This window comes from Kocuria varians, assembly GCF_006539885.1.
GTDB classification, from domain to species: domain Bacteria; phylum Actinomycetota; class Actinomycetes; order Actinomycetales; family Micrococcaceae; genus Kocuria; species Kocuria varians.
Window position 1 is genome coordinate 57,672 of sequence record NZ_BJNW01000009.1, and the last position, 54,098, is coordinate 111,769.

A 54,098-nucleotide genomic window follows, 5' to 3' on the forward strand; every position below is an offset into this window, starting at 1 on the left:
GTCCGGTTCCGGGCTCGCCCGGCTCCGGGACGTCCTCCCCCCGCGCGGCACGAGCGTGGCCGCGTTCCAGGGCGGCGGCCCAGTCCCCCAGCGCGGCGAGGTCCCGCGGTCCGATCCGCCACCGGGCGCCGGTGAGCAGACGGGCCAGGGCGTCCGAGCGTCCGGGATCCGTGAGCACGTGCAGCACCGCGACGACGTCGCCGACCTCCGGGGTGTCGAGCAGGCCTCCCAGCCCCACCACCTCGTAGGGAATGTCCCGGGCCTCCAGCTCCAGGCGCACCGGCTCGAACTGCGCGCGGCGGCGGCACAGCACGGCCATGGTGGGCATCTCGTCATCGGGCTGGCCCGCGTGGGCCGCCCGCTCGTCGTGGATCAGCCCGGCAATGGTCCGGGCCTCCTCCGTGTCGGTGAGGTAGCGGCTGGCCCGAACACGCCCGTCCTTGGCCCCCGGCGAGGCGTCCAGCGGGGGGACCTCCAGCGAGGCCGCCGAGCGGCTCCACGGCGGAGGGGTTCGCAGCGGTTCTGCGACCGCGTTGGCGACCTCCAGCACGGACAGACTGTTGCGCCACGCGGTGGTCAGGAAGCTGGTGTCCGCGAACCGGGCGGGGGCGTCCTCGCTCGCGGGACGCAGCGGGAAGTTCTCCACGAAACTGAACAGCTGCCCGGAGGAGGCGCCCCGGAAGCCGTAGATGGACTGCTGCGGATCACCCACCGCCATGACGCAGTGCCCCTCCCCGAACAGTCCGGAGAACAGGGCGAGCTGGGCGTGGGAGGTGTCCTGGAACTCGTCCAGCAGCACGATCCGGAAGCGGTCCCGCTCGGCGGCCCGGGCGTGCGGGTCCACCTGCACGATCCGCGCGGCGAGCGCGAGCAGGTCACCGTAGTCCAGCGCGGAGTCCACGCGCTTGACCGCCTGGAAGCGCTCCACAAGCTCCGTGAGGACCTCGGTCTGCTCCATGTGCTCGATCGCGCTCTTGACCTTGCTCCCGGGAGTGCGCTTGCGGCCCTCGGGCGGGGCGTCCTGGCAGCGCAGCCGCAGCCCGTGGACGTACTCGCGGATCCGCCAGGGCTCCACGAGGTGCTCGGACGCCTCGGAGGCGAGCTTCATCAGGCCAGACGTCAGCGTGGCGGCGGCCGGCAGCTTTGCGGGCAGCGGCCCGTCCCAGCTCTGCACGAGGTCGTGGGCGAGCTGCCACGCCTGCGCCTGCCCCAGGAGCACGGTGTCGGACTCGACGCCCAGCCGCAGCCCGTAGCTGCGCACGAGCGAGTTCGCGTAGGAGTGGTAGGTGCTGACGGTGGGCTCCTGGACGGCCGCGGGGGCGTCGTCGTCCTGGTCCTGCTCCTCGGGCTCGGAGATCAGCCCGACGCGGCGCAGCATGCGCAGCTTGTGGTTGATCCGCTGCGAGAGCTCCCCCGCCGCCTTGCGGGTGAAGGTGACGCCCAGGATCTCCTCCGGGCGGGCGAGCTCGTTGGCCACGAGCCACGCCACGCGGTCCGACATGGTGGTGGTCTTGCCCGATCCGGCGCCCGCCACGACCAGTCGCGGTGTGAGCGGCGAGGAGATGATCTGCGACTGCTGCTCCGTGGGCGGGTGGTCGCCCAGCGCCGCGGCAATCTCCTCCGGGGAGTACCTGGTCTCCGGTGTTCCGGTGTCCTGCATGGTCATTTCTCCGTCACCTGTCGTCCTTGTGCGCACAGCGGGCAGACCCACGGCACGGTGCAGTGGATCCCGTGGCCGGACTGCTGCGCGGCACCGTGGCGGGCCTCGAACCGGGTGCCCGCCACCAGGACGGCCGCCCGTGTGATGAGTTCCCGGGCCCAGTTCTGCTCGTCGTCCAGCGGCTCCTGCTCCTGGACGCCCGGCGCGGCCGTGGCGCCGCCGAGCTGCACCAGCAGCGCACCTCCCGGCTGGGCCAGCACGGCCCCCTCCGGCAGTTCGATGCGCTCCGGACGCCGCGACTCGTGCAGATCCTCCGGGCTGCTGACCCCCGCCATGGCTTCCCCGGCACCGGCCTGCAGCGCCACCTGGTAGGCGGCCAGCTGCGGGTGCTCCGGCAGGTCCTCCTTGGACGGCTTGTTCCTGCCGGTCTTGAGGTCGACGACGACGTGGCGGCCGTGGCCGTCCACCTCCAGCCGGTCCACCCGCCCGGTCAGTAGCGCGTCCCTCGCGGCACCGCGCACGAGCACCTCGAAGCTGCCCTCGACGCCCACGAGGTGGCGCCCGTGCTCGCTGCGCATCTCCCGGGCGTACTGCGCGAACTTGCGCAGCATGGTCTCGGCGCGCTCCAGCTCCTGGTCCCCGGTCCACCCGGCGGGCATGCCGAGCGAGGGCCAGCGGCGGCGCAGCTCCGCCACGAGCTCCACGGCGTCCGCGTCCGGCATGTGCTCGGCGATGTCGTGCACCAGCGTGCCGAGGCTGCGCCGCATGTCCGTGACCTCCGTGGCGCGGGCCTCCGCCACGAACCAGTCGAGCGGCGAGCGGTGGATGGTCTCGATCTTCGACGGCGACACGCGCACGGCCTCTCCCGGTTCGAAGAGGGGCTCGTCCGTGGACAGCGGCTCGTGTCCCCACCACTCGGCGGGAGACGCACCCCGCACGGGCTCCGGGAGCCCCGCGAACTCGTGCAGCAGGCGGGCCGCAGCCTCCCGCTCCTCCGGGGAGGCCGCTGGGCTCGTGACCGTGCGCCGCAGCGTGCCGGTCAGCTGGCGCAGGGTCAGGGGCTCCGGGGCGGAGAGCTCCTCCACGGAAACCTCCGACTCCTCCCCGGTGCCCGCGGCGACGAGGTCGACGAACTCCGAGGGCTGCTCGTCCTGCGTGGCCACCGCCGTGACGGTGAGGCTCTCCCCCGCCCGGGACACGGCGGTCGCGAACTGGCGCAGCTCGTCGAAGCGCACCTGTCGCAGCCTGTCCACCGCGCCGAGCCGCAGTGCCTGTTCCGGGCCGTGGTCCAGCGCGTCCGTGAGGACGTCCGTGCCGAGCAGCTGTCCGCGCAGCGCGGTGTTGGGCCACACCCCCTGCTGCACCCCGGCGACCACCACGTGCGACCACTGCCTGCCCGCGGATCCGGCCGGGGTCATCACCGACACGTTGTCCTCCGCGGGCGCGCGGGCCGCGAGCGTGTCCATGGGCAGCTCCTGGTGGTCCATGTAGTCCATGAAGGCCCGTGCCGTGGCTCCCGGCACCTGGTCCACGAAACGCTCGGCGGCCTCGAACAGGCCCACGACGGCGTCGAGGTCGCGGTCCGCGCGCACCGACTCGCTGCCGCCCGCGAGCGCACGACGCCGCCAGCGCGGCCCCACACCCGAGGCCTCCCACAGCGCCCACAGCACGGACTCGGCGGTGGGCCCCGGGGCGTCGAGTGCGTCCCGGCCCTCGAGCATCATGTCCGCGACGCGTGACGCGGCGTCCGAGCGCACCTCCGCGAGTTCGAGCAGCACACCGTCCGCGAGGGCCTGGACCAGGAGGTCGTCGCTCGTGCGCCCGCCCCCGGTGCGCAGCTCGTAGCCGCGCAGCTTCTGCCGGATCCGGCGCACCTCCATGGGGGAAGCTCCTCCGATCCGGGAGGTGAGCAGGGAGACGGCCGCCGTGGCGGTGAGCATGACGCCGCGCCGCTGCGGATCGAGAGGAGTGGCCTCGACCTGCGGTGTGTCGGCCGGATTCGCAGCCGCTGGGTCCGGGCGTTCCCCGGACGTGGTGACCGCGCCGTCATCGGCGAGCGCCACCCCGCACCCGTCCGCGTCGGCCCCCGGGTGCTCGTCCGCCACGGCGGGAGCAGCAGGTTCCTGTGCCGCCAGGAGGATGCGCAGCGCGTTGAGCAGCGGGATCACTGCGGGTTCCTCGCGCAGCGGCGTCTCCGCCGCGGACGTGGTGGTGGGGACGCCCAGGGCCGCGAGCTGGCGGGTGAGCGCATTGAGCTGGGAGCCGCTGCGGACGATGACCGCCATCTCCCGGTACGGCACACCGTACAGGACGTGCAGCCTCAGGAAGTGGTCCGCGCACCAGCGCGCCTGAGCGGTGGGCGAGTCGAACAGGGCCACGCGCACCGAGCCCTCGCGCAGCGCGGATGCGGTGTCCGAGCCCGCGGCCGCGGCGATGTCCGACCCGCTCTCCGGAAGATCCCCCTCGACTCCCCCGACGCCGTGCGCTCCCAGCAGGCCCGCCATGCCCCCGACAGCGTCCGCTGCTTCCAGGGAGGGTTCGGGAGGATTCTCCGGGGCGCGGTTCGTGCGCGCTCCCGCGACGACCGACACCGCGCGCGCCACCCGCTGCCACGCGAGGTTGACCGACGGCGGCATGCGGTGGCTCGTGCCGAGGTGCAGGCGCTGCAGCGGATGGGCGGGGGTCCCCACGCGCTCCTCGAGGGTGCGCAGCAGGTCCGGCCGCGCACCGCGGAAGCCCTGCACGGTGGTGTCCGGGTTCGCGGTGAAGACGGCGTCACGTCCGCGGGTGAGCACCCCGATGAGCCGGTGGGCGGAGGGCGTGGCCTCGTGCAGGTCGTCCACGAGCACCGCGTCCAGACGCTCCTGCTCCGCCGCGAGGAAGTCGGGGTTCTCCTCGAGCACCCGCGCTGCGCGGTCCACGAGCTCCGAGGGGTCGAAGGCGTTGGGCATGCGCAGCGCGCGGATCTGCTGGTACTCCGCCCGGAAGGCCGCGGCGGTGCGCCACTCCGGGTGCCCGAGCGGCTCGGCCCACGCCGCGAGCTGCTCCGGGGCCACCCGGTACTCGTTCATGCGGTCGAAGAGTTCGCGCAGCTGGCCCCGGAAGCCGCGGGTGCCCAGGGCCTCGTGCAGCTCCGGGGGCCACACGACCGCGCTGCCGTAGCCGGCCTCGTGGCCGCGCATCATCTCCGCGAGGAAGGCGTCCTGTTCCGGTCCGGACAGCAGCACCGGTGCGGTGCTCACCCCCGGCAACAGGTCCTGGGTCTGGGCCCGGCGCAGGACGTCGAAGGCGTACGCCTGCCACGCGCGCACGAGCGGGGTGCTGATGGTCGCGGCGGCCCGGCGGCTCACGGCGTCCCGCACCGTGGCCGCGGTCTCACGCGAGGGTGTGAGGACCAGGATCCGCTGGGGATCGGTGCCCCGCGCGATCCGCTGCGCCACCCCCTCCACGGTCACCGTGCTGCGGCCGGTCCCGGGCGCCCCGAGGACGAGCACGGGACCGTGGCCCGGCGGGAGGTCCACGACCCTGCGCTGCGCCGCGTCCAGCGCCACGGGAGCCTGGGACCGGTCCGTGCCGCGGGGCGGGAGGACGCGCCACGACGGTTCTCGTTGCGTTTGCATGACCACATCAGACCACGGCGCTCCGACACGCATAACCGTGTCCGAGCCCGCCGCTACCGTGGGGCCATGGCTTCCGCGCAGCTCCCCGACGACCCCGACCAGCAGGCGCTCTTCGACGCCCCCGCTCCGCCGCGGGCCCCGGACGACGACGCCGCTCCCCCGGTTCCCGAGCAGCCCGCCCTGTTCGACGCCCCGGAGACCGGCGCGCAGCGCGGGACCCAGAACCCCGCAAAGACGGACGCGAGCGTCCAGGACACGGGCGTCCAGGGCAAGGGCACCCCTGAAGCGGACGTTCGCCACCCTGCCGAGCAGGACACACCCGCTCTCCACACCCACCCGACCGTGGACCCCGAGGCCTCCTGGACCGAGGGGCCCCGCGCGTGCTTCGACCTCGAGACCACCGGCCGCGACCCCCAGCAGGCGCGGATCGTCACGGCCTCCGTCGTGCTCGTCACGGCGGACGGGGACGTCCTGCGCGAGTGGGAGTGGCTGGCGGATCCCGGCATCGAGATCCCCGAGGAGGCCGCCGCGGTGCACGGGGTGAGCACGGAGCGCGCCCGCGCGGAGGGCCGCCCCGCCGCCGAGGTCACGGCCGAACTGGGAGAGGTCCTCGCCGGGTTCTGGCGCGAGGGCCTGCCGGTCCTCGCCTTCAACGCCGCCTACGACCTCACCGTGCTGACGCGCGAGTGCGAGCGCCACGGCCTGCCCGTTCCCGCACCCAAGCTCGTGCTGGACCCGTTCGTCCTCAACAAGCAGGTGCACCGCTACCGTCGCGGCAAGCGCACACTGGGCGCCCTGTGCGAGGAGTACGGCGTGGTCCTGGACGCCGCACACACCTCCGCAGCGGACGCCCTGGCCACGGAGCGTCTCGCCACCGCGCTGGGCGAGCGGTTCGTGGAGCTGCGCCAGCCCGCCGCGCGGCTGCACGAGCTGCAGATCGGGTGGGCCGCGGAGCAGGCGGCCTCCCTCCAGGAGTACTTCCGTCGCAAGGATCCCGGGGCCGTCGTGGACGGCACGTGGCCGGTGCACCCGCGTCCCTGAGCACGCCGCACGGGGACACGGCCCCGTGCGGCGTTCCGCTCGGCAAGGGACGAACGGCACACGCGAGAGCCCGGTCCGCACGGCCCGCACACACCGGCCACACCCCGGTCCGGACCCGGCCACCCCCGGGCACGACGACGGCGCGGCACCCCCGCGAAGGGGCGCCGCGCCGTCGTCGTCGGCTCAGGTCGCGGAACGGGAACCGCCCGCTCCCCCGGACCTCAGTCCTGCGGCCGCTCCGCAGCCGCCGCGGCCTGCGCCGCCGCAGGCAGGGCCGAGAGGATCCGGTCCATCGCGGAGTCGTCGTGCGCCGCGGAGAGGAACCAGGCCTCGAAGACCGAGGGCGGCAGGTAGACCCCGGCGTCCAGCATCGCGTGGAAGAACGGCGTGTAGCGGAAGCTCTCCTGCGCCTTCGCGTCCGCGTAGTCGTGCACACCGTGCGCGGAGGTGCCGAACGCGACCGAGAAGAGGTTGCCCGCCTCCTGGATCGAGTAGTCCACGCCGGCGGCGTCCAGCGCCTCGCGCAGACCGGCGCGCAGCTGCTCGGAACGGCGGTCGATGGTCCGGTAGGCGACGTCGTCCGCGAGCTTGAGCGTGGCGAGTCCGGCGGCCATCGCCACCGGGTTCCCGGACAGCGTGCCCGCCTGGTAGACGGGTCCGGTGGGAGCCAGGTGCTCCATGATCTCGCGGCGGCCGCCGAGCGCCGCGGTGGGCAGCCCGCCGCCGATCACCTTGCCGAAGGTGAACAGGTCAGGCGCCCAGCTCTCCCCGCGGGAGTTGCTGAGACCCCAGTACCCCGCCTCGTGCACGCGGAAGCCGGTGAGGACCTCGTCGAGGATCATCAGCGCGCCGTTGTCCTCGGTGATGCGGCGGATCTGCGCGTTGAACTCGGCCTCCGGGGTGACCACGCCCATGTTGCACGGCGCGGCCTCGGTGATCACCGCGGCGATCTCCCCGGGGTGCTCGGCGAACACGGCCTCGAGGGCGGCGACGTCGTTGTAGGGCACCACGAGCGTCTGCGCGGCCGTGGCGGCCGTGACACCGGCGGAGCCCGGCAGTGCGAGCGTCGCCACACCCGAACCCGCCTCGGAGAGCAGGGAGTCCACGTGGCCGTGGTAGCAGCCGGCGAACTTCACCACGAGGTCCCGGCCGGTGTACCCGCGGGCCAGGCGCAGCGCCGTCATCGTGGCCTCGGTGCCCGTGGAGACCATGCGGATCTCCTCGAGCGGTGCCACGCGGTCCACCACGAGCTCCGCGAGCTCGGTCTCACCGCGGGTCGTGGCGCCGAAGCCGAGCCCGCGCTCCACGGCCTCGTGCACGGCCTCGGTCACCACGGGGTGCGCGTGCCCGAGCAGCGCCGGACCCCACGAGCACACGAGGTCCACGTACTCGCGGCCGTCCACGTCCGTGAGGTAGGGCCCCTTGGCCGCGGCGATGAACGGCGGCGTGCCGCCCACCGAGTTGAACGCGCGCACCGGCGAGTTCACACCGCCGGGCATCACGCGCCGCGCGCGGTCGAACAGTTCCTGGGAAACACTCATGAGATCACATCATTCCTTTCGCCGGGACCGCGTCCCGGTGGCTCCGTGCAGCGGGTGTGGCCCGCGCGGCGCCCGTGTGGTTACCGGCCGTTCTCGTCGCGGAACCACCGCGCGAGCTCCGTGGCGTAGTAGGTCAGGATCGAGTTGGCACCGGCACGCTTGATGGACAGCACCGACTCGCGGATGGCGGCGTCGCGGTTGATCCAGCCGTTGGCGGCGGCGGCCTCGATCATCGCGTACTCGCCGGAGATCTGGTAGGCGGAGACCGGCACCGGGGAGGCATCCGCGACCTCGCGCAGGATGTCCAGGTAGCTCATGGCCGGCTTGACCATGACCATGTCCGCGCCCTCGTCCAGGTCCAGCTGCATCTCCAGCAGGGCCTCACGGCGGTTCGAGGGGTCCATCTGGTAGGCCTTGCGGTCACCCGTGAGCGTGGAGTCCACGGCCTCGCGGAACGGGCCGTAGAACGCGGAGGAGTACTTGGCGCTGTAGGCGAGGACCGAGATGTCCTCGTGACCGGCGGCGTCGAGCGCGGCGCGGATCACGCCCACCTGGCCGTCCATCATCCCGGAGGGCGCCACCATGTGCGCGCCGGCCTCCGCCTGCGCCACGCCCATGCGGCCGTAGATCTCCAGGGTGCGGTCGTTGTCCACGCGCCCCTGCTCGTCCAGCACGCCGCAGTGGCCGTGGTCGGTGAACTCGTCCAGGCACAGGTCGGACATCACCACGATGTCGTCCCCGACCTCCTCGCGCACCGCGCGGATGCCGCGGTTGAGGATGCCCTCGGGATCCAGGGCGGCGGAACCCACCGCGTCTCGGGTCTCCGGGACGCCAAAGAGCATGAAGCCGCCCAGCCCGAGCTCCACGGCCTCCGCGGCCGCGCGACGGAGGGAGTCCATGCTGTGCTGCACCACGCCCGGCATGGAGGCCAGGGGCTGGGGCTCGCTCAGGCCCTCCTTCACGAACACGGGCAGGATCAGTTCCGCCGGTGCCACGCGGGTCTCCGCGCTGAACCGGCGCATGGCCGGCGTGGTGCGCAGCCTGCGCGGGCGGGACACCAGGTCGTACGCAACGTGGTCGTCGTTCATCTTCTCGTTCTCCTGATCCGGCCGGAGCCGATCGTCGGTTGTGTCGTGCCCCTCCGCCGTGCGCTGGCGCGGCGGACGGGTGGTCAGTGCCGGGCGAGCGCGGTGGTCACGGCCGCCGCGAGCGCCTCGGAGGTGGGGTGCGTGGCGGTCACCGGGCTCGCGCCGCGCTGCCGCAGGGCGCGGGCGGTGGGCTCGCCGATGGCGATCCACGCGACGTCGGCCCGGGGCGCGGCATTCTCGAGCAGGGCGGCAGCGCGCGACGGCGCCGTGACCACCACCGCCGCCACCTCGCCACGGGCGCAGGCGGCCCGGGCGGTTTCGGGGTCCAGTTCCGGAACGTCCGGTCCGGGCACCGCCGTCTGCGCCGCGGGATCACGACGTCGCACGGGCCGCTGCGCGGGCACGGGCACCATCTCGTAGGCGGTCACGCGCCGCACGTCGTAGCCCTTGCGGCGCAGCCCGTCCTCGAGCGTCCCGGAGCCGAGGGCTGAGACGGGCACGAGGGCGCGCGGAGCGGCGGCGTCGGTGCCGGTGTCCTCCGAGGGCCAGGCCGCGAGCATTCCTTCCGCGCTCGACGCGCCGGAGGGGAGCAGGTCCACGTCCACGCCACGCTGCCGCAGCGCCCGGGCGGTCGCCCCGCCCACCGCCGCGACGCGCAGCAGTCCGCCGCGCCGCGCGGTGGCCAGCTCCGCGCCCCAGTCCGCGCCGTCGCTGACGGCGTCGAAGGCCCTCACGGTGGTCGCGGAGGTCACGCACAGCCAGGTGGGCCGCTCGGGTGCCGCCGCCTCACGCAGCAGCAGCCGCCGCAGCGCAGCAGGGTCCGCCGGCAGCTGCGCCTCCAGCATGGGAGAGGCGCACGGCTGCAGACCGCGCTCGCGCAGCAGCGCGGCGAGCTCTTCCGCCGCCGCGGGATCCCGGGTAATCAGCACGCGCGTGGGACTCACAGCCCCAACCCGGCCAGGCGGCCGGCGTCGTGGGCGAGCAGGTCCTCGGCCACGTCACGACCGAGGGCCACGGCATCGTCGAGGCCCGCGTCCGCCACCGAGACGCTGCGGCGCATGACCTCGGAGCCGTCCGGGTTCGCGACCACCACGTCCAGCTCCAGCGTGCCGTCCACCGCGCGGGCGTACGTGCCCACCGGCGCCGCGCACCCTGCCTCCAGTGTGGCCAGGACGGTGCGCTCGGCGGTGACCGCGAGCCGCGTGGGCAGGTCGTCCACCGCGGTGAGCCCGTGCGCGAGCGCGGAGTCCGGATCCAGATTCGCGCGGACCTCCAGCGCGAGCGCACCCTGACCGGGCGCGGGAAGCATCAGGTGCGGATCGAGGTACTGGGTGATCCGGCCCTCGAGCCCGAGCCGGAGCAGCCCGGACGCGGCCAGCACGACCGCGTCCAGGTCCCCCGGGTCCGCGGGCGCCACGCGGTTGAGGCGCGTGCCCACGTTGCCGCGGATGTCCACGATAGTGAGGTCCGGGCGCAGCGCGCGCAGCTGGGCCACGCGCCGCGGTGAGCCGGTGCCCACCCGGGCGCCGGCGGGCAGCTCGTCCAGCGTGAGGCCGTCCCGGGCGCACAGGGCGTCCCGGGGATCCTCGCGCGCGGGCAGCGCCGCGATCTCCAAGCCCTCGACGGACGCCGTGGGTAGGTCCTTGAGAGAGTGCACCGCGAGGTCCACGTCACCGTCGAGCACCCGGGCGCGCAGGGCCGTGGCGAAGACGCCCGTGCCGCCCAGCTGGGAGAGCGGCCCGGTGAGGACGTCCCCCTCGGTGCGCACCGTGACGAGCTCGTACGGAGCACCGCCCGCGCGGCTCACGGCCTCCGCGGCCCAGCGGGACTGGGTCATCGCCAGCTGGGAGCCACGGGTGCCCACGGTGAAGGGGTCGGGACTCACCGGTAGACCACCCCGTTGTCCTGGTCCAGACCCACGGGGATCGGCTCGCCCACGGGGCGCTGGGCAATGGTGGGCTTGGGCTCGGCCTGTCCGCGCAGCACCTTGACGCAGCAGTCCGGCGCGCACGCGTCGAACCACGTGCCCTGCGAGCACACGGAAACCCGCGGCGGGGCGCTGGGCGTGCCCAGCCGCTGCTCCACGAGGTCCACGAGCGCGCTCACGAAGTCCGGGTCGGTGCCCGCGGTGGGGATCCGCTCGAACTCCAGGTGCGCCTGTGCCGCGGCGTCACGGGCCTCGGTGTCGAGGTCCCACAGCACCTCCATGTGGTCGGAGACGAAGCCCAGCGGGACCACGGCCACGCCGGTCACGCCCTGCTCGGGCAGGGTCTCGATCACGTCGCAGATGTCCGGTTCGAGCCATGGCACGCTCGGGGGCCCGGAGCGGGACTGGTAGACGAGCTCCCACTCGACGTCCCGCATCGGCTCCCCGACCTGCTCCACGATCCAGCGCGCGGCCGCGAGGTGCTGGGCCACGTAGGCGGAGTCGCCCTCGAAGTCCATGCGCTCCGGTCCGGCCGCGTTCGCGTCCGTCATGGGCACGGAGTGCGTGGTGAACAGCACCCGCAGCGCGCCCCCGTCCGTGCGCTCGCGCAGGGCCTCCAGGGACTCGCGGAGCTTGCGGGCGTAGGGGCGCAGGAAGCCCTCGGAGTCGTAGTACTGCCGGATCTTCTCCACGTGCATGACGTCCTGGAGACCGGTCTCCTCGAGACCCACGCCGTAGTCCTCGCGGTACTGCCGGCAGCTCGAGTACCCGGAGTAGGCGCTCGTGGCCATCACCAGCAGATCCGTGTAGCCGCGCTCGTGGCACTCGCGCAGCACGTCCGCCACGTACGGGTCCCAGTTGCGGTTGGCGAGCAGCACGGGCAGCTCGATGCCGCGCCGGGACAGCTCAGCCTCCAGGGCGTCCCGCAGGGCGCGGTTCTGCGCGTTGATGGGGCTGACGCCGCCGTTGGCACGGTAGTGAGTGGCCACCTCCTCGAGCCGCTCGTCCGGGATCCCGCGCCCCGCCGTGACGTTGCGCAGGAACGGGATCACGTCCTCCTGGCCCTCGGGGCCGCCGAAGGACGAGAGGATCAGCGCATGGAAGTCCCGCGGCTGCTCCGCGCGCGCCGCGCTCAGCGCGTTGGTCTCGTCGTGGACGGCCTCGGTGGTCACGGTCTCTTCTCTCTGCTCGTTCGTCGTCTCGGTCATCTCAGGCCAGGACCTCCCCGATCTCTTCCGTGCCGATCCTCCGGCCCGTGTAGAACGGTGTCTCCTCGCGCACGTGCAGCCGGGCCTCGGTGTTGCGGAAGTGGCGCATGATATCCACGAGGTCCACGAGCTCGGGGGCCTCGAGGGCCAGCAGCCACTCGTAGTCGTTGAGCCCGAAGGAGGCGATGGTGTTGGCGAGCACCTGCGGGTACTCGCGGGCCTTCATGCCGTGGTTCTTGAGCATCTCCCCGCGGCGCTGCGGGTTCATGTAGTACCAGTCGTAGGAGCGCACGAACGGGTAGACACACACCCAGTCCTTGGGCGCCGCGCCGCGCGCGAACGCCGGCGAGTGGTTGGAGGTGAACTCCGCCTCGCGGTGCACGCCCATGGCGTTCCAGGACTGGCGGGTCCCGGCCACGAGGGGCTCGCGGCGCAGCTCGCGCACCGCGGCCTGCAGCGCGCCCGGCTCCTTGCCGATGAGCCAGAGCATCAGGTCCGCGCTCTCGCGCATCCCGGATACGTCGTACACGCCGCGCACGGTCACGTCCCGCTCGGCCAGGCGCGCCACGAGGGCGTCGAAACTCTCCCTGTTCGCGGTGGTGTCGGCGTCCTGCGGGCGCTGACCGGTGCGCTCGAGCACGGTGTACTGCGCCCAGTAGAGCGTGTCCCCGCCGCCCTGGGACGCCCCGGCCTGCTCGTGGTTCTTGGTTGCGTGCTCACTCATCGTCACAGTTCCTCTCGTCGTGTTCTCTTCCCACCCGGGTGCCGCGGCGGTGCCCCGGTACGGGTTCCCCACCCGCGGACGACGCCGCCCGGCCACCGCGCGAGACTACTGCGGGGTCGTGCGCGCGGCGCCCTGCGGTGCGGCGTCGTACCCGTGGTGCCTCAGCAGCTCGCGAACCTGCCGGCGCGTATCCGCGACGACGGCGGCCAGCCCCGTCCCGGACAGCCACGCGCCCACGGCGACGGCGTCCGGGATCTCCTTCAGCGCCCGGCGGAACCCGGTCACCCGGGCCCTGTGCCCGACGTCCGTGCGCGGCAGGGCGGCGTGCCAGCGCACGACGTCCGCGCCCACGAGCTGCTCCGGCTCGATGCCCACCCCCAGCAGCGTGCTCGCGTCCGCGAGCGCCAGGGCGATCAGGTGCTTGTCCTCCAGGGCGACCTCCGGCGAGGAGCCGGTGCCGCGTGCGGTGGCCCGGCCGTAGGACAGCCGCAGCACGTGGCGGTGCTCGCCGGCCTCACGGGCCACCCACTTCCACTTGGCGCTCGCGTGGGTCAGGGCCTTCGCGCGCACGTCGCGGACGTCGTCGCTCACGAGCAGCCCGGTGCCCCGCGGGGCGGGGTCCAGCGCGGGGCAGTCCACCACGAGGGTGGCCAGGGCCACGCGCGGGCCCGAGCGCGGCGTGTAGTTCTGGGCGTCCTGCATGTGGCTGCCCATCAGGCGCACGGCGGTGGGCCCGTCCGACGCCATCACGAGCAGCTCGCCGCGTGCCACGGCGGTCTTGTCCCCGTCCGTGGGCTGGCGCTGGATCACCATCCACCCCGGGCGGCGCGGGTCGCGGTCCAGGGCGATCACGTCGTAGCGGCTCACGAGCTTCACACCCAGCCGCTCGGCGTCGTGCACGAGACGCTCGCTGAGCAGGTTCATGCCGCCGTCGAGCCCGGCGACGTTCGAGCCCGCGGGGGTGGCCTGGCGCAGCGCACCGGCGGCCGCCCCCAGGCTGCCGTACTCGCGCAGCTTGCTGCGCAGACCCGGCGCCACGGCGTCGACGTCGAGGCGGTCCGGGTGCGTGGAGTAGACGCCGGAGACGAACGGGGAGACGAGCCGGTCCACGACCCGCTGCCCCATGCGGGCGCGCACGAGCCCGCCCACGGTGCGCTCCCCCGCACCCACGGCGGCGGGCAGCACGCGGTCCATCCGGGCCCGGGCCAGACCGGCGCGGCCGAGGGGCACGCGCAGCTCCGGGTCCGAGGGGTCCGCGGGGATCCCCAGCACGCCGGAGCGCGGCGCAGGGATCGCGCCCTCGGGCAGGTACAGCCAGGAGCCCGCGGGATCCGGGGTGACCACACGGTCTGAGAGCCCGAGCTCGTCCAGCAGCTCCGGCACCGCGGTGGAGCGCGTGGCGAAGGACTCCGCGCCGGAGTCCAGCACGAGTCCCGCGACCTGGTGCGCGCCCACGGCACCGCCGAAGTGGTCCGAGGCCTCCACCAGGGTCACCCGCAGACCGGCCGCGGCGAGGTCGCGGGCGGCCGTGAGCCCCGCGACGCCGCCGCCCACCACGAGTGCGGTCCGGGGGCGCCTGGGGGTGCGCCGCTTCTCACCGGAGGTAGTTGTCACCGGGTCTCCTTGTGGATGAAGGTCACGAGTTCGCTCAGCACGTCCGGGACCGTTCCCGGGGGGACGCCGTGGCCCAGGTTGACCACGTGCCCCGGGGCCGCGCGGCCCCGGCGCAGGACGTCACGGGTGTGCTCGTGCAGCACGTCTCGCGGGGCGTCCAGCAGGGCGGGGTCGATGTTGCCCTGCACCACGGTACGCCCACCGAGCCGGCGCGCGGCCACGTCCAGCGGGATGCGGTAGTCCACGCCCACGGCGTCCGCACCGGCGTCCCGCATGGCGCCCAGCAGCTCACCCGTGCCGGTGCCGAAGTGGATGCGGGGCACGCCCAGGTCCGCCACGGCGGCGAGCGCGTCCGCGGAGTGGCGCTGCACGTGCTGCTCGTAGTCCGCCAGGGAGAGGGAACCGGCCCAGGAGTCGAAGAGCTGCACGGCGCTCGCGCCGGCCTCCACCTGGGCGCGCAGGAACGCGCCGGAGGTCCGGGCGGCCCACTGGGCCAGCGCATCCCACGCGGCGGGGTCCGCGTGCATCATCGTGCGCGGGCGCAGGTGGTCGCGGGACGGGCCGCCCTCCACGGCGTAGGCCGCAATGGTGAAGGGCGCACCCGCGAAGCCGATCAGGGGGGTGCCACCGAGCTCGGCCACCGTGCGGGCCACGGCCTCACGGATCGGGTCCAGCGCGGCGTCCGGCAGTTCCGGCAGGGCGGCGACGTCAGCGGCCGTGCGCACGGGGTGCTCCAGCACCGGGCCCCGGCCCGCCACGATGTCCACGGCCACGGAAGCCAGCTTCATGGGCACCACGATGTCCGAGAAGAAGATGGCGGCGTCCACGCCGTGGCGTCGCACGGGCTGCAGCGTGATCTCCGCCGCGAGCACCGGGGTCAGGCACGCCTCCAGCATCCCCGTGCCCGCGCGCGCCTCGCGGTACTCGGGCAGCGAGCGCCCGGCCTGGCGCATGAACCACACGGGGGCGTGCTCGGCGGGCAGTCCGCCCAGGGTGCGGATCAGAGCGGAGTCCCGGACCGCGCCGTGCAGCGGGTGCCCCTGGGGCACCGCGGAGAGGCGTCGTGCCCAGTCGGCCCCGGCGTCCCCCGATTCGGCCGGGCCGGGTGCGGCGGGGGTCTCGTCGGTGAGGGGTTCGCGGGACTCGGCGGCGCGCTCGTTCTGGGAAGCCATAGTGACTCTCATTGTGCCAAAGGAGGGCGGGAATTTTTGGCGACAACCTGTCCGTTCCGGTCTCGCCCCTCCGCTGCGGGCCCGCTGGCTGTGCTGGGCGCGGCGGACCGACTTCGTCTAGGATGGCTGGATTGTGGTTCTCTTCTGTCTTGTCGCATCGCACCGATCCGTTGACCTCAACACGGTAGCCCGGTTGAGCACCGGCGCCCTCGGTGTGGCCGAGGACGCCGTCGCCGGCGGTGCCCTCACGGGAGCCATCACGCTGTCCACCTGCAACCGCCTCGAGTTCTACGGGGAGGTCCCGGGCGAGGACGTCCGGGACGTGCACCGCGCGCAGCAGGCCGTCCTGGACCGGATCGCCCAGCAGTCCGGGCTGGACGAGCGCTTCGTGCTCGAGACCATGGATGCCTACGAGGGCGAGGGCGTCCCCCGCCACCTCTTCACCGTGGTCTCCGGGCTGGAGTCCGCCGTGGTGGGCGAGCGCGAGATCACCGGCCAGGTGCGCCGCGCCCTGAACCAGGCCCGCCAGTCCGGCACCGCCTCCTCGCACCTCGTGCAGCTCTTCGAGGCCGCCGCGCGCACCGCCCGCGAGGTGGGCACGCGCACGACGCTGGGTGAGCGCGGGCGCTCCATCGTCTCGGTGGCCCTGGACCTCGCGGACGACATCACCCCGGGCCGCTGGCCCGAGCGTCACGCCCTCGTCTTCGGCACCGGCGCGTACGCGGGTGCCACCATGGCAGCCCTGCGTGACCGCGGCTGCGCGGACATCGAGGTCTACTCCGGCTCCGGCCGGGCCCAGCAGTTCACAGACCAGCGCGGCGGTTCCCCCGTCGCGGAGGCGGGGCTGCCCGCGGCCCTGCGCCGCGCCGACGTCGTCATCGGCTGCTCCGGGGGCTCCGCGCCCATGCCCGCGGCCGCGTTCCCCGTGGGGCCGCGCACCGTGGTGGACCTCGCCCTCGCCCGTGACTTCGACCCCGCCGTCGCGGACCTGCCGGACGTGGAGCTGATCACGCTCGAGTCCGTGCGCGTGGCCGCGCCGGAGGAGACGCTGGAGTCCGTGAGCGCCGCGCGCGAGATCGTGGACCAGGCCGCCCGGCGCTTCGAGACGGAGCGCAGCGCGCGCGGCATGGACGAGGCGATCGTCGCGCTGCGCAAGCACACCATGGCCGTGCTCGACGCCGAGCTCGAGAAGGTCCGCACCCACCACGGCTGCACCGGGGCGGAGGAGCAGATCGAGATGGCCATGCGGCGCATGGTCCGTTCGTTGCTGCACACCCCCACCGTGCGGGCCCGGCAGCTCGCCGCGGAGGGCCGCGCGGACGAGTACATCACCGGATTGCAAGCGCTGTACGGCCTGGAGGTCGGCTCCCCGCAGACCGCCACGGACGCACAGGAACCCCCCGCTGAACGATCCCCCTCAGATACCCCGCGGCCGCGCGCCGCCGGATGATTCCAGCACGGGCGTCCCGCCCGTCCCAGAGGAGGACCCCTTGAACGCGACCGATCCCGGCGAGGCGCACGAGCGCCCCGAGCACCCCCGCACGCGCCGCATGAGCCGCATGAGCCGCGACCAGCGGCGCGAGCAGCTGCTGAGCACCGCGCTGCGGGTGTTCTCCGAGGGCGGCTACCACGCCACGTCCATGGACGAGATCGCGACCGCCGCGGGCGTCTCCAAGCCCGTGCTCTACCAGCACTTCCCCGGCAAGCGGGAACTGTTCCTCGCCCTCGTGGAGTTCACGCTGCAGGAGCTCTCCGAACGGCTCGAGGAGTCGCTGTCCACCGCGGACACGAACGAGCAGCGGGTGCGCAACGTGATCGACACGCACTTCGGCTTCGTGTGCACGCGCCCCGAGGCGCACCGGCTCGTGTTCTCCGCGGACCTGATGTCCTTCCCGGAGGTCGCGGACCAGCTGGACGAGTTCTACGAACGGGTCGCGGACGCCGTCGCCGCCCTGCTCGGCCCGCACACGGGCGTGCCGCCCCTGCAGGCCACCCTGCTCTCCCGCGGGCTCGTCCACATGGTGCAGTCCTCCGCCGTGTACTGGATGGACCACCCGGACGCCGGCTCCCGGGAAGAAGTGCAGCGGCGCGTGTTCCGTTTAGCCTGGGGCGGAATCAAGACCCTCGAGGGGGACCACGCGGGGGCTGCTCCTAGACTGGGCGGCAACGACCACGCCTGACGCGCACCTCCCCGCCCCGCGCGGGTCCGCGCGTCCGGTGCACACCCGGAACCACCGTCGGGGACCGGCCGCGGCGCAGCAGTCCCAATGCTTCGCGCCCACGGCGTCCCGGCACCGTCGCAGGAGGACACCCATGGAAATCAAGATCGGGATTCAGAACGTGGCCCGCGAGCTCGTGATCAACTCCGAGCTCGGCGCGGACGAGGTGCAGGCCAAGGTCACCGAGGCCCTCAACGCCGGCACCCCGCTCGTGCTGCAGGACGCCAAGGGCAGCACCACGGTGGTACCCGCCGCGAGCATCGGCTACGTGGAGACCGCCCAGGAGACCAGGCGCAAGGTGGGCTTCACGCCGCTGCCCCTCGCCTGATCCGCGGTGGGACCACTGCCTTCGCGCGGTGGCGAAACCCATGAGCCACGCCCCCGGTCCACGGACCGGGGGCGTCGTGCGTCCCAGCGGGTACACTGGGACGGTCTACCAGGATGACCGGTCGTCCCATGAGACCGTCACGTTCACACTTCACCCGTTCCGAGGATCCCGCCCGGAGGGCCCAGGCCCTTCGCTGAGCACCCGGACGGGGTGCGTTTCGCGATCGGCTTCCTCTCCCCGCGCGGCGGCCCCCGGTCCGCGCCGCCCGTCCGCACCGGACGGCCCCGGCCAGCGGCACCGTGGCTCGCGCCCCGCGCCTACCCGTGAAGGATCTTCGTGACCGACATCACCGCAACATCCCAGGACGAGGCCCCCGAGGTCGACGAGAGCGGCGAACAGGCCGTCGAGACCGCCGAGCCGGTGGCCGAAGCCTCGTTCGCGGACTACGGCGTCCGCCAGGACATCGTGGACGCGCTGGCCGCCCACGGCATCACCTCCCCGTTCCCCATCCAGGCCATGACGCTGCCCATCGCCCTGTCCGGGCAGGACATCATCGGCCAGGCCAAGACCGGCACCGGCAAGACGCTGGGCTTCGGCATCCCGGCGCTGCAGCGCGCCGTGGGCCGCGACGACCCCGGGTGGGAGCAGCTGAAGAAGCCGGGCGCCCCGCAGGCCCTGATCGTGGTGCCCACGCGTGAGCTCGCCGTGCAGGTGGGCAGCGACCTCGCCATCGCGGCGAAGACCCGCAACGCCCGCGTGGCCACCATCTACGGCGGCCGCCCCTACGAGACGCAGATCGCCGAGCTGGAGAAGGGCGTGGAGGTCGTGGTGGGCACCCCCGGGCGCCTGATCGACCTCAACCGCCAGCACTACCTGGACCTGAGCAACGTGCGGATCGTGGTGCTGGACGAGGCGGACGAGATGCTGGACCTGGGCTTCCTCCCGGACGTGGAGAAGCTGCTGGCCGCCGTTCCCGAGGTGCGCCAGACCATGCTGTTCTCCGCCACCATGCCCGGCCCCGTGGTCGCCATGGCCCGGCGCTACATGACCCACCCCATGCACATCCGTGCGGCCGCCCCGGACGAGGGCAGCACCAAGAAGGACATCCGCCAGGTCATCTACCGTGCGCACCACCTCGACAAGGACGAGGTCGTGGCGCGGATCCTGCAGGCCGAGGGTCGCGGGCGCAGCATCATCTTCACGCGCACCAAGCGCGCCGCCGCGAAGCTCGCGGACGAGCTGATCCACCGCGGGTTCGCCGCCGCTCCCCTGCACGGCGACCTCGGCCAGGGCGCGCGCGAGCAGGCCCTGCGTGCGTTCCGCAACTCCAAGGTGGACGTCCTGGTCGCCACGGACGTCGCCGCGCGCGGCATCGACGTCGAGGACGTCACCCACGTGATCAACTTCCAGTGCCCCGAGGACGAGAAGACCTACCTGCACCGCACCGGGCGCACGGGCCGCGCGGGCAACAAGGGCACCGCCATCACGTTCGTGGACTGGGACGACGTTCCCCGCTGGCGCCTGATCGACAAGGCCCTGGACCTCGGCATCCCCGAGCCCGTGGAGACCTACTCGTCCTCAGAGCACCTCTACACGGACCTGGACATCCCCCGCACGGCCAAGGGCAAGCTGCCCAAGGCGCAGCGCACGCTTGAGGGTCTCGCGGGCGAGGAGCTCGAGGACCTCGGCGACGCCCGCCCCGCGCGCGGGGACAAGCGCTCCTCCGGCGGTTCGCGCGGCGGCTCGGACTCACGACGCGGCTCCGGTGGGTCCCGCTCGGGCCGCGACCGCTCCGGCCGCTCCGAGGGACGTTCCGAGGACCGCGGCGGGTCCCGTTCCGCGGGCGAGAACGCCTCGGACGGCGCCCGCTCGGAGCGCACGGACCAGCAGGCCCCCCGCGAGAAGTCGGTCGAGACCTCGGGAACGGGCGCGAAGCGGCGTCGTCGTCGGCGCCGCCCCTCCGGCGCGTCGAAGGCCGCGCAGGGCGGACAGCAGCAGCACTCCCCCGCCCAGGACTGAGGCGGATGACGGCGCGGGCGCCCTTCGCGTTCGACCCGGAGGGCGCCAGCGCCATCGTGGCGGGTGAGAACCTCACCGTCCTGGAGACGCTGCCGGACGAGAGCTTCACCCTGATCTACCTGGATCCCCCGTTCAACACGGGCAGGGACCAGGTACGACGCACCACCCGCGCGGTCCACGCCGCGAACGGCGAGGGGGACCGCGTGGGCTTCGCCGGACGCTCGTACGAGACCGTGCTGGGGACCCTGCGCTCCTACGGGGACTCCTTCGCGGACTACCTGGGGTTCCTGGAACCGCGGCTGCTGCACGCCCACCGCCTGCTCGCCCAGGACGGCACCCTCTACGTGCACCTGGACTACCGCGAGGTGCACTACGTCAAGATCCTGCTGGATGCCATCTTCGGCCGGGCATGCTTCCTCAACGAGATCGTGTGGGCCTACGACTTCGGGGCACGCTCGCTCAAGCGGTGGCCCGCCAAGCACGACACGATCCTCGTCTACGTCAAGGACCCCTCGGCCTACCACTTCGACTCCACCGCGGTGGACCGCGAGCCGTACATGGCACCCGGGCTCGTGGGCCCGGCCAAGGCCGCCCGCGGCAAGCTGCCCACGGACGTGTGGTGGCACACGATCGTCTCGCCCACGGGCAAGGAGAAGACCGGCTACCCCACCCAGAAGCCCGCCGGAGTGCTGCGGCGGATCGTCACGGCGTCCTCGCGGCCCGGGGACTGGGTGCTCGACTTCTTCGCCGGCTCCGGGACCACCGGGGCGGTCAGTGCGGAGCTGGGCCGCCGCTTCGTGTGCGTGGACCGCAACCCGGAGGCCGTGGACGTGATGCACCGGCGGCTGCCGGACACGCCGGTCTACAGGGCGCCGTGAACCGGCGCTGACCGGGGACGACGTCGCCCTGCCGCCCGCTTGCACCGCGGCTCGGTTCGCGACTGCCAGACAGTCCCGCCGCGGCGTCGTCGTCCTGAGCGGTCGTAGCCCGCGTCGCCGCGGGCGCGTCTGCTGCCCAGGCCTGCTGACCGGGGACTACGGCCAGCGCACCTCCACGCCGGAAGTGGCCTGCTCGCAGATCCGGGTCAGCGAGCGCACGGACGTGGAGTTCTCCCCGAGCCGGTTGGGCTTGCCGGCGCCGTGGTAGTCGCTGGAGCCGGTGACCAGCAGGTCGTGCTCCGCGGCGAGGCGCATCAGGATCGCGCGGGACTCGTCCGGGTTGTCCCGGTGGGCGACCTCCAGACCGGCCAGGCCGGCGTCGATCATCTCCTCGAAGTCCGCGGGGCTCGCCACGCGCCCGCGCAGTGGTGCCATGGGGTGCGCGCACACCGGCACGCCGCCGGCCGCGCGCACGAGCTTGATGGCCTCGACCGGGTCCAGGGCCTGGTGCCGCACGTAGTACCGCGAGCGCCCGGAGAGCAGACCGGCGAACGCGGCGGAGCGGTCCGGCACCGCGTCCAGGGCCACCAGGGCGTCCGCGATGTGTGGACGTCCCACCGTGGCGCCGGGGCCCACCTGGTCCTGCACGTCCTGCCACGTGATCGGGTAGTCCTCGGAGAGCAGCTCCACCATGCGCCGCGCACGCGTCAGGCGGTGGCGGCGGCCCTCCTCGATCCGGTCCACGAGCGGCTGGTAGCGGGGGTCGTGGAGGTAGCTGAGCATGTGCACGGAGATGCCGTCCCGCGTGGTGCAGGTGATCTCCATGCCGGGCACGAACGCGACCCCGAGCGCCACGGCCGTGTCCCCGGCCTCGCGCCAGCCGGCGGTGGTGTCGTGGTCCGTGAGCGCGAAGACGTCCACCCCGGCCTCGTGGGCGGAGCGGGCGACGTCCCCCGGGGTCTGGGTGCCGTCCGAGGCGATGGAGTGGGTGTGCAGATCGATCTTCACCCGGGCCACGATACCCGCGGGCTCCCACACGCCGGGCGGTTGACCCCCGTGGCACCATGGACGGGACAGACACCGCCACGGGCGCGAGGATCCGCGCCACGAAGGAGATGAGCGCCCCCATGACCCAGGGCCCAGAACACAGCACCGGCTCCGGCCACGCGAGCGAGGACGCCGCGCAGCCCATGGAGGAGCGCGTGGACAACCGGTCGCAGCGCCCCGACAACGAGCAGTTCCGCGAGTTCATGGCCTCCGGCTGGGCGGCCCCGGAGCACACGAGCACACCGCGCTCCGAGGTCGCCGAGTTCGCCGCCGCGCGCCGTGCCCGGCTCTCGCGCCTGTTCCCGGGCGAGCGTCTCGTGATCCCGGCCGGTGCCCCCAAGGTGCGTGCGAACGACACCGACTACCGCTTCCGGCCGCACTCCGCGTTCGCCCACCTCACGGGCATGGGCGTGGACCACGAGCCCGAGGCCGTGCTGGTCATGGAGCCCACGGACGAGGGTTCCGGCGACGACCGCTCGGGCCACGTGGCCACCCTGTACTTCCACCCGATGGCCGGCCGGGACTCCTCCGAGTTCTACGCGGACGCCAAGAACGGCGAGTTCTGGGTGGGCCCGCGCCCCACGCTCGAACAGCTGCGCGACGAGTTCGCACTGCCCACGGAAGACCTCTCCGGGCTGGAGACGGCCGTGACCAAGGACGCCGGCAACGCCGCCCTGGGCGGGCTGAGCATCCGCCTGGTGCGTGACGTAGACCTGAACATGGACGCGCTCGTGGACACCTCCCGCATCAACACCGGAGTGGATCTGGAGCAGGCGGACGCCAAGGACGCCACCCTGGCGGAGGCCCTGAGCGAGCTGCGGCTCGTCAAGGACCGCTACGAGGTGGGCGAGCTGCGCAAGGCCGTGGCCGCGACCATCCGCGGCTTCGAGGACATTGTCTCCGTGCTCCCGCGCGCCATCGGCGGGGAACGCGGGGAGCGCGTCGTCGAGGGCGCATTCTTCTCCCGGGCACGTCTCGAGGGCAACGACCTCGGCTACGACACGATCGCCGCCGCGGGCAACAACGCGACCGTCCTGCACTGGATCCGCAACAACGGCTCCGTCACCCCGGGCGAGCTGATCCTCGTGGACGCCGGCGTGGAGGCCGAGTCCCTCTACACCGCGGACATCACGCGCACCCTGCCCGTGGACGGGCGCTACACGGACGTGCAGCGCCGGATCTACCAGGCCGTGCTCGACGCCGCGGACGCCGCCTTCGAGGTCGCCGTGCCCGGCAACCGCTTCCGGGACGTCCACGCCGCCGCCATGGAGGTGCTGGCCGCCCGCCTGGCCGAGTGGGGCCTGCTGCCCGTGACCCCGGAGGTCTCCCTCTCCGAGGCCGGTCAGCACCACCGCCGCTGGATGCCCCACGGCACGAGCCACCACCTGGGCCTGGACGTCCACGACTGCGCGCAGGCCAAGCGCGAGCTCTACCTGGACGCCGTGATCGAGCCCGGCATGGTCTTCACGATCGAGCCGGGGCTCTACTTCAAGAACGAGGACCTCGCGATCCCGGAGGAGTACCGCGGGATCGGCGTGCGCATCGAGGACGACGTGCTCATCACCGAGCAGGGCAACGAGAACCTCTCCGCCGCGCTCCCCCGCCGCCCGGAGGACGTCGAGTCCTGGATCCAGGGCATCTGGAACCGCGACGAGAACGTGGGCCCCTCGGCGGGTCCCGCCGCCTGAGCAGCGGGCACCGGACGTCTCGGAGACGGCGAACGCCGCGCTCCCACCACATCGGTGGGGCGCGGCGTTCGTCGTGTGCCGTGCCTGGCCGGCTCAGGAGTCCCGGCGGTCCTCCGGGAGGCGGGCCGTCTCCTGGTCGCGCTCGGACGTGCTGTCCACGACCGGGCCGTCGGTGGCGCGACCGGGCGCCGCGGCGTCGTCGGCGGGACGGTTCCAGGGCGCGCCCTGGCCCTGCTGGGGCGCGGCGGGAGCCTCCGGCTCGAGCCGGATGCCGTACTGCGGGCGGCCGTCCGGCAGGTCCGGGAACTTGGCGGAGCGGTTGGCACTGTCCTGCGCGGGCCGCTGCTCTGCACCGGCCGGAGAAGAACCCTGCGGCTGCCCGGAGCCGCCCTGAGCCGGCGCCTGGGCGCGCGGGTCCTGCTGCTGGGGGCGGTACTGCTGCGGGGGCATTCCCTGCCCGCCGTACGGGGGCTGCTGTCCCCGGCCCTGCTCGCCGGGGTGCCCACCGTTCTGGCCGCCGTTCCACCCGCCCTGGGAGGGGCCGACCGGGTCACGGTACCCACCGGACGGCTGGCCCGGACCACCGGGGCCCGAGCCCTGGCCGCGCTGCATGGCACCGAGCACCTGCCGGGCCTGCCCGGCGACCTCCGGGGCCGCGAGGACCTCGTAGCTTCCGGCCACGATCCGGCTGGTGGACGTGAAGTCGCGCTTGCCGCGCGAGAAGGCGTAGGTGATGGTGGCCATCAGCATCCAGAACGCCCCGCCCAGCACCATGGTCAGCCCCAGCGAGACGCCGATGTCCGCGCCCCCCAGCAGGGACATCAGCAGCCCGAAGAACGCACCGAAGACGATGCCGTTGAGCGCGCCCTGCAGGGCGACACGCGGGTAGGAGAGACGGCCGGTGACCTGCTCCACAGACTTCAGGTCGCTGCCGATGATCGAGACCATGGCCACGGGGAAGTTCTCGTCCGCCATGTGGTCCACGGCCTCCTGGGCCTGCGCGTAGGTGCGGTACCGGCCGACCACCTCTCCGCGGGGCATCTCCGGGGCGATGGACAGTTGTGCGGGACCTCTGCTCGAGTTGCTCATGTCCGTCATTGTCCCGTATCCGCCCCGGAGCCGGCACGGAGAACCCCGGTTCATCGCAGCGGGTGAACACGACGCCGGCGGCCGAGTATGTGCCCGTCGCCGGGATCACTAGGCTGGGCGGGTGAGCACAAACCTTTCCAAGATCTTCGTCGCCAGGCTCATCGGCCTGGACGTCTTCGACCCCATGGGCGACCGCCTGGGGCGGCTGCGCGACGTCGTCGTGCTGCTGCGCGAGGGCGAACCGAGCCTGAAGACCCGCCCGCTCGTGGTGGGTCTCGTGGTGGAGGTCCTCGGCAAGAAACGCGTGTTCGTGCCCATGACCCGCGTGACGAGCATCGACGCGGACCAGATCATCTCCACCGGGCTCGTGAACCTGCGCCGCTTCGAGCAGCGCGGTGCGGAGACCCTGGTGGTGGGCGAGCTCTTCGACCGCACGGTCGTGCTCCTGGACGGTTCCGGGACCGCGACCATCGAGGACGTCGCCATAGAGAAGTCCAACAACCGCGGGGACTGGCTGGTCTCGCAGCTGTTCGTGCGCCGCTCCGAGGCCACCGGCAGCCTGCTGCGCCGGCGCAACCAGACCCTCGTGGTGGACTGGCAGGACGCCGCCGACCCCTCCAACGCAGGCCCCCAGCCGGCCACCCAGTGGATCGCGCAGCACGAGGAGGACCAGGCCGCGGACATCGCGGACGAGCTGCGGGACATGCCGGACAAGCGCAAGCTGGAGATCGCCGCCGAGCTGCAGGACGAGCGCCTCGCGGACGTCCTCGAGGAGCTGCCCGAGGAGGACCAGGTCTTCATCCTGACCCACCTGGACAACGACCGCGCGGTGGACCTGCTGGGGGAGATGGACCCGGACGACGCCACGGACCTGCTCAACGAGCTCCCGGAGGCCGAGGCCGAGCGCCTGCTGACCATGATGGAGCCGGAGGACGCCGAGGACGTCCGGCGTCTGCGCGAGTACGAGGAGGGCACCGCGGGGTCGCTGATGACCCCCGTGCCGATCGTGCTCTCGCCCGAGGCCACGGTCGCGGAGGCCCTGGCGCACATCCGGCAGGAGGAGATCATCCCCGCCGCCGCCTCCGCCGTGCTCGTGTGCCGCCCGCCCCTGGAGACCCCCACGGGCAAGTACCTGGGCTTCGTGCACACCCAGCGGCTGCTGCGCTACCCGCCGCCCGAGGCCATCGGCAACCTGATCGACCGCTCCATCGAGCCGGTCTCCGACCAGTCCTCCCTGGCCGACGTGGCCCGCGAGCTGGCCACGTACGACCTCACGATCCTGCCGGTCGTCAACGACCAGCAGCGTCTCGTGGGCGCCGTCACCATCGACGACGTCCTGGACGCCCTGCTGCCGGACGACTGGCGCACGTACGACGACGGCACCCCGGTCCGAAAGGTGGGCAAGAGGTATGAGTAACCCGAGGCGCAACGTCTCCACCCAGTACTCCCCGGGACCCCTGGACCAGCCGCGGGAGAAGCGGCCGGGCTTCCTCACCCGCTTCCGCCCGAACCCGGACGCGTTCGGCCAGTCCACGGAGGCGATCGCCCGCTGGATGGGCACACCCCAGTTCCTGCTGTGGATGACCGTGTTCGTGGCCATCTGGCTCTCGTGGAACACCCTGGCGCCGGAGGACGTGCAGTTCGACCCCCGGTCCCTGAACTTCACCCTGCTCACGCTGATGCTCTCGCTGCAGGCCTCCTACGCCGCTCCCCTGCTTCTGCTCGCGCAGAACCGGCAGGACGACCGCGACCGCGTGGTCGCGGAGGAGGACCGCAAGCGCGGCCAGCAGAACCTCGCGGACACCGAGTACCTGACCCGTGAGATCGCCTCCCTGCGCATCGCGCTGCGCGAGGTGGCCACCCGCGACTACGTGCGCTCGGAGCTGCGCGGGCTGCTCGAGGAGATCATCCAGGACCAGGACCAGCGCGCCGTCGAGCGCGTCGCGGCCGAGCGGGCGGCGGAGGCCCCTGCGGGATCCCGGCGGGCACCGCACGACGAGCACGGGGGCCGGGAGGAGTCACGGAACGACGACGGCGGGCGGCCATGACGGAGCAGAGCATCGACCCGCGGCTGCGCACCGCGCTCGACGGTGTGATCGACCCGGAGCTGCGCCGCCCCGTCACGGAGCTGGGCATGATCCCCGCCGCGGCCCTGGAGAACGGCACCGCCCGGGTCACCGTGCTGCTGACGGTCTCCGGCTGTCCGCTACGCTCCACCATCGAGGCGGACCTGACCACGGCGCTCGGTGAGCTTCCCGACGTCTCGGACGTGGTGGTGGACGTGGGCGTCATGACCCCGGCCCAGCGCCAGGAGCTGCAGGAGCGGCTGGGTCACCACCGCAGCAACCCGTTCGCGGATCCCCACACGCTCACCCGTGTGCACGCCATCACGAGCGGCAAGGGCGGTGTGGGCAAGTCCAGCGTGACCGTGAACCTCGCCGCGGCGCTGGCCGCCATGGGACGCACCGTGGGGATCGTGGACGCGGACATCCACGGCTTCTCCGTGCCCGGCCTGCTGGGCATCACCCAGTCACCCACGCGCGTGGGGGACATGATCCTGCCGCCGGTGGTCGAGGTCCCGGAGGGCGTGGACCGCCGCCCCGCGGACAGCGCGGCCGGTGCAGGACACCGCTCCCGCGGCGTCGTCAAGGTGATCTCCATCGGCATGTTCGTGGACCCCTCCCAGCCCGTGGCGTGGCGGGGACCCATGCTGCACCGCGCGGTGGAGCAGTTCCTCACGGACGTGCACTTCGGGGACCTGGACCACCTGCTGCTGGACCTGCCCCCCGGCACCGGGGACATCGCCATCTCGGTCGGTCAGCTGCTGCCGCGCTCGGGCGTGGTCGTGGTCTCCACCCCGCAGCACGCCGCGGTGAGCGTTGCCCAGCGCTCGGGAACGCTCGCGGAGCAGACGGAGCAGCGGGTCACGGGCGTAGTCGAGAACATGTCCGCCATGGTCATGCCGGACGGCTCCCGCATGGAGGTCTTCGGCTCCGGCGGTGGCGAGACGATCGCCCGCACCCTCACGGAACGTCTGGGCTACGAGGTCCCTCTGCTGGGCAGCGTGCCGCTGGACGTGACCGTGCGGGAGGCCTCGGACCGCGGGGTCCCGGCCGTGTGGGCCGATCCGGACTCGCCCGCCGCGCAGGCACTGTGGGAGGTGGCCCGCGCCCTGGACGCCCAGGGCCGGGGGCTGGCCGGGAAGAGCCTGGGGATCACGCCCCGGGAGTGATCACGTGGCCTCGGTGTCGAACGGGGCCCGCTCACCGCGCGCGAGCCGTCGCACCGTAGGACTCGCCGCGGAGGGTGCCTGGGTGCTCCGGGCGGCCCGGTCCTGGTCCTCCTCGAGCAGCGCCTCCCGCACGATCACGCGGGGGTCGTACTGCCGGGGGTCCAGCTTGCGCCAGTCGAGGTCGCTGAACTCGGGGCCGAAGGTCTCCTTGAGGTCGTCCGTGGCGCCGGTGGCGTAGCGGCGTACGGCCTTGACCATCTCCTTGAACTTCTGCGTGTACTCCGGAAGCCGTTCGGGGCCGATGATCACCAGGGCCACGATGAGAATGATGATGGCTTCTCCGCCAGAAATCCCGAACACTCGCCGAGCCTATCAACGTCAGGGAGTGCGCCCGCGGGGGCACTCCTACCCGAATATCTTCCGCAGTCCGTCCGCCACCGTGGCGCCGAAGCCCTCGTCCGTCTGGGCGGGCAGGCTCACCCGGCCGCGGTCCTCCGCGACGATCGCGCTGACCGTCTGCGCCATGGTCGCGGGAGGGGTGTCCGAGGCCACCGTGTAGACGGCGTCCGGACGCACCATCACGGCGCGCCAGCTCTCGCGGTCCAGCCACAGCCGGGAGCCGGAGACCGCGGAGGCCTCCATGCCCTCGGCACTCACCGGCAGTCCCGTGACACCGTCCACGGGGTTGCTCCCGTTGACCCGGCCGCGCTGCTCCACCACGGTGACGGTGTCCCGGTCGTGGTGCAGCGTGAGCACCACGGCGGGCTGCCCGCCCACGTCCGTGCGGCGGATGTCCCCGATCCTGTAGCCCTCAGCCGCGAGACCGGGCAGGGCCCAGCCCTGCGAGCGCAGGGCCTCAAGGTCCGACTCGGAGGTCGTGTCCACCATCCCCTGGGCCGCCGGTGTCCAGCTGGCCGTGGTGCGCTCACTCCCGGAGCTCTCCTGCTGCGCACGCTTGCCCACGCTCCACACCGCAGTGGTCAGCAGCGCCACGCACACGCACGCGGCGAACGCACCCACGAGCCCCAGGGTGCGTCGGCCAGGCCGTCCGCGCCGCCGTGGGCCGGTGGTGCTGCGAGCGTCCACCCGAACGGTCACGTGGTTCCCCTTCCCGCTGTGGTCGTCCCCTGGTGCGGCCCCAGCCCGGGGCCTTCACGCGCTCCATTCTGGTGCAGAAATCTGACAGCGCTCTGGGCACAGACCGGGCGTTCCCGACCCCGCCCACCGTCCACGATAAGCTGGCCGTACCGAGGCGACCCGGCCCGCGGGCCCCGTCCACCAGCCTCGGGAGCGCGGGGTCCGCCGGACCCCGGAGCACGCCGTCGAGACACAGCAGCGAAGGGCACCCCGCGTCCATGACCACGGATAAAACCACGAGCTGGGCCTACTGCGAGGCCTACGCCACGGAGGACGAGACCGCCTTCCGTGCCCGCGAGCGCTCCCTGGCCCTCCGCCTCGATCCCGTCACGACGGCCACCGCCGCGCTGCTCACGGTGCTCACGTCCTCCGCGCGCCCCGCCACGGTCGTGGAGGTCGGCACGGGTGCCGGCGTCTCCGGGCTGGCCCTGCTGCGCGGGATGCCCGCCGAGTCCGTGCTCACCACGATCGACACCGACATCCGCGCGCTGCGTGCCGCGCGGGACACGTTCCGCGAGGCCGGCTTCGAGACCAAGCGCACCCGCACCATCTCCGGTGCCGCGGGGCTGGTGCTGCCGCGGCTCACGGAGAACGCCTACGACATGGTCTTCATCGACGCGGACATCGCCAACACCGCGGACTACGTGATCGAGGGCGCCCGGCTGCTGCGCCGCGGTGGGATGCTCGTGGTCAACGACGCCCTGCACCAGGACCTCGTGCCGCAGCCCGCGCAGCGCCAGGAGGAGACCGTGGTGATGCGCGAGGTCGTGCGCACCCTGCGCGACGAGCCCCGGCTCTCCACCGCGGTGCTGCCCACGGGCACGGGCGTGCTGCTGGCCGTGCGCCGATGAGCGGCGCTCTCATGCGGGACGCCGGACTGGTGGCGGTGGGCGGAGCCCTCGGCAGCCTCGGGCGCTGGGGTGTGTCCCACGTGCTGCCCACGGACGCGCTGTGGCACTGGCCCACGCTGGCCGTCAACGCCGTGGGGGCGTTCCTGCTCGGTCTGCTGCTCGAGTTCCTGACCCACCCGGGCGAGGAGAGCCGCCGCGCGCACACCGCCCGGCTGCTGCTCGGCACCGGTCTGCTGGGCGGCTTCACCACGTACTCCGCGTTCGCGGAGGAGATGTGGGAGCAGGTCAACGCGGGCGCCTCCGCCGCGGCCCTCGGCTACGCGGTCATCACCCTGGTGCTCGGCCTGCTGGCCGCGGCGGCGGGCCTCGCCGCCGGCAGTGCCCTGCGCCGTCGTGGCGTGGCCGCTGCCGACGACGCCGCGGTTCCGGACCCTGCGGTTCCGGACAGTGCGCGTCAGGAGACCGCGTTCCGGGAACCGGAATCCCACGACGGCGCGGCCCACGTCTCCGAGCAGGACCGCTCCGGGCACGACGACGCGGTGGCCCCGTGATCGCGGCGCTGGCCGTCGCGCTGGGCGGAGCCGCGGGAGCCGTGCTGCGCTTCCTCGTGGACCGGCTGATCTCCTCGCGGCAGAAGCGCCCGTTCCCCGCGGCCACGGTCGTCATCAACATCACGGGGTCGTTCGTGCTGGGCCTCGTGAGCGGCCTGGGCATGGTGCTCGGACCGGAGTGGACGCTCGCGCTGGGCACGGGGCTGTGCGGCGGCTACACCACGTTCTCCACCGCGATGGTGGACGCCGTGCGACTGGCGCGGGAGCGCCGTCGCGGTGCCATGGTGACCGTGGTGCTCGGCACCGTCCTCTGGAGCCTGCTCGCGGCCGCCGGGGGCATGAGCCTCGGCTCGTCCTGGGTCTCCTGAGTCCCCGGTCCGCCGAGTCACCCATCCACTGAGCCGCCCGTCCACCGGGTGACCCGTCCACGAGGCAGGGGCCCCACCGCTCCGGCCCCCGGCGGAGGCGGCCGCGACAAAGCCCCCCCGGACAGACCGAGAGGGCCCCCACCACTGGGGGCCCTCTCGGTCATCCGGGGGGACGGAACGCTGCCCTACTGGGTCACCGACGCCAGGCACTCGCGCAGTTCCGCGGCTTCGTCCGCCTTGAGCTCGACCACGAGACGCCCGCCGCCTTCCAGGGGGACACGCATGATCAGGCTGCGTCCTTCTTTGGTGACCTCCATGGGTCCGTCACCAGTTCTCGGCTTCATGGCCGCCATCTGTGAGCTCCTCTTCGTGTGTATTGACGCACCCCATCTTATCGAACGCTTGGAAAGGGAACTGACCGTCGACAAAAGGGCCCGGGGCCTCCGGGTCACGGCGGGTAGTCGCCACCGCCCGGTAGCTGCTTCCAGTGCCACAGCCAGCCCACCCACACGAACTGCAGGACGGCCCCCGTGACCACGAGCAGCACTCGGTAGGCCCGCGAGTCGCTCACACGCACGAGTCCGGCGGCGAGCGGAGCCCAGGGCAGCAGCAGCCGGAACGTGGAGGTCTGCGGGTTGAGCACGCACAGCAGGTAGATGCCGTACGCGGCGATCCAGACGCGCACGAAGAACGGCAGGGCCCGTCTGACGGGCGCGGAGCGCAACATCAGCACCACCCCGGCCACGAGCACCACGGGCACCACGAGTCCCGCCACGGGGCCGAACAGCACGGTGGCCTCATGGAACCACGGCACCACCGGGACGACCACCCTGCTGCCCCGCCACGCGGCCTCCGTCTCGGTGTAGGCCCCGGGCTCCCCGGTCACGGCCCACGCAATGGCAGGCCAGGCGAGCGCCGCCGCGCACGCGACCAGCGCCACGACGAGCCAGCGGTCCAGGCAGCGGTACCAGGGGCGTCGTCCCGCGCGCACGTCCCGCACGCTGCGCCACAGCCACCAGATCCCGAGGGCGGCCGCGAGGGCGACGCCGGTGGGCCGGGTCAGCGCCTGCGCCACCACGAACACGGCCGCCCACACGGGCCGATCCCGCACCACGCACAGGATCGCGGCGCTGAGGAAGAGCAGGCTCAAGGACTCCGCGTAGGGCGTCTGCAGCACGGGTGCCACGGGGTTGAACGCGAACACCGCCACCGCCCACAGCCCGGGCCGCGAGACGCCTCCCGCCGTGCGCGGGGTCCTCATGGCCGGGGTCGTGCAGAACAGCCGGTACAGCACGAGGGCCGCCCCGAACCCCGCGAGCAGGGACACGGTGGCCGCGGTGGCCGCCCACCCCGTGCCCGTGAGGCCCACGATGCCGCGCACGAGCAGCGGGTACACCGGGTAGAACGCCCACTGGTTCTCGACCACGGTGCCCAGGTTGTCCACGGGCAGCGCGGAGGGGTACCCGTCGCTGAAGATCCGCCGGTACCAGTCCGCGTCCCACGTGTTCAGGAAGTCCAGGTACCCCAGGGCGCCGTCGCCCCACGGGCCCGGGCCCTGCTGGGCGCCCACCGTGCTGAACACGGCCCAGCCCCAGAGCCGGGAGAGACCGTAGACGGCCACGACGGCGAGCCACCACGGCGTGCGGGAACACAGCTCCCGCGCGCGAGTGGCCGCAGGGCGGACGCGGCTCCGTCCGGTGCATGTGCGGGTGCCGGGACTCGAGGGATCCTGCGGCGCGGTCACCGCGCGGTTCGTCGTCGAGCCCCTGCCCGCCGTGCCGGGCATCGTGCCGCCTGGCGGGCCGCCGTGGGACGGGGAGTCGGGCGGAACCGGACTCATGCCTCGGAACCGGGGGGGGCGGCGTCGTCCTCCGGGGCCGCGACCCCCATGCCGGGGTCCGCGGCGTGGACGGAGATGAGGATCTCCACGACCTCCTCGGCGGTGTCCACCACGCGCAGCAGGTCGAGGTCCGCGTCCGAGGCCTTGCCCCCGGCCACGAGGGTGCCCGTGATCCAGTCCAGCAGCGGACGCCAGTACTCGGTGCCCACCAGGATCACCGGGAAACGCGTGATCTTGCCCGTCTGCACGAGGGTCAACGCCTCGAAGAGCTCGTCGAGCGTGCCGAAGCCGCCTGGCAGGGCCACGAAACCCTGGCTGTACTTCACGAACATGGTCTTGCGCGCGAAGAAGTACCGGAAGTTGATGCCCAGGTCCACCCAGTCGTTGAGGCGCTGTTCGTGGGGCAACTCGATGCCGATCCCCACCGAGTGCGCGCCCACGTCCACCGCTCCCCTGTTCGCGGCCTCCATCACGCCGGGGCCGCCTCCGGTGACCACGGCGTAGCCGGCCTTGCCGATCTCCCGGCCCAGCTCGCGCGCGAGCTCGTACTCCGGGTGCCCCGGTGCGGTACGCGCGGACCCGAAGACGGAGACGGCCGGGCCCAGGTTCGCGAGCGCGTCGAAGCCCTCCACGAACTCGGCCTGGATCCGCAGCACCCGCCACGGGTCGGTGCGGGTGAAGTCGTCCGGTTCGGCAGGGCGCTGGTCCAGGAAACGCTGGTCGGACGTGCGCCAGTGCAGCTGCTTGCGGCGCAGCACCACCGGCCCCTTGTGACGCTCTGGGGGTACGGAACGTTCGTGCGGTGTCTCAGGGGTGTGCATGCCCACCAGGCTACGTTCTCGTGCTGCACGGCGCCGCAGAACGGCCCGGCACGCACCGCCCGGACCGGGGCCCGCCGCGCCACGACGCCCGTGTCGTGTTGCGCATCACTTTTTTTCGCGGACGGTGCATTAGTTTGTTCCTATGTCTCACGCAGCAGCCTCCTCCACCCCGCCGCCCGGGGAACGTTCGGCGGCGTCGTCGGCCCCCGTAGCGACCGCTCGATCCGCCGCGGACGACGCCGCTCCCGCGGACCGCGCGCACCGCACCGAGCGCGGTGACGCGCCCCTGGTCCGGATGAAGGGCGTCAACAAGCACTTCGGGGACCTGCACGTGCTCAAGGACATCGACCTGGAGGTCGCCCGCGGGGAAGTGGTCATGATCATCGGACCCTCGGGCTCGGGCAAGTCCACGCTGTGCCGCACGATCAACCGCCTGGAGACCATCGACAGCGGTGAGATCACGGTGGACGGCAAGCCCCTCCCGTCGGAGGGCCGGGGGCTCGCCCGGTTGCGCGCGGACGTCGGCATGGTGTTCCAGTCCTTCAACCTCTTCGCCCACAAGTCCGTGTTGCAGAACGTGACCCTGGGCCCGGTCAAGGTCCGGCGCAAGGACCGCGGGGCCGCGGAGCAGCGCGCCCGGGAGCTGCTCGACCGCGTGGGCGTGGGCAACCAGGCGGAGAAGCTTCCCGCCCAGCTCTCCGGCGGCCAGCAGCAACGCGTGGCGATCGCTCGCTCCCTGGCCATGGACCCCAAGGTCATGCTCTTCGACGAACCCACGTCCGCGCTGGACCCGGAAATGATCAACGAGGTCCTGGACACCATGGTGTCCCTCGCGAAGGCCGGGATGACCATGGTCGTGGTGACCCACGAGATGGGCTTCGCCCGGCGGGCCGCGGACCGCGTGGTGTTCATGGCGGACGGGGCCATCGTGGAGCAGAACACCCCCGAGGAGTTCTTCACCAACCCCCGCAGCGAGCGCGCCAAGGACTTCCTAAGCAAGGTCCTGGGCCACTGAGGTCAGCACCGCAGGACTCCCACTTCTCTTCTTCACCACAGCACCACCCGTTCATTCCCTGGATCCCAAGGAGCACATCGTGAAATTCCGTAAGAGCGCCGTCGTCACCGCCCTGGCCGCCACGGCCGCCCTGTCCCTTACCGCGTGCGGCGGTTCCGGGGACTCGGGCGGCTCGGGAGGTTCCTCCGAGGCGGGCGGGGACACCCTGCGCGTGGGCATCAAGTACGACCAGCCCGGCCTGGGCTTCAAGGACGGTGAGACGTACAGCGGGTTCGACGTGGACGTGGCCCGCTACATCGCCAAGGAACTGGGCTACCCGGAGGACAAGATCGAGTGGGTCGAGTCCCCGTCCGCGAACCGCGAGAACATGCTGTCCAACGGTCAGGTCGACATGATCGTGGCCACGTACTCCATCACGGACGCCCGCAAGCAGAGCGTGAACTTCGCGGGACCGTACTTCGTGGCCGGTCAGGACCTGCTCGTGAAGTCCGACAACACGGACATCAAGGGCCCGGAGGACCTCGAGGGCAAGAACCTGTGCTCGGTGACCGGTTCCACGTCCGCGCAGAAGATCAAGGACAAGTACGCGGGCTCGGTCAATCTCGTGGAGCAGGGTGGCTACGCGGACTGCGTGACCATGCTGGGTTCCGGCGGCGTGGACGCCGTCACGACCGATGACATCATCCTCGCGGGTCTTGCCGCCACGGACGCCAACAAGGGCAAGTTCAAGGTGGTCGGCGCGCCGTTCACCGAGGAGAAGTACGGCGTGGGCATCCCCAAGGATTCCGACAAGTGCCAGGCGATCAACGACGCCATCACCAAGATGGTGGACGACGGCTCGTGGGAGAAGTCCGTGACCTCCAACACCCAGGGCGCGGACTACAAGTACAACACCAAGCTCAACCCGCCCAAGCCCGAGCCCTGCTCCTGATCCGCCGTTTGGTCCGTTCCCGGCGTGCGTGGTTCGCGCACGCCGGGACCCCCGGGAGGAAATAGTGTCCGACTACCTCGGTGACTTCGCGTCACTCCTGTCCCAGTACGACGTCCTCGCGGCGTTCTGGGTCAACATCCAACTGACCTTCTGGGCCGCCCTGGGGTCCCTGGTGCTGGGTTCGGTCCTGGCCCTGATGCGGATCAGCCCGGTCGCTTCGCTGCGTGCCGTGGGTGCCGGGTACGTGAATATCGTGCGCAACACCCCGTTGACGATCATCCTGGTATTCCTGGTGCTGGGGGTGTGGTCCCAGCTGGCCATCAACTTCAGCTCCGACTTCAATCGCAACTTCTTCATCTACGCGATCATCGGCCTGAGCCTCTACCACGCGTCCTTCGTGTGCGAGGCCATTCGCTCGGGCGTCAACACGGTCCCCCTGGGACAGGCCGAGGCCGCCCGGGCGATCGGCCTGGGGTTCTTCCCCGCGGCGCGCCACGTGATCTTCCCCCAGGCGCTGCGCGGTGCCGTGACGCCCCTGGGCAACACGTTGATCGCCCTGACCAAGAACACCACGGTGGCCGCGGCGGCCTCCGTCACGGAGATCTCCGCCCTCATGAAGACCATGATCGAATTCCGCCCGGACGTCATCGTGGCCATCTTCCTGACGGTGGCGCTGGGCTTCGTGGTGATCGTGATCCCCGTGGGTCTGCTGACCACGTGGTTGTCCCGGAAGGTGGCGGTGAAGCGATGAGCACCACGGTCCTGTTCGACGCCCCCGGCCCCCGCACGCGGCGGCTCACCCTCGTGCTCAACGTGGTGGCCCTGCTCGTACTGATCGGCCTGGCGGTCGTGGTACTGCAGAAGCTCGGCGCGCAAGGACAGCTCGAGCCCGCCAAGTGGCAGGCCCTGCTCACCGAGCGCACGTGGGCCAACTTCCTGATCCCCGGACTGATCCAGACCCTCAAGGCCGCACTGCTCGCTGTGGTGGGCTCGGTCGTGTTCGGTCTGGTCTTCGGGCTGGCCCGGCTGTCCGGGGCGTGGCCCGTGCGGGCCGTGGCCGCCGTGGTCGTGGAGTTCTTCCGCGCGGTGCCCGTGCTGGTCATGATGATCTTCTTCTACCTGGGGCTCGCGCGCACCGGGTTGGTGTCCCCGTCCAGCACGCCGTTCTGGGCCGTGGTGATCGGGCTCGTGCTCTACAACGGGTCCGTGATCGCCGAGCTCGTGCGCTCGGGCGTGTACCAACTGCCCCGAGGGCAACGCGAGGCGGGGCTCGCGGTGGGGCTCACGCCGTCGCAGTGCCTGCGCAGCATCCTGCTCCCCCAGGCGCTCACCGCCATGCTGCCCTCGCTGATCTCCCAGTTCGTGGTGATCCTCAAGGACACCGCGCTCGGCTACATCATCACCTACCCCGAGCTGCTCGCCTCCGCGCGCCGGCTCGGCTCCGGTGACGGCAACATCCTGCAGACCCTGCTGGCCGCCGCGGTGGTGTTCATCGTGATCAACACGCTGCTGTCGTTCGCCGCCGGGCGTCTGTCCCGCAGGTTCAGCTACCGCACGGCGGGCAAGACGCGCGCACTGCACGAGGCCGCCGAGGGCAACGAGATCGGCTGAGCCGCCCGTCCCTCGGGCCGTTCAGGACTCAGGACAACCAGGACGCTAGCGCGCGGTGGCAGGCCCGGACGGCGTCGTCGAACACGTGCTCGTCGTCCGTGTGCGCGAGCAGCGCGTCCCCGGGGCCGAAGTTCACGGCGGGCACCCCTGACTCCGAGAAACGGGCGACGTCCGTCCAGCCGTACTTGGGCATCGGTTCCTGGCCCACCGCGGCCACGAACTGTGCGGCGGCGGGGCGGTCCAGGCCGGGGCGCGCCGCCGGGGAGAGGTCCTGCCACTCGATCTCGTAGCCCTCGAAGACCTCCTGCACGTGCTGCTGCGCCTGCTCCAGGGTCTTGTCCGGGGCGAAGCGGTAGTTGATCTCGGTCCAGGCGGTGTCCGGGATGACGTTGCCCGCCACTCCCCCACCGGTCCGGATGGCATTGAGCCCCTCGCGGTAGTCCAAGCCTTCCACGGTGATGGTCTGCGGCTCGTAGCGGGCCAGCCGCCCCAGCAGCTCCGCCTGCTTGTGGATGGCGTTCTCCCCGATCCACGACCGCCCGGAGTGCGAGGCCTTGCCGTGCGTGGTGATCCGGAAGCGCATGGTGCCGTTGCACCCACCCTCCACCGTGCCGTTGGTGGGTTCCAGGAGCACCGCGAAGTCCGCCTCCAGCAGCTGCGGGGAGTTGCGCATCACGCGCCCCAGGCCGCTGGCGTCACTGGAGACCTCCTCGTGGTCGTAGAACACGTAGGTCACCTCCCGGGTGGGCTCCCGCAGCTGCTGCGCAAGCACGAGCTGCACGGCCACGCCGCCCTTCATGTCCGTGGTGCCGCGACCGTAGATCACGTCCCGGTCCCCCTCACGACGCCGCACGGACGGCACGGTGCCCAGCGCACCCGCCACGGTGGGCAGGGGCACGGTGTCCAGGTGCCCGGCGAGGATGACACGCTCGTCCCGGCCCAGCTCCGTGCGGGCCACCACGGTGTCGCCGTCGCGGTGGACGCTCAGGTGCGGCTGCGCGCGCAGGGCGGCCTCCACGGCGTCGGCGATCGGGGTCTCGTGGTCCGAGACGGACTCGATGTCCACGAGCGCGGCGGTGAGGTCCGCGGGGTCCATCGAGAGGTCGAGTGCGGGTGTCTGCTGATCGGCTGCCATGGCGGCCAGCATAGTCACCGCGTCTCCTCGCGCCGGGCAACGTCAGGTGCCGCGCGGGCGGGCGCCACGGGCCTGGCCCACCTGGTGAGACGCGGCCCGCGCGCCACCGGCGGACGACTGCCCGCCACTTAGGATGGAGCCATGACTTCAACGAGCGAGAGCACCGAGAATTCCCGCACCGCCTCCGCCGTGGGCCTGGCCACCGTGGTGGACGCCGGCGAGCGTGCGGGCACCATCCTGGACGTCTTCTACCCCGCCCCCGCCCTCAGCGCTAACCCCGACACGAGCTACGAGGCTGACCTGCGGGTGGCCGCCACCACGGATCCCGACCGCAACGTGCGCTCCGAGATCGTGACCACGGTGATCGACCTGGACGCGGCCCCGCAGGACACCGCGGACGCCTACCTCCGGCTGCACCTGCTCTCCCACCGGCTCGCCCAGCCGAACACCATCAACCTGGACGGCATCTTCGGTCTGCTCGCCAACGTGGCGTGGACGAGCCGCGGGCCGGTCCTGGCCGAGGAGCTCACCCGCTCCCTGCTCGCCCTGCGCGCGGGCGGGCCCGTGACGGTCTTCTCCGTGGACAAGTTCCCCCGCATGGTCGACTACGTGGTCCCCTCCGGTGTGCGCATCGGTGACGCGGACCGTGTGCGCCTGGGCGCGTACCTCGGCGAGGGCACCACCGTGATGCACGAGGGCTTCGTGAACTTCAACGCCGGCACGCTCGGCGCCGCGATGGTCGAGGGCCGCATCTCCGCGGGCGTGGTGGTCCACGACCACACGGACGTGGGCGGTGGCGCGTCCATCATGGGCACGCTCTCCGGCGGCGGCAAGCAACGGATCACGCTGGGCGAGCGCTGCCTGCTCGGCGCGAACGCGGGCGTGGGCATCTCGCTGGGCGACGACTGCGTGGTCGAGGCCGGTCTCTACGTCACCGCCGGCACACAGGTCTCCGTGCTCGACGACGCCGCCGGCGAGGCCCGCGTGGTCAAGGCCGCCGACCTCTCCGGGGTCTCCAACCTGCTGTTCCGCCGCAACTCCGTGAACGGTGCCGTGGAGGCGCTGCCCCGCAGCGGCGGCTCCGTGAAGCTGAACTCGGTGCTGCACGCGAACTGAGAGCGGCGGCGTCGTCGGGCACAGCGGCCGGTCCCGGAGACGGGGTCGGCCGCGCGTGTTTCCGGCGTCCTGTCGTTAGGCTGGGCTCATGAAGATTCTTGTCACCGGAGGAACCGGCTACATCGGCTCGCACACCGTCCTGGCCCTGCTGCAGGCCGGTCACGACGTCGTGGTGCTGGACAACCTCTCCAACTCCTCCCGCACGTCCCTGGAGCGCGTGGCCGAGCTCGCCGGACGGGACGTCGCCGCCTTCGAGCAGGTGGACCTGCTGGACCGCCCGGGCCTGGACACCGTGTTCCGCGAGCACCACCCGGACGCCGTGATCCACTTCGCCGGGCTCAAGGCCGTGGGGGAGTCCGCGGAGAAGCCCCTGTGGTACTACACGAACAACGTGAGCGGCACTGTGAACCTGCTGTGGGCCATGGAGGAGAACGGGTGCCGCAGCATCGTCTTCTCGTCCTCCGCCACGGTCTACGGCGCCCCGGAGACCATGCCGCTGGCCGAGAAGCTCGAGATGGACGCCCAGAACCCCTACGGGCGCACCAAGGAGCACATCGAGGACATGCTCTCGGACCTCGCCGCCGCGGACGAGCGCTGGTCGGTGGCGCTGCTGCGCTACTTCAACCCGGTGGGCGCGCACGAGTCCGGGCGGATCGGCGAGGACCCCTCGGGCATCCCCAACAACCTGATGCCCTTCGTGGCCCAGGTGGCCGTGGGACGCCGCGAGAAGCTCATGGTCTTCGGCGGGGACTACCCCACGCCGGACGGCACCGGGGTGCGCGACTATATCCACGTGGTGGACCTCGCGGACGGTCACCTCAAGGCGCTGGACCGCATCACCACGGATCCCGGGTTGCACGTGTGGAACCTGGGCACCGGGCGCGGCTACTCCGTGCTGGAGGTGCGCGAGGCGTTCGAGAAGGCCTCCGGGCGGGAGATCCCCTACGAGATCGCACCGCGCCGCCCCGGCGACGCCGCCGTGTCCTACGCGGATCCCTCCGCCGCCCTCGCGGAGCTGGGCTGGTCCGCGGACCGCGACATCGACGCCATGTGCCGCGACCACTGGAACTGGCAGAAGAACAACCCGAACGGCTACGAGGGCTGAACCCCTCCCGCGCGTCCGGGACCGACGCCGCGTGCGTCAGGTTCCAGAGCGCGGCGCCGGTGTGCGCCCGAGCCGGCCGCGTGGTTGCGGGCGACCTCGGGTCGGCGCCGCACCAGGCCCCACGAGAACGCCGCCCCGGTCACCGAGAAGGTGACCGGGGCGGCGTCGTCGTACCGGCGGGGCCTGCGGCTCAGCTGGCAGAGGGGTAGTGGCGCTCGGGCGCACCCACGTAGAGCTGACGGGGCCGGCCGATCTTCGTCTCCGGGTCCTCGATCATCTCGCGCCACTGGGCGATCCAGCCCGGCAGGCGGCCGATGGCGAAGAGCACCGTGAACATCTTCTCCGGGAAGCCCATGGCCTTGTAGATCAGGCCCGTGTAGAAGTCCACGTTGGGGTACAGCTTGCGCTCCACGAAGTAGTCGTCCGCGAGCGCCTTCTCCTCCAACCCGATGGCCAGGTCCAGCAGCTCGTTGTTGCCGCCCATCTTGGCCAGGACGTCGTGCGCGTAGCCCTTGATGATGCGGGCGCGGGGGTCGTAGTTCTTGTAGACGCGGTGTCCGAAGCCCATGAGGCGGGCGCCGTCCTCCTTGTTCTTGACCTTCTCCATGAACTCGTCCGCGGAGAGCCCGCGGTTCTGGATCTGGTCCAGCATGGCCAGCACGGCCTCGTTGGCACCGCCGTGCAGCGGGCCGTAGAGGGCGTTGATGCCCGCGGAGACGGACGCGAACATGTTCGCGTGCGAGGAGCCCACCAGACGCACGGTGGAGGTGGAGCAGTTCTGCTCGTGGTCCGCGTGCAGCATGAACAGGATGTCCAGGGTCTTGGCGACCACCGGGTCCACCTCGTAGTCCGCGGCGGGCACACCGAAGCACATGCGCAGGAAGTTCTCCGCGTAGCTGAGCTCGTTGTGGGGGTAGAGCATGGGCTCGCCCACGGACTTCTTGTACGCGTACGCGGCCAGGGTGGGGACCTTGGCGAGCAGGCGGATGGTGGAGATCTCCACGTGCTCCTTGTTGAAGGGGTCCAGGGAGTCCGAGTAGAAGGTGGACAGCGCCGAGACCGCGGAGGACAGCACGGGCATGGGGTGCGCGGAACGGGGGAAGCCGTTGAAGAACAGCTTGATGTCCTCGTGCACCATGGTGTGCGTGGTGATCCGGTGCTGGAAGTCCTCGTACTGCTCACGGGTGGGCAGCTCGCCGTAGATCAGCAGGTAGGCGGTCTCCAGGAAGTTGGAGTGCTCCGCGAGCTCCTCGATGGGGTAGCCGCGGTAGCGCAGGATGCCCTGGGCGCCGTCGATGTAGGTCACCGAGGAGCGCGTGTTCGCGGTGTTCACGAAGCCGGGGTCGAAGCTGACGTTGCCGGTCTCCTTGAGCAGGGAGCCCACGCCGTAGCCCTTGTTGCCCTCGGTGACCTCCAGCACGGGGAGCTCGAGCTTCTTGTCCTTCGCGTAGTTCAGTGCCACCGTGTCGGTGGACTTCTTGGCCTCTGTCATGGTGAGTCCTTCGTGATTCGGCTGGGGTGTTCCGCGCGCTGCTCGGGCCCGCTGCGCCACGCCGTCGTGGCGGGTGGTGTCCGTGCGGGCCGGGTGGGAACACGGGTTGATCCGCCCCCAACTTACCCGTTGGTGTGACGGGGAGCCACTTCTCGGTGCGGGGCGGTGCGGGCGGTCAGAGCGCCGCGGTGAGCCGTTCGACGGCGGCGGCCATGCGCTCGTCCGTGGCCGTCAGGGACAGCCTCACGTAGCCGTGACCGGCGTCGCCGTAGAAGGTTCCGGGCCCCACCACGATGCCCAGGCGTGCGAAGCGCTCGACCGTGGTCCAGGTGTCCTCCCCCGCGGTGGCCCACAGGTAGAGGCCGGCCTCGGAGTGCTCCACGCGCAGCCCGAAGGCCTCCACGGCGGGCTTCAGCGCGGCGCGACGGTCCCGGTACAGGCTCTTCTGCGCGGCCACGTGGGCGGTGTCCCCCAGGGCCACGCGCATGGCCTCCTGCACGGGGTAGGCCACGATCATCCCGGCGTGCTTGCGGGAGTTCACGAGGGACGGCATCAGCGCGGGGTCCCCCGCGAGGAACGCGGCGCGGTAGCCGGCCAGGTTCGACTGCTTGGACAGCGAGTACGCGCTGAACAGGAGGGACATGTCCCCGCCGCTCACACGGGGGTCCAGCACGGAGGGCACGGGCTCCCCGCCCTCGGAGACGTCCCAGCGGCCCCAGCCGAGCTCGGCGTAGCACTCGTCCGAGACCACGACCGCTCCCTGGGCGCGGGCCTGGTCCACGAGCCGGCGCAAGGACTCGACGTCCCGCACGATGCCCGTGGGGTTGCCCGGCGAGTTCACCCACACCATGCGCACGCGCTCGCGCACGGCGGGTTCGAGCTCGTCCAGCGAGGCTGCCGCCACGGACTCGGCACCGGCGATCTGCGCGCCGATGTCGTAGGTGGGGTACGCGACCACGGGCCGCACGACGACGTCACCGGGTCCCAGCCCCAGCAGCAGCGGCAGCCACGCCACGAGCTCCTTGGAGCCCACGGTGGGCATCACGGCGTCCGGGTCCAGGTCCGGGACCCCGCGCCGCTGCGCGTACCAAGTGGCTACGGCCTCGCGCAGTGCGGGCGTGCCGTGGGTGGTCGGGTAGCCGGGGGCGTCCGCCGCGGCCGCCAGGGCGTCCTGGATCACGAGCGGGGTGGGGTCCACGGGGGTGCCGATGGACAGGTCCACCACACCTCCGGGGTGCTCCTGCGCGGTGCGCCGGTACGGGGCCAGCGCGTTCCAGGGGTAGTCCGGCAGGTCCAGGCCGAAACCGCGACGCTCCGCCACCGGGTCAGTCCTGGTTCTGCGGGGGCAGCGCCGCGACCATGGGGTGGTCCTTGTGGGTGTTGCCGAGCTTCGCGGCACCGCCCGGGGAGCCGAGGTCGTCGAAGAACTCCACATTGGCCTTGTAGTACTCGGCCCACTCGTCCGGGGTGTCGTCCTCGTAGTAGATGGCCTCCACGGGGCACACCGGCTCGCACGCACCGCAGTCCACGCACTCGTCCGGGTGGATGTAGAGCGTGCGCTCCCCCTCGTAGATGCAGTCGACGGGGCACTCCTCGACGCACGCCTTGTCCTTGACGTCCACGCAGGGCTGTGCGATCACGTAAGTCACTGTTGCAGGACCTTTCCTTCTGTTCTCAAGTCTTCAACCATTCTAGCGGCGGGGTGTCGACGCTACCGCGCCCGCCGACGCACCAGCCAGCGGCCCGTAACAATCACGGAGACCATGACTACCACGAAGACCACGACGAACCACAGGATGCCCACGATGCCGATCGGGGCGCTCCAATCGGTCGCCACGAGGGCGGAGCCCTGGCGCAGGTAGGCCATGGCCCACGCGATCAGGTAGGTCCCCAGGCCGGGCACCGCGGCGGCCCACACCCGGCGGGTGGAGGTGCCGCACCACACGCCCGCGCACAGCAGCAGCGCCCCGGAGAACACGAGTCCCCACGGCAGCCACCAGCCGTCCAGGTACCAGATGCTGCCGTGCATGGCCGTGGCCACGGCTCCGACGAGCACACCGGTCAGGACCGCGGTCACCGCGGACGACGCCGCCCCGGGCCGTTCGCGCACGGCGGCGGTTCCGCCGGCCTCCGCGGCATCGTCGTTCCCGCCCGCCGCCCAGGGTGCCGGGCGGTGCTCCGGCTGTGGGCCGCTCACGCCGCGGCCCGTCGCAGCAGCCGGAAGGTCTCCGTGGTGGTGATGGTCTGCGGGACACCGTTGGACATCGCGTACGTGGGATCCTGGGGATCCTCCGCGAGCACGATCTGCGTGGCGTGCGCGGCCATCGCGGCGCGCTTGACGGCGAGGTCCCCGGGGATCGCGGCCTGCAGCCGCCGGTCCCCCGGCTCCACCTCGATCTCGATGCCCCAGAGCAGGGGCGTGTCCCACGCGTCGTCCGCACTGTCCGGGCTGGCGGCCGCGAGCTCCACGGCGCGCACGGTGACCCGGTGCGTGGCCACGTGGTCCGGGTGGCCGTAGCCGCCGTCGTCCGCGTAGGTAACCACGGCGTGCGGGCGCAGCGCCCGGATCGCGGCGGCCACGTGCGCAGCCACCTCCTCCGGGTCCGCGGCGGTCAGCGCCGCCGGGGAGACGTCCTCGGCGGGCTGCGCGTAGCCGTCCGGACCCCAGCTCATGCCGGAGTCCACGTACTTGCCCGCACCGTTGGCGAAGCCCGCGGCGGGGTCCAGCGCGGGCGGTTCGCCCGCGTAGAACCTGTCCGCGAGGCCCATGGCCGACGCCGCGGCGTCGAGCTCCCCGATCCGGTACAGCCCCAGCGCGGTGCCGTCCGTGTCCGGGCACCCCGGCTGACCAACCTCCAGATGGCGCAGCGCGGGCGGGATGACCTCGCCGCGCTCACCGCGGGTCAGCGTGAGCAGCACCGTCTCGGCGCCCAGGGCGCTGTAGTGGCCCATGGTGCCCGCGGTGTTCACGGCCTCGTCGTCCGGGTGCGCGTGCACGAAGAGCAGACGCGCCCGGGCGGGGGCCACGGCCTCGGGCAGCAGCGAATCCACTGCTCCCTCGGTCGCGTGCCCCCCGCCCGGGTACTTCGGGTCGACCACGATCAGGCGCGGGCCCGCGCGCGTGCGACCTTCAGACGCTCGTTGGCGTCCAGCACGACCTTGCGGATGCGGATGGCCTCCGGGGTCACCTCCACGCACTCGTCCTCGCGCGCGAACTCGAGGCACTCCTCGAGCGTGAGCTTGCGCGGGGGCGTGAGGTTCTCGAACGTCTCCGAGGAGGCCGCACGCATGTTGGTGAGCTTCTTCTCCTTGGTGATGTTCACGTCCATGTCGTCGGCGCGCGAGTTCTCGCCCACGATCATGCCCTCGTAGACCTCGGAGGTGGGCTCCACGAAGAACGAGCCGCGCTCCTGCAGGTTGATCATGGCGAACGGGGTCACGACGCCGGCGCGGTCCGCGACCATGGAGCCGTTCGTGCGGTACTCGATGTCACCGGCCCACGGCTCGTAGCCGTCCGCGTAGGACGAGGCGATGCCGGCACCGCGGGTGTCCGTGAGGAACTTGGTGCGGAAGCCGATCAGCCCGCGGGAGGGGACCTTGAACTCCATGCGCACCCAGCCGGTGCCGTGGTTGCTCATGCCCTCCATGCGGCCCTTGCGACCGGCCATCAGCTGGGTCACGGCGCCGAGGTACTCCTCGGGGACGTCGATGGTCATGTGCTCGAACGGCTCGTGCACCTTGCCGTCCACGGTCTTGGTCACCACCTGGGGCTTGCCCGCGGTGAGCTCGAAGCCCTCGCGGCGCATCTGCTCCACCAGGATGGCCAGGGCGAGCTCGCCGCGGCCCTGGACCTCCCAGGCGTCCGGACGCTGGGTGGGGAGGATCTTCAGCGAGACGTTGCCGATCAGCTCCTTGTCCAGGCGGTCCTTAACCTGGCGCGCGGTCACCTTGGCGCCCTTGACGCGGCCGGCCAGCGGGGAGGTGTTGATGCCGATGGTCATGGAGATCGCGGGATCGTCCACGGTGATCAGCGGCAGCGGCTGGGGGTTCTCGAGGTCCGTGAGGGTCTCACCGATGGTGATGTCCTCGATGCCCGCCACGGCCACGATCTCCCCGGGGCCGGCGCTCTCGGCCGGGACTCGGTCCAGGCCCTTGGTCGCGAGCAGCTCGGAGATGCGCACGCTCTTGATGGTGCCGTCGTGGCGCGCCCAGGCCACGGTCTGGCCCTTCTTCAGCGTGCCGTTGAAGATGCGCAGCAGGGCGAGACGGCCCAGGAACGGCGAGGCGTCCAGGTTGGTCACGTGCGCCTGCAGGACACCCTCGGGGTTGTAGGACGGCGCCGGGATGTGCTCGATGATGGTCTTGAACAGCGGCTCGAGGTCCTCGTTGCCCGGCAGCTCGCCGTCCGCGGGCTGCTCGGTGGAGGCGCGGCCGGCCTTGCCCGAGGCGTAGACCACGGGGACGTCCAGCACGGCGTCGAGGTCCAGGTCCGGGTGGTCCTCGGCGATGTCCGAGGCCAGACCCAGCAGCAGGTCCATGGTGTCCGAGACGACATCCTCGATGCGGGCGTCCGGACGGTCCACCTTGTTGACGACCACGATCACGGGCAGCTTGGCCTCGAGGGCCTTGCGCAGCACGAAGCGGGTCTGGGGCAGCGGGCCCTCGGACGCGTCCACGAGCAGCACGACGCCGTCCACCATGGACAGCCCGCGCTCCACCTCGCCGCCGAAGTCCGCGTGGCCCGGGGTGTCGATCACGTTGATGGTGATGGTCTCGCCGTTCGCGGCGGGGCCGTCGTAGAACACCGTGGTGTTCTTGGCGAGGATGGTGATGCCCTTCTCGCGCTCCAGGTCGCCGGAGTCCATGACGCGCTCCTCGACCTCCCCGTGGCTGGAGAACGCGTGCGTCTGCTGGAGCATGGCATCGACGATGGTGGTCTTGCCGTGGTCAACGTGGGCCACGATGGCCACGTTGCGCAGATCGGCGCGCTGGGCGGTGTTTTCAGACATACACGAGTCTCTCTTCGCAAGATAGAGGCAGAGGGGATCGGGGTGATTCTACTCCCCTCCGCCAGCCCGCCCGCGCACACGTGACCGATCTCTCCGCCGCTGTTCGCGGTTCTCCCCGGACGACGACGCCGCCCCGCCGGTTCCCGGGGCGCGGCACGGTGACCCGGCGGGCCGGGTTCGGCCCGCCGGCTCGGGGTGGGGCCGCCGGATCGTGGTGGGGCCGAGCCCCTCCGCCCAGCAGTTCAGGTCTGGCGCCCACCCGGCGACCCGGCACCGGGTTCAGCCCAGCAGCTCGGGGCGCTGCCACGGCTCGCCCAGCACGTGCTCAGCCAGGAACGCGAGCACGGTCTCGTACCAGGTGCGGGAGTTGGCGGGCTTGAGGATCCAGTGGCCCTCGTCCGGGTAGTAGAGGAACCGGTGTCCTTCCACCGTGGTGCTGCGCTGCAGGTCCGCCCACAGCTCCAGGCCCTGGGAGACGGGCACGCGGTAGTCCTTGTCCCCGTGGATCACGAGCAGCGGCACCCGGATCCGCTCCACGAACCGGTGCGGGGAGTACGTCGCGGCCTGCTGCGGCCCCAGCGCCTCGCGCCAGACCGTGTTGTCCGTGGTGGCGGTCATCGAGTCCAGGTTCCACAGGGACGCGTGGGTCACGATGCACCGGAACCGTTCGCCGGTCTGCGTAGCGACCCAGTTGGCCATGTACCCGCCGTAGGAGCCGCCCAGCAGCGCCTGCCGCTCGGGGTCGATGTCCGCCCGGGCCGTGCTGGCATCCACGAGCGTCATGACGTCCGTGAACGGTGCCCCGCCCAGTTCCTGCTGGCCGCGCTCGATCATCACCTGCCCGTAGCCGGTGGAGATCGCCGGGTCCGGCAGCAGCACGGCGTACCCGCGGGCCACGAAGGGCCACGGGTTCCAGCGCCAGCTCCACTGGTTGCTGGAGCCCCACGGTCCGCCGTGCACGAAGACCAGCAGCGGGTGACGCGCGCCGTCCCCGCCGTCCGGGAGGGCGAGCCAGGCGCGGATCTCGGTGCCGTCCTCGGCCGTGGTGGTGACCTCCTCGAGACGGCCGGGCACGGCGGCGTCCGGCACCAGGCCGGGGGCCGCCTCGGGCTCCGGAAGGGGCCCAGGCCCGTCCCACACCGCGGTCCTCGCGCCGGCCGTCAACTCCGCACCGGTCGACGACGCCGCGCCGCTCACCGACGCCCCTGCAGCCGACGGCTCCGCACTGCGCTCCGACTCCGCACCACTCGCTGACGCGGCGCCGGCCGACGACTCCGCACCAATCGACGACGACGCCCGCGCGCCGTCGTCGGCCCCAGTCCCGGCGGCGCTCCAGCGGACCAGCTCCGGCGGATGGGCATAGCTCGCCCGCAGTGCCACCAGGTCCCCACCCGCCACGCGCACGGTCGAGTAGGTCCAGTCCTGCCCCGACCCCCCGGCCGCCGTCTCGATCCGCACGGCGCCGCCGTAGGGGCAGCTCACCCGCAGCACGATGCCCCGGCCCCGGTGGTCCGCCGTGCAGACGAGGGAGTCGTCGTCCAGCCACTCGGCGTCCTGCGCCCAGTGCTCGTTCCAGGGCACCACCTCCGTCTCCTCGCCGCTGTGCAGGTCGAGCAGCCACAGGGACAGTGCCATGTTCACGCCGTCGCGCCACGCCCGGTGCCGAGTGAGCACCACGCGGGATCCGTCCGGACTCACCGCCCCCGGTGACCACTGATCGGTCAGGGAGCAGTCGTGCAGCAGCTCGGCCTCTCCCCCGCCGGCCGGACTCTCCAACGAATGGTCCGGCCACGCCGTGCGGTCCGTCTCGGAGGGGACCGCCGGCAGCGGGACCCGCCACAGTCGCGAGCGCTCCACGCCGCCGTCGAGCAGCACCGCCGTCTCCGCGAGCACCCACGTGCCGTCCGGGGCCGCGGAGAACTCGTGCAGGCGCCCGGCCGGGAAACCCACGCGCCGCACGGCCGTCACGGCGTCGTCGTCCGACGTGAGCGCGGCAGTGTCCAGGAACCAGAGCGCGTCCTCCGCCGCCGGGAGGTCGTGGTCCCAGAAGCGGATGGGCGAGCGGTCGTAGAGGATCGCGCTCGCACCGGTGTCCTCCCGCCGGTCGTGGATCTCGCAGGTGCGGGCGATCTCGTCACGCGCGCCCCGTGCGGCCGGGTACAGACCGGAGACGAAGAACAGGCGGTCCCCGCCCAGTCGCAGGCGCGAGATCCCCTCCGGCATGTCCAGGACTACCCGTGCCTCACCGTGCACGGGCAGCAGCCAGAGCCGGGTCCGCTTCTCGTCGTCCCCGGCCACGGGACGGTCGGAGGTGAACCACACCGCGCCGGAGGCCGTGGGACATGCCTCCTTCACGCCGTGGTCGCCGTGGGTCAGCCGCGTGGTCTCCCCCGACGCCGGGGCGGCCCAGAGGTGCGTGACGTAGCGCGTGCCGTCCGAGGAGAGCTCCTGGCGCAGCGCCACCACCGGGCCCTTCCTGTGCGCCGCGAGACCTGTCAGTCGAGGGGTTGCCACGAGGTCTGCAGGGTGCGAGCAACGAGAGGTCATATGGTGCACATTACAGTCGCCCGGACGGCGGTCGAGGCCCTCGTCGGAGCCCGTTCACGCTAGCGTGACCGAGGACCAGCACGGCGATCGGCAAGGAGCACGGGCCCCGCATGAACACGGAGAAGGGCAGTCTGCCGTGGGCGCTGAAGGTCACCCTGCCGGTGGCCATGGGCTACCTGCCGCTGGGGATGGCGTTCGGTGCGTACAGCGTTTCGCTGGGGTTCGCGCCCTACCTCGCACCGCTCACCGCGCTCGTGGTCTTCGCGGGCTCCATCGAGTTCCTGCTCGTGGGCCTCGTGGCGTCCGGGGCGGGTCTCGCACAGGTCGCCCTGACCACGCTCCTCGTGAACAGCCGCCACATCTTCTACGGCTTCTCCTACCCGGCACAGCTGCTGCGCTCTCCGTTCGCCAAGTTCTACGGCCCCTATGCCCTCACGGACGAGGCGTACGCGCTGATCACCAGCGGCGTGCACCCCACCACGCAGCGCGAGCTGCTGCTGATCCAGGGGGTCTCGCACTTCTACTGGGTCTTCGGAGCCGCGGTGGGTGCCGTGGCCGGCGGCCTGATCCCCGAGTCCTACGACGGCTTCGACTTCGCCCTGACCGGTCTGTTCTCCCTGCTGTTCGTGGACGCCCTGGCCGGGGCCTCCCGGAAGCTGGCCATCCTCGCCGCCGCGGGGGTCTCCATAGCGGTCGGCCTGCTGCTGCCGCGCGAGCTCTTCCTGCTGGGCTCCATGCTCTGCTACGCGGTGCTGTGCTTCCTGCTGGTGCGGTACAGGGGCCGTGCGGGCCGCTCGGGCCCGGCGGGTCCCGCGGGTCGCGCCGACGATACGGGCCGGTCGGACCACTCCGACCCGGACACGGCAGAAGGGACGGTCTGAGATGATCCCCGCCATCATCGTGTGCGCCGCCGTGACGCTCTCGCTGCGCCTGTTCCCCGTCATGCTCGCGCACCGCTTCCGGGACCGTGAGGACCTGCGCGAGCTCGCCGCGCTGCTGCCCGCGGGCCTCATGCTGATCCTGGTGGTCTACACGCTGCTCGAGGCGGACTCCGGGGTTCAGCTGACCCGCCTGGTGCTCGCGGCGGTGGTTTCGGTGCTCGTAAACCTGGGTGTGAAGAACTTCCTGCTGGGATTCGTGGCAGGCTTTCTGGCCTATTCCCTCTCCGGCTTCTTCTTCTGAGCCGCCGCTTCCGGGCTCCACCCCCGGGAACGACGCCGCCGCCGGCACCTCGCGCGCGCCCCCGCCGGCCTCGCGTGCGGCCCGGATCCGCGGAATACCGGGGCTGTCGAGGCTCCCACCACGGCCGGTGGTAATAGGAAACACTCTGGTTTTTAATCCACTGAGGTATTACTTCATTCCCCGGAGGGTCTGCCAGGCAATTAGAAAATACCCGCGTGCCGTAAGGTAGAACTTACTGGACGGCCTCGAAAAAGGGTTTTACTGTCGTCTCAACGTCATCCGCTGAGTCGAGCACCACCCACACCCGAGGAGCACATCATGGCAACTCTCACCACCGTTTCCACCTGCACCGCCACCGGCTGCGCCTTCAACGACAACGGCTGCAAGGCCCCCGCGATCACCGTGGGCGGCCAGGGCGCCGAGGCCTCCTGCACCACGTTCGTCTCCCTGGATGCCCGCGGTGGCCTGCCCACCGCCAACGGCCAGGTGGGCGCGTGCCAGCGCCTCGAGTGCACGTTCAACAAGGACCTGCTGTGCACCGCGTCCTCCATCGAGGTCACCGCGGATGCCAACTGCAGCAGCTACGAGGCCGCCTGAGCCTCGCAGCACGCCGGGGGTGACACACCACCGGAACGTTCGGTCGCACGACCTCACCCATGACGAAGGACCGCGGGAACTCCCGCGGTCCTTGGTCGTGCACGCGGACGGCTGCGTGTGCCCAGGCGGTAGGCACTTGGGCGCTGAGCCCTCAGACGGTATGCACTCTGGCCACCTACGCTCAGGCCGCAGCGTGCGCGCCGAAGAGCGAGCGCAGGTTGGAGGTCAGCTCCCCCAGAGAGGTCTTGCCCTGCTGGAACGGCACGAAGTAAACGCTCGTGAGCTGTTCGCCGTGCCGCAGGACGGTCACCCCCGTGAGGTCCACGTCCACCACGAAGTCCTTGTTCATGGCGTGCGAGCAGCCTCCCAGCGAGGGCTTCTGCGTGAGCACGTGGGCCGGGACCCAGCCCTGCTCAGCGGCGTCGCACATGGCGGCGAGGTCCGCGCGGTCCACCCCGGTCACCACGTCCAGACCGGCGGACTCGGTGTCCGCGACGGCGTCCGGGGCGTCCCCCACGCCGTGGTGGCGGTGGTCCAGGAGCTGGCCGAAGGTCAGCGGGGTGACCCCGGCGCCGTCGTGCAGCACCACGCGGGAAACGTCCAGGACGCCTAGCCGGCCGTGGGGTGCGCTCGCCACGGCCGCGACGAGCTCGGGGACGCCCCCGGTGCCCGTGAGCAGCTCGGCGTCCAGCGGGTGCAGCCACTCGAGGACCGCGAGCAGGTGGGCGCTCGCCGCGACGATCCGCACGTTGGGCTCGGGAGCCACCTTGGTGACATCCACGCGCACGTCCATGGGCTCGCCGGTGACCACGAGATCCTCGCCGACCTCCTGGGGGTCCACGATCGCGGCAACCACGAGCTCGCCGCGCCGGGTGAAGCCGTGGGCCACGGAGTGCAGCACGGGCTGCTCGTCCAGGCGGTAGGCGACCACGCTGGCCTGCCCGGCCCCCGCGAGCATCCTGTGGGCGAGCGAGACCGCCCGCTCCTCGACCCTCGCGTGCCCGCGGTGCACCTGGTTGTTCGACCGACCCACGACCGTCCCCGCTCATCTCGACTGCAAAACTTAGGAAAGCCTAACCTGCACGTGGGCGATCCGAAAGCCGAAACGACAATTGGGGCACAATTTCATGACCTAAATCGTCACGGGGTGCCGGACACGCCCCGCGTTAGCATCGGTGCATGACCCTCTCGCCTGCACCGTCGCCGGCCCGGGGAGCCCGCCGCGGCCTGCCCCTCCGCCTTCCGGCAACCCTCGCCGCGGTCACCCTGCTGCTCACAGCCGGCTGCGGCGCACGGGAGCACGACGCCGCCGGGGACGCCGCGGCGTCGTCGTCCGGCGGGGCGTCGGCGGCGAGTGGGGACGCGGGCGCGAACCGCGCGGCACCGTCCCCCGGCCCCGGCAGGGGGCCCGCGTGCCCGGAGGACACGTGCATGACGCTGGCCGTGAGCGGGGACATGCTGCTGCACGAGGGGCTGTGGAGCCGCTTCGCCGCGGACCCGCAGCGCACGGACGGCGCGAACTTCGACTTCGCTCCCCTGCTCGCGGAGCAGAAGCCGTACCTGGACGCGGCGGACGTGGCCGTGTGCCAGGCCGAGACACCAGTGGCTCCGAGCGGCGGGCCGTACTCGGCCTACCCGGAGTTCAGCGTGCCACCGGAGATCTTCACCGCCGCGAAGGGCGCGGGCTACGACGCCTGCACGTCCGCGAGCAACCACACCGTGGACCAGGGCGTGGCGGGTGTGGAGCGCACCCTGTCCACCCTGGACCGGGCAGGCCTGCAGCACACCGGGTCCTACGCCTCCGAGGCGGACGCCGAGCAGCCTATGATCGTCGACACGCCCACCGGAAAGATCGCCGTGGTCACCGGGACCAACAGCCTCAACGAGAAGCCCCAGGACGCCCCGTGGCGCGTGGACCGGCTGCGGGACGGCGCAGACCCGCGCGTGGGAGAGGACACCGCGGCCCAGGACGTGGCCCACGCGGTGGCCCAGGCGGAGAAGGCACGGGAACAGGGCGCGGACGTGGTGGTGGCCGCGATGCACTCGATCCTCGAGTACACGGACACCGCGGACGAGTACCAGCGGACGACCGCGCACGCGCTCGCGGACTCCGGTGCCTTCGACGCCGTCTACGGCCACGGCTCCCACAGCGTGCAGCCCATCGAGAACTACCACGGCCGGTGGATCGTCTACGGGGTGGGCAACAACGTCACCGAGACCGCGCCGCCCGTCAACGAGTCCAACAACCAGGGGATCACCGCACGCTTCCAGTTCGCCCGGGAGGGCGACGGCGCGTGGCGTGTGAGCGACCTCGCGTGGGTCCCCAGCTCCAACACCCGCGGCGGCGAGTACGCGTGGTGCCCCGTGGCCTCGGACGCCCCCTCAGGTGTGTGCCGCTCGGAGGCGGAGGACCGGGCGATCCGCGAGCGCATCGCCGGGATCGTCACCACGGACTCCGCGCGGGAGCACGGGCTGCACGAGTGGAAGCTGAGCGAGGACCGCGCGAGGTGAGCGGACGGGTCCGGGTCCCGGGTGACCCGGTTTCCCCGGGCGGCCCCCTGAACCCCGCGCACAGGAGGCCCGGGCAGCGCGTCCGCCTGGACGCGGGGCGCGCAGACCTGCGGGCTTCTGCCGGCCCGTCCACGACCTGGCACCGCACACGGCACCGGCCCGGTCCCCCGTACGGGGGACCGGG

General features: G+C 72.1%; 49 protein-coding genes (1 of these 49 only partly in view). 23 read left to right on the forward strand and 26 right to left on the reverse strand.

The features are described 5' to 3' along the window. Together KVA01_RS06345 and KVA01_RS06350 are read right to left on the reverse strand one after the other, a co-directional pair. Positions 1-1,666: the beginning of an ATP-dependent helicase gene (locus KVA01_RS06345; RefSeq protein WP_141269396.1), read on the reverse strand. It extends 1,847 nt beyond the left edge of the window; only the first 1,666 of its 3,513 coding nucleotides appear in the window; the start codon lies at positions 1,664-1,666; its stop codon lies off the left edge, out of view. Then, positions 1,663-5,280 (reverse strand): UrvD/REP family ATP-dependent DNA helicase, encoded by a 3,618-nt coding sequence (locus tag KVA01_RS06350; protein WP_141269398.1) that lies wholly within the window; start codon positions 5,278-5,280, stop codon positions 1,663-1,665. Before KVA01_RS06350 ends, KVA01_RS06345 begins: the two co-directional genes overlap by 4 nt. 342 nt (positions 5,281-5,622) lie before the next feature. Here KVA01_RS06350 and KVA01_RS06355 point away from each other — a divergent pair, with 342 nt between their 5' ends. Continuing rightward, positions 5,623-6,321 carry a 3'-5' exonuclease gene (locus KVA01_RS06355; RefSeq protein ID WP_068468816.1) on the forward strand — a complete coding sequence of 233 codons (699 nt, stop codon included), beginning with the start codon at positions 5,623-5,625 and terminating at the stop codon, positions 6,319-6,321. A gap of 221 nt (positions 6,322-6,542) precedes the next feature. Here the strand turns inward: KVA01_RS06355 and hemL are convergent, their stop codons facing one another. The 8 genes from hemL to hemE all read right to left on the reverse strand — a co-directional run bounded on the left by hemL (position 6,543) and on the right by hemE (position 15,595). Continuing rightward, positions 6,543-7,862 carry a glutamate-1-semialdehyde 2,1-aminomutase gene (gene hemL, locus KVA01_RS06360; protein ID WP_068468726.1) on the reverse strand — a complete coding sequence of 440 codons (1,320 nt, stop codon included), beginning with the start codon at positions 7,860-7,862 and terminating at the stop codon, positions 6,543-6,545. Positions 7,863-7,942: 80 nt separating this feature from the next. Then, positions 7,943-8,950, reverse strand: a complete 1,008-nt coding sequence (gene hemB, locus KVA01_RS06365; protein WP_068468728.1) for a porphobilinogen synthase — start codon at positions 8,948-8,950, stop codon at positions 7,943-7,945. Between the two features lie 83 nt (positions 8,951-9,033). Then, positions 9,034-9,879 carry a uroporphyrinogen-III synthase gene (locus KVA01_RS06370; protein WP_231860610.1) on the reverse strand — a complete coding sequence of 282 codons (846 nt, stop codon included), beginning with the start codon at positions 9,877-9,879 and terminating at the stop codon, positions 9,034-9,036. A gap of 11 nt (positions 9,880-9,890) precedes the next feature. Further along, positions 9,891-10,835 (reverse strand): hydroxymethylbilane synthase, encoded by a 945-nt coding sequence (hemC, locus tag KVA01_RS06375; protein WP_141269400.1) that lies wholly within the window; start codon positions 10,833-10,835, stop codon positions 9,891-9,893. Next, on the reverse strand, positions 10,832-12,085 hold the full coding sequence (locus KVA01_RS06380; RefSeq protein ID WP_068468733.1) for a ferrochelatase: 1,254 nt from the start codon (positions 12,083-12,085) through the stop codon (positions 10,832-10,834). Before KVA01_RS06380 ends, hemC begins: the two co-directional genes overlap by 4 nt. A gap of 1 nt (position 12,086) precedes the next feature. Then, the gene (hemQ, locus tag KVA01_RS06385; protein ID WP_068468736.1) at positions 12,087-12,809 is read right to left on the reverse strand and encodes a hydrogen peroxide-dependent heme synthase; all 723 of its coding nucleotides are present in this window, start codon (positions 12,807-12,809) and stop codon (positions 12,087-12,089) included. Positions 12,810-12,914: 105 nt separating this feature from the next. Next, positions 12,915-14,423: a protoporphyrinogen oxidase gene (hemG, locus tag KVA01_RS06390; RefSeq protein ID WP_068468738.1), complete on the reverse strand. Its 1,509-nt coding sequence runs from the start codon at positions 14,421-14,423 to the stop codon at positions 12,915-12,917. Further along, positions 14,420-15,595 carry a uroporphyrinogen decarboxylase gene (hemE, locus tag KVA01_RS06395; RefSeq protein ID WP_068468740.1) on the reverse strand — a complete coding sequence of 392 codons (1,176 nt, stop codon included), beginning with the start codon at positions 15,593-15,595 and terminating at the stop codon, positions 14,420-14,422. The genes hemG and hemE overlap by 4 nt, the downstream gene beginning before the upstream one ends. A 133-nt stretch (positions 15,596-15,728) precedes the next feature. Here hemE and KVA01_RS06400 point away from each other — a divergent pair, with 133 nt between their 5' ends. The 5 genes from KVA01_RS06400 to KVA01_RS06420 all read left to right on the forward strand — a co-directional run bounded on the left by KVA01_RS06400 (position 15,729) and on the right by KVA01_RS06420 (position 21,039). Continuing rightward, positions 15,729-17,045 (forward strand): glutamyl-tRNA reductase, encoded by a 1,317-nt coding sequence (locus KVA01_RS06400; RefSeq protein ID WP_068468741.1) that lies wholly within the window; start codon positions 15,729-15,731, stop codon positions 17,043-17,045. 40 nt (positions 17,046-17,085) lie between these two features. Continuing rightward, positions 17,086-17,775 carry a TetR/AcrR family transcriptional regulator gene (locus KVA01_RS06405; protein WP_231860611.1) on the forward strand — a complete coding sequence of 230 codons (690 nt, stop codon included), beginning with the start codon at positions 17,086-17,088 and terminating at the stop codon, positions 17,773-17,775. A gap of 133 nt (positions 17,776-17,908) precedes the next feature. Then, positions 17,909-18,142 (forward strand): DUF3107 domain-containing protein, encoded by a 234-nt coding sequence (locus KVA01_RS06410; RefSeq protein ID WP_068468743.1) that lies wholly within the window; start codon positions 17,909-17,911, stop codon positions 18,140-18,142. 336 nt (positions 18,143-18,478) lie between these two features. Beyond that, positions 18,479-20,161, forward strand: a complete 1,683-nt coding sequence (locus tag KVA01_RS06415; RefSeq protein WP_068468745.1) for a DEAD/DEAH box helicase — start codon at positions 18,479-18,481, stop codon at positions 20,159-20,161. 5 nt (positions 20,162-20,166) lie between these two features. Then, positions 20,167-21,039, forward strand: coding sequence for a DNA-methyltransferase (locus tag KVA01_RS06420; RefSeq protein ID WP_068468748.1), 873 nt, complete (start codon positions 20,167-20,169; stop codon positions 21,037-21,039). A 156-nt stretch (positions 21,040-21,195) separates the two neighbouring features. On the opposite strand, the gene KVA01_RS06425 is transcribed toward KVA01_RS06420, so the two are convergent. Further along, the gene (locus tag KVA01_RS06425) at positions 21,196-22,047 is read right to left on the reverse strand and encodes a PHP domain-containing protein (RefSeq protein ID WP_141269402.1); all 852 of its coding nucleotides are present in this window, start codon (positions 22,045-22,047) and stop codon (positions 21,196-21,198) included. Between the two features lie 119 nt (positions 22,048-22,166). Between KVA01_RS06425 and KVA01_RS06430 the strand changes: the two genes are divergently transcribed. Then, positions 22,167-23,774, forward strand: a complete 1,608-nt coding sequence (locus tag KVA01_RS06430; RefSeq protein WP_068468750.1) for an aminopeptidase P family protein — start codon at positions 22,167-22,169, stop codon at positions 23,772-23,774. 93 nt (positions 23,775-23,867) lie between these two features. Here KVA01_RS06430 and KVA01_RS06435 read toward each other — a convergent pair whose 3' ends face one another. Next, complete coding sequence (locus tag KVA01_RS06435) at positions 23,868-24,863, reverse strand: YflT domain-containing protein (protein ID WP_174805710.1); 996 nt, start codon at positions 24,861-24,863, stop codon at positions 23,868-23,870. 121 nt (positions 24,864-24,984) lie between these two features. On the opposite strand from KVA01_RS06435, the gene KVA01_RS06440 reads away from it, so the two are divergent. From KVA01_RS06440 to KVA01_RS06450, 3 genes are read left to right on the forward strand one after another with little or no spacing between them, the layout of a single operon-like run. Further along, the gene (locus KVA01_RS06440; protein ID WP_141269404.1) at positions 24,985-26,280 is read left to right on the forward strand and encodes a magnesium transporter MgtE N-terminal domain-containing protein; all 1,296 of its coding nucleotides are present in this window, start codon (positions 24,985-24,987) and stop codon (positions 26,278-26,280) included. Then, on the forward strand, positions 26,273-26,911 hold the full coding sequence (locus tag KVA01_RS06445; RefSeq protein WP_068468756.1) for a DUF1003 domain-containing protein: 639 nt from the start codon (positions 26,273-26,275) through the stop codon (positions 26,909-26,911). The genes KVA01_RS06440 and KVA01_RS06445 overlap by 8 nt, the downstream gene beginning before the upstream one ends. After that, a complete protein-coding gene (locus KVA01_RS06450) occupies positions 26,908-28,095 on the forward strand; it encodes an Mrp/NBP35 family ATP-binding protein (RefSeq protein WP_068468758.1) in 1,188 nt (395 codons plus the stop codon). Before KVA01_RS06445 ends, KVA01_RS06450 begins: the two co-directional genes overlap by 4 nt. On the opposite strand, the gene KVA01_RS06455 is transcribed toward KVA01_RS06450, so the two are convergent. Together KVA01_RS06455 and KVA01_RS06460 are read right to left on the reverse strand one after the other, a co-directional pair. Further along, positions 28,096-28,455: a twin-arginine translocase TatA/TatE family subunit gene (locus KVA01_RS06455; RefSeq protein ID WP_141269407.1), complete on the reverse strand. Its 360-nt coding sequence runs from the start codon at positions 28,453-28,455 to the stop codon at positions 28,096-28,098. Between the two features lie 45 nt (positions 28,456-28,500). After that, complete coding sequence (locus KVA01_RS06460) at positions 28,501-29,115, reverse strand: hypothetical protein (RefSeq protein WP_231860612.1); 615 nt, start codon at positions 29,113-29,115, stop codon at positions 28,501-28,503. A 335-nt stretch (positions 29,116-29,450) separates the two neighbouring features. Between KVA01_RS06460 and KVA01_RS06465 the strand changes: the two genes are divergently transcribed. Genes KVA01_RS06465 through crcB form a run of 3 tightly spaced genes read left to right on the forward strand, consistent with a single transcriptional unit; the run spans position 29,451 to position 31,002 of the window. Beyond that, positions 29,451-30,083 carry an O-methyltransferase gene (locus KVA01_RS06465; RefSeq protein ID WP_068468762.1) on the forward strand — a complete coding sequence of 211 codons (633 nt, stop codon included), beginning with the start codon at positions 29,451-29,453 and terminating at the stop codon, positions 30,081-30,083. Beyond that, positions 30,080-30,634 (forward strand): CrcB family protein, encoded by a 555-nt coding sequence (locus KVA01_RS06470; RefSeq protein ID WP_141269409.1) that lies wholly within the window; start codon positions 30,080-30,082, stop codon positions 30,632-30,634. The genes KVA01_RS06465 and KVA01_RS06470 overlap by 4 nt, the downstream gene beginning before the upstream one ends. Further along, entirely contained in the window at positions 30,631-31,002 is a 372-nt protein-coding gene (crcB, locus tag KVA01_RS06475; RefSeq protein ID WP_141269411.1) for a fluoride efflux transporter CrcB, read from the forward strand. The genes KVA01_RS06470 and crcB overlap by 4 nt, the downstream gene beginning before the upstream one ends. 185 nt (positions 31,003-31,187) lie before the next feature. Here the strand turns inward: crcB and KVA01_RS06480 are convergent, their stop codons facing one another. From KVA01_RS06480 to KVA01_RS06490, 3 genes are all read right to left on the reverse strand, one after another. After that, positions 31,188-31,355, reverse strand: coding sequence for a DUF3117 domain-containing protein (locus KVA01_RS06480; protein ID WP_082810297.1), 168 nt, complete (start codon positions 31,353-31,355; stop codon positions 31,188-31,190). Between the two features lie 95 nt (positions 31,356-31,450). Further along, a complete protein-coding gene (locus tag KVA01_RS06485; protein WP_233438788.1) occupies positions 31,451-32,623 on the reverse strand; it encodes a putative hexosyltransferase in 1,173 nt (390 codons plus the stop codon). Positions 32,624-32,838: 215 nt separating this feature from the next. Next, entirely contained in the window at positions 32,839-33,663 is an 825-nt protein-coding gene (locus KVA01_RS06490) for an LOG family protein (RefSeq protein ID WP_141269413.1), read from the reverse strand. 286 nt (positions 33,664-33,949) lie between these two features. On the opposite strand from KVA01_RS06490, the gene KVA01_RS06495 reads away from it, so the two are divergent. The 4 genes from KVA01_RS06495 (at position 33,950) to KVA01_RS06510 (ending at position 37,220) form a co-directional block, all read left to right on the forward strand. Next, entirely contained in the window at positions 33,950-34,678 is a 729-nt protein-coding gene (locus KVA01_RS06495) for an amino acid ABC transporter ATP-binding protein (protein ID WP_174805711.1), read from the forward strand. Positions 34,679-34,757: 79 nt separating this feature from the next. Next, positions 34,758-35,609 carry a glutamate ABC transporter substrate-binding protein gene (locus KVA01_RS06500; protein WP_141269415.1) on the forward strand — a complete coding sequence of 284 codons (852 nt, stop codon included), beginning with the start codon at positions 34,758-34,760 and terminating at the stop codon, positions 35,607-35,609. A 64-nt stretch (positions 35,610-35,673) separates the two neighbouring features. After that, on the forward strand, positions 35,674-36,360 hold the full coding sequence (locus tag KVA01_RS06505) for an amino acid ABC transporter permease (protein ID WP_085107168.1): 687 nt from the start codon (positions 35,674-35,676) through the stop codon (positions 36,358-36,360). Next, positions 36,357-37,220 (forward strand): amino acid ABC transporter permease, encoded by an 864-nt coding sequence (locus KVA01_RS06510; RefSeq protein WP_141269417.1) that lies wholly within the window; start codon positions 36,357-36,359, stop codon positions 37,218-37,220. Before KVA01_RS06505 ends, KVA01_RS06510 begins: the two co-directional genes overlap by 4 nt. Before the next feature lie 28 nt (positions 37,221-37,248). On the opposite strand, the gene dapE is transcribed toward KVA01_RS06510, so the two are convergent. Further along, positions 37,249-38,355, reverse strand: a complete 1,107-nt coding sequence (dapE, locus tag KVA01_RS06515; RefSeq protein ID WP_233438789.1) for a succinyl-diaminopimelate desuccinylase — start codon at positions 38,353-38,355, stop codon at positions 37,249-37,251. A gap of 141 nt (positions 38,356-38,496) precedes the next feature. Between dapE and dapD the strand changes: the two genes are divergently transcribed. Together dapD and galE are read left to right on the forward strand one after the other, a co-directional pair. Next, on the forward strand, positions 38,497-39,471 hold the full coding sequence (gene dapD / locus KVA01_RS06520; RefSeq protein ID WP_141269419.1) for a 2,3,4,5-tetrahydropyridine-2,6-dicarboxylate N-succinyltransferase: 975 nt from the start codon (positions 38,497-38,499) through the stop codon (positions 39,469-39,471). 88 nt (positions 39,472-39,559) lie between these two features. After that, positions 39,560-40,576, forward strand: coding sequence for a UDP-glucose 4-epimerase GalE (gene galE, locus KVA01_RS06525; protein ID WP_141269421.1), 1,017 nt, complete (start codon positions 39,560-39,562; stop codon positions 40,574-40,576). Between the two features lie 190 nt (positions 40,577-40,766). Here galE and KVA01_RS06530 read toward each other — a convergent pair whose 3' ends face one another. From KVA01_RS06530 to KVA01_RS12925, 7 genes are all read right to left on the reverse strand, one after another. Beyond that, complete coding sequence (locus KVA01_RS06530) at positions 40,767-42,068, reverse strand: citrate synthase (RefSeq protein WP_068468776.1); 1,302 nt, start codon at positions 42,066-42,068, stop codon at positions 40,767-40,769. Positions 42,069-42,243: 175 nt separating this feature from the next. Further along, positions 42,244-43,389 (reverse strand): succinyldiaminopimelate transaminase, encoded by a 1,146-nt coding sequence (gene dapC / locus KVA01_RS06535; protein WP_068468778.1) that lies wholly within the window; start codon positions 43,387-43,389, stop codon positions 42,244-42,246. A gap of 4 nt (positions 43,390-43,393) precedes the next feature. Then, positions 43,394-43,717, reverse strand: a complete 324-nt coding sequence (gene fdxA / locus KVA01_RS06540; RefSeq protein WP_068468780.1) for a ferredoxin — start codon at positions 43,715-43,717, stop codon at positions 43,394-43,396. Positions 43,718-43,779: 62 nt separating this feature from the next. After that, positions 43,780-44,265 carry a hypothetical protein gene (locus tag KVA01_RS06545; protein WP_233438790.1) on the reverse strand — a complete coding sequence of 162 codons (486 nt, stop codon included), beginning with the start codon at positions 44,263-44,265 and terminating at the stop codon, positions 43,780-43,782. Beyond that, entirely contained in the window at positions 44,262-45,119 is an 858-nt protein-coding gene (locus KVA01_RS06550; protein ID WP_233438791.1) for a PIG-L family deacetylase, read from the reverse strand. The genes KVA01_RS06545 and KVA01_RS06550 overlap by 4 nt, the downstream gene beginning before the upstream one ends. A gap of 50 nt (positions 45,120-45,169) precedes the next feature. Next, complete coding sequence (gene typA, locus KVA01_RS06555) at positions 45,170-47,077, reverse strand: translational GTPase TypA (protein ID WP_141269425.1); 1,908 nt, start codon at positions 47,075-47,077, stop codon at positions 45,170-45,172. A 279-nt stretch (positions 47,078-47,356) separates the two neighbouring features. Further along, entirely contained in the window at positions 47,357-49,624 is a 2,268-nt protein-coding gene (locus KVA01_RS12925; RefSeq protein WP_233438792.1) for an alpha/beta hydrolase family protein, read from the reverse strand. A gap of 110 nt (positions 49,625-49,734) precedes the next feature. Here KVA01_RS12925 and KVA01_RS06565 point away from each other — a divergent pair, with 110 nt between their 5' ends. The 3 genes from KVA01_RS06565 (at position 49,735) to KVA01_RS06575 (ending at position 51,403) form a co-directional block, all read left to right on the forward strand. Next, positions 49,735-50,505 carry an AzlC family ABC transporter permease gene (locus KVA01_RS06565; RefSeq protein WP_141269427.1) on the forward strand — a complete coding sequence of 257 codons (771 nt, stop codon included), beginning with the start codon at positions 49,735-49,737 and terminating at the stop codon, positions 50,503-50,505. A gap of 1 nt (position 50,506) precedes the next feature. Beyond that, positions 50,507-50,806: an AzlD domain-containing protein gene (locus KVA01_RS06570; RefSeq protein ID WP_141269429.1), complete on the forward strand. Its 300-nt coding sequence runs from the start codon at positions 50,507-50,509 to the stop codon at positions 50,804-50,806. Positions 50,807-51,124: 318 nt separating this feature from the next. After that, on the forward strand, positions 51,125-51,403 hold the full coding sequence (locus KVA01_RS06575; RefSeq protein WP_141269431.1) for a DUF1540 domain-containing protein: 279 nt from the start codon (positions 51,125-51,127) through the stop codon (positions 51,401-51,403). A 181-nt stretch (positions 51,404-51,584) separates the two neighbouring features. Here KVA01_RS06575 and KVA01_RS06580 read toward each other — a convergent pair whose 3' ends face one another. Then, complete coding sequence (locus KVA01_RS06580; protein ID WP_233438793.1) at positions 51,585-52,436, reverse strand: hypothetical protein; 852 nt, start codon at positions 52,434-52,436, stop codon at positions 51,585-51,587. Between the two features lie 146 nt (positions 52,437-52,582). Between KVA01_RS06580 and KVA01_RS06585 the strand changes: the two genes are divergently transcribed. Then, the gene (locus KVA01_RS06585; RefSeq protein ID WP_233438794.1) at positions 52,583-53,914 is read left to right on the forward strand and encodes a CapA family protein; all 1,332 of its coding nucleotides are present in this window, start codon (positions 52,583-52,585) and stop codon (positions 53,912-53,914) included. Positions 53,915-54,098: the final 184 nt, after the last annotated feature.

Bases quoted from the DNA above. Each gene is read 5' to 3' on its own strand.
- dapE (WP_233438789.1), bottom strand. From the start codon at position 38,355: ATGGCAGCCGATCAGCAGACACCCGCACTCGACCTCTCGATGGACCCC.
- typA (WP_141269425.1), bottom strand. From the start codon at position 47,077: ATGTCTGAAAACACCGCCCAGCGCGCCGATCTGCGCAACGTGGCCATC.
- KVA01_RS06565 (WP_141269427.1), top strand. From the start codon at position 49,735: ATGAACACGGAGAAGGGCAGTCTGCCGTGGGCGCTGAAGGTCACCCTG.
- KVA01_RS06480 (WP_082810297.1), bottom strand. From the start codon at position 31,355: ATGGCGGCCATGAAGCCGAGAACTGGTGACGGACCCATGGAGGTCACC.
- KVA01_RS06420 (WP_068468748.1), top strand. From the start codon at position 20,167: ATGACGGCGCGGGCGCCCTTCGCGTTCGACCCGGAGGGCGCCAGCGCC.
- KVA01_RS06445 (WP_068468756.1), top strand. From the start codon at position 26,273: ATGAGTAACCCGAGGCGCAACGTCTCCACCCAGTACTCCCCGGGACCC.
- KVA01_RS06465 (WP_068468762.1), top strand. From the start codon at position 29,451: ATGACCACGGATAAAACCACGAGCTGGGCCTACTGCGAGGCCTACGCC.
- KVA01_RS06450 (WP_068468758.1), top strand. From the start codon at position 26,908: ATGACGGAGCAGAGCATCGACCCGCGGCTGCGCACCGCGCTCGACGGT.
- KVA01_RS06530 (WP_068468776.1), bottom strand. From the start codon at position 42,068: ATGACAGAGGCCAAGAAGTCCACCGACACGGTGGCACTGAACTACGCG.
- KVA01_RS06510 (WP_141269417.1), top strand. From the start codon at position 36,357: ATGAGCACCACGGTCCTGTTCGACGCCCCCGGCCCCCGCACGCGGCGG.
- KVA01_RS06470 (WP_141269409.1), top strand. From the start codon at position 30,080: ATGAGCGGCGCTCTCATGCGGGACGCCGGACTGGTGGCGGTGGGCGGA.
- KVA01_RS06410 (WP_068468743.1), top strand. From the start codon at position 17,909: ATGGAAATCAAGATCGGGATTCAGAACGTGGCCCGCGAGCTCGTGATC.
- hemE (WP_068468740.1), bottom strand. From the start codon at position 15,595: ATGGCTTCCCAGAACGAGCGCGCCGCCGAGTCCCGCGAACCCCTCACC.
- hemQ (WP_068468736.1), bottom strand. From the start codon at position 12,809: ATGAGTGAGCACGCAACCAAGAACCACGAGCAGGCCGGGGCGTCCCAG.
- KVA01_RS06430 (WP_068468750.1), top strand. From the start codon at position 22,167: ATGACCCAGGGCCCAGAACACAGCACCGGCTCCGGCCACGCGAGCGAG.
- KVA01_RS06575 (WP_141269431.1), top strand. From the start codon at position 51,125: ATGGCAACTCTCACCACCGTTTCCACCTGCACCGCCACCGGCTGCGCC.
- KVA01_RS06585 (WP_233438794.1), top strand. From the start codon at position 52,583: ATGACCCTCTCGCCTGCACCGTCGCCGGCCCGGGGAGCCCGCCGCGGC.
- KVA01_RS06490 (WP_141269413.1), bottom strand. From the start codon at position 33,663: ATGCACACCCCTGAGACACCGCACGAACGTTCCGTACCCCCAGAGCGT.
- KVA01_RS06380 (WP_068468733.1), bottom strand. From the start codon at position 12,085: ATGACCGAGACGACGAACGAGCAGAGAGAAGAGACCGTGACCACCGAG.
- KVA01_RS06350 (WP_141269398.1), bottom strand. From the start codon at position 5,280: ATGCAAACGCAACGAGAACCGTCGTGGCGCGTCCTCCCGCCCCGCGGC.
- dapD (WP_141269419.1), top strand. From the start codon at position 38,497: ATGACTTCAACGAGCGAGAGCACCGAGAATTCCCGCACCGCCTCCGCC.
- hemB (WP_068468728.1), bottom strand. From the start codon at position 8,950: ATGAACGACGACCACGTTGCGTACGACCTGGTGTCCCGCCCGCGCAGG.
- galE (WP_141269421.1), top strand. From the start codon at position 39,560: ATGAAGATTCTTGTCACCGGAGGAACCGGCTACATCGGCTCGCACACC.
- KVA01_RS06435 (WP_174805710.1), bottom strand. From the start codon at position 24,863: ATGAGCAACTCGAGCAGAGGTCCCGCACAACTGTCCATCGCCCCGGAG.
- KVA01_RS12925 (WP_233438792.1), bottom strand. From the start codon at position 49,624: ATGACCTCTCGTTGCTCGCACCCTGCAGACCTCGTGGCAACCCCTCGA.
- KVA01_RS06570 (WP_141269429.1), top strand. From the start codon at position 50,507: ATGATCCCCGCCATCATCGTGTGCGCCGCCGTGACGCTCTCGCTGCGC.
- hemL (WP_068468726.1), bottom strand. From the start codon at position 7,862: ATGAGTGTTTCCCAGGAACTGTTCGACCGCGCGCGGCGCGTGATGCCC.